We start from the raw sequence: 57,671 nt of genomic DNA, 5'->3' as shown, positions 1-57,671 counted from the left end.
GACGCGATGGCATCGGTGGCGTACGGCCCGGAGTCGATCGTGCTGGTGCTGGCCGCGGCCGGCGGGTACGGGCTGGGCTTCACGGTGCCGGTCACGGTCGCGATCGCCGTCCTGCTCGCGGTGCTGGTCGCCTCCTACCGGCAGGTGATCGCGGCCTTCCCGGACGGCGGCGGCTCCTACGCGGTGGCCAAGGCCCACCTGGGGCGCCGGACGGCGCTGACCGCGGCCGCCTCGCTGGTGATCGACTACATCCTGAACGTCGCGGTCTCGGTGACCGCCGGGGTGGCCGCGCTGACCTCCGCCGTCCCCGGTCTGTACGGCGACCGGGTGTGGCTCTGCCTCGGCGTGCTCGCCCTGGTGACCGCCGTCAATCTGCGCGGCATCGCCGAGTCGGCCCGCTGGTTCATGGTGCCGACGGCCGTGTTCGTGCTGTCGATCATGGCGATCATCGTGGTCGGCCTGTTCCGCGACGCCCCGGCCAGCACCACGGCCGCCGCCGGCCACGCCTCGGTGCTCGCCGAGAACGCCACCGCGGTCGGCGCGCTGCTGCTGCTCAAGGCCTTCGCGGCCGGCTGCTCGGCGCTGACCGGCGTCGAGGCGGTGGCCAACGCCGTTCCCTCCTTCCGCACCCCGCGGGTCAAGCGGGCCCAGCACACCGAGGTCGCGCTCGGCGCCCTGCTCGGGGTGATGCTGATCGGCCTGGCCGTGCTGATCAGCCGCTTCCACCTCCAGCCGGTCGACGGCGTCACCGTGCTCGCCCAGCTCGCCGACGCCTCGCTCGGCCACGGCGTCGGCTTCTTCGTCGTCCAGTTCGCCACCGTGGTGCTGCTCGGGCTGGCCGCCAACACCTCCTTCGGCGGCCTGCCGGTGCTGATGGACCTGCTCGCCCGGGACAACCACCTCCCGCACGTCTTCGCGCTGCGCGCCGACCGCCAGGTGTACCGGTACGGCGTGCTGTTCCTGGCCGCGGTGTCGGCCGCGCTGCTGGTCGGCTCCGGCGGCGACGTCAACAGCCTGGTGCCGCTGTTCTCGATCGGCGTGTTCGTCGGCTTCACCATCTGCCAGGTCGGCATGGTCCGGCACTGGAACCTGCACCGCCCGGCCGGCTGGCGCCGGAAGGCCGCGGTGAACGGCTTCGGCGCGGTGCTGACCGGCGTCGCGACCCTCGTGGTGACCGGCACCAAGTTCACCGAGGGCGCCTGGGGCATCGTGGTGGCCCTGCCGCTGCTGGTGGTGCTGTTCGAGGCGATCCACCGCGGCTACGGGCGGATCGGCGAACGGCTGGAGCTCGGCCGGGTGCCGGGCGCGGTGACCCGCCGGAGAAGCCTGGTGGTCGTCCCGGTGACGGCGATCACCCGGCTCACCCGGGACGGCCTGTCGGCGGCGCTGTCGCTGGGCGACGAGGTGTTCGCGGTGACCGTGGTGCACGACCCGGCCGACGCCGAGGCGCTGCGCCGGGACTGGGAGCTGTGGCAGCCCGGGGTGCCCCTGCTGGAGATCCCGGAGGAGCACCGGCGGCTCGGTCGGCCGATCGCCGAGTTCGTCAACACGCTCGGGCGGGAGCACGCCCACGACCGGCTCACCGTGCTGATCCCCGAGGTCGAGCCCGCCCACTGGTACCAGCGCGCGCTGCAGAACCGGCGCGGCGCGGTGATCGACCGCGCCCTGCGCCGGCACACCGACGCGGTGGTCTGCCGGCTGCGTATGCGGATGTGACCGCAGGTGCGGATGTGACCGCAGGACCGGCGGGGCTGGCGGGACCACCGGGGCCGGAGGGAACCGGCGGGGCCGGAGGGAACCGGCGGGGCCGGCAGGACCGGCGGGACCGGCGGAGCCGACGGAGACTGACGGGTGAACCCACGGGCCCCGGGACGGCCGCGCAGCCGTCCCGGGGCCCACGTGCGTCCCGCTCCGCCCCGGGGGTCCCAGGTCTCGACCAGGTCACGGCGGTCTCGGCCCGGTGAAGCGGGCGTCAAGGTCGCGTCAACGGACCGCATTCACCCGTATGGACGGCGTCAGGGCGCTCCTAACGCGCCTTGAACGGCTGATTTCCTTCACTTGCCGGTCGTCCGCCGGTGCCGCACGGAGGCCCTTCGGCCCGTCCGCGGCATCTCCCGAACCACGCTGGTGGAGCCCATGTCCGATCTCATCTACGTCGGTGTCACGGTCGCCGTGTTCGCCGTCATCGCCCTGATCGCGCGGGGGGTGGAGAAGCTGTGAGCGCGGAGAACATCGCAGGTCTGGTCGTGGCCGTCGCTCTCGTCGGCTACCTCGTCGTGGCGCTGATCTTCCCGGAGAAGTTCTGACATGGGATCCACTCTCGCGGGCTGGTTGCAGGCCCTCGCCCTCGTCGGCGCGCTGGCCCTCTGCTACCGCCCCCTTGGCGACTACATCGCCAAGACCCTCACCACCGCCAAGCACCTCAGAGTCGAGCGCGGCATCTACAAGGTGATCGGCGTCGACGGTGACGCCGACCAGCGCTGGTCGGTGTACCTGCGCTCGGTGCTGGCCTTCTCGGCCGTCTCGGTGCTCTTCCTCTACGGCCTGATCCGCCTCCAGGGCTACCTGCTGCTGAACCTGGGCGTTCCGCAGATGGAGGGCCACCAGGCCTGGAACACCGCGATCTCGTTCGTCACCAACACCAACTGGCAGTCCTACAGCGGCGAGTCCGCGATGGGTCACCTGGTGCAGATGGCGGGCCTGGCGGTGCAGAACTTCGTCTCCGCGGCCGTCGGCATCGCCGTCGTCGCCGCGCTGATCCGGGGCTTCACCCGGAACAGGACGGACCGCATCGGCAACTTCTGGGTGGACCTGGTCCGGATCAACCTGCGGCTGCTGCTGCCGCTGGCGTTCCTGTTCGCGCTGGTCCTGGCCGCCAACGGCCTGATCCAGAACTTCCACGGCTTCACCGAGGCGCACACCCTCACCGGTGAGATCCAGAAGATCCCGGGCGGCCCGGTGGCCTCCCAGGAGGTCATCAAGGAGCTCGGCACCAACGGTGGCGGCTTCTTCAACGCCAACTCCTCGCACCCGTTCGAGAACGCGACCGGCTTCACGAACTGGCTGGAGATCTTCCTCATCCTGCTGATCCCGTTCGCCCTGCCGCGGACCTTCGGCCGGATGGTGGGCGACAACCGCCAGGGCTACGCGATCGTCGCGGTGATGGGCCTGTTCTGGGTGGCCTCGGCCGCGCTGATGACCCTCGCCGAGTCGCAGCACCACGGCACCGCCCTGCAGGCCGCCGGCGGTGCGATGGAGGGCAAGGAACAGCGCTTCGGCATCGCCGCCAGCGCCCTGTTCGCCACCTCGACCACGCTGACCTCGACCGGCGCGGTGAACTCCTTCCACGACTCGTTCACGCCGTTCGGCGGCGGTCTGACGATCTTCAACATGATGCTGGGCGAGATCGCGCCCGGCGGTGTGGGCTCCGGCCTGTACGGCATGCTGGTGCTGGCCGTGGTGGCGGTCTTCGTCGCAGGCCTGATGGTCGGGCGCACCCCCGAGTACCTGGGCAAGAAGCTCGGCGGCCGGGAGATGAAGTTCGCCTCGCTGTACATCCTCACCACCCCGACCATCGTGCTGGTGGGCACCGGTGTCGCGATGGCCCTGCCGGGCGAGCGGGCCGGGATGCTCAACTCGGGCGCCCACGGCTTCTCCGAGGTGCTGTACGCCTTCACCTCGGCCGCCAACAACAACGGTTCGGCGTTCGCCGGCATCACCGTCAACACCGACTGGTACGACACCGCGCTCGGCCTGGCGATGGTCTTCGGCCGCTTCCTGCCGATCGTCTTCGTCCTGGCGCTGGCGGGTTCGCTCGCCCAGCAGCAGCCGGTTCCGGCCACTCCGGGCACCCTGCCCACCCACAAGCCGCTGTTCGTGGGCCTGCTGTCGGGCGTGATCCTGATCGTCGTCGGCCTCACCTACTTCCCGGCCCTGGCCCTCGGGCCGCTCGCGGAAGGTCTCTCCTGATGTCCACCCCTACGCTCAACCCCGCACCGGCCGACCACCCGGCCGAGCCCGCCGCGCCGCACAGAGTGCAGAGCGGCCTCCTCGACCCGAAGCTGATCGTCGCCTCCCTACCGGACGCGGTGAAGAAGCTCGACCCCCGGGTGATGGTCAAGAACCCGGTGATGTTCGTGGTCGAGGTGGGCTCGGTGGTCACCACCGTCTCCGCGATCGCCAGCCCGTCGGTGTTCGCCTGGGCCATCACCGTGTGGCTCTGGCTCACCACGATCTTCGCCAACCTGGCGGAGGCCGTCGCGGAGGGCCGTGGCAAGGCCCAGGCCGACACCCTGCGCAAGACCAAGACCGAGTCCGTCGCCCGGCGCCTGTTGGACTGGCCCAAGAGCCAGGACGAGGAGGAGGTGCCCGGGACCGCGCTCCAGCTCGGTGACCACGTGGTGGTCGAGGCCGGGCAGGTCATCCCCGGCGACGGCGACGTGGTCGAGGGTGTCGCGAGCGTCGACGAGTCGGCGATCACCGGTGAGTCCGCGCCGGTGATCCGCGAGTCCGGCGGTGACCGCTCGGCGGTGACCGGCGGTACCAAGGTGCTGTCCGACCGGATCGTGGTGAAGATCGCCTCGGAGCCCGGCAAGTCCTTCATCGACCGGATGATCGCCCTGGTCGAGGGCGCCGCCCGGCAGAAGACGCCGAACGAGATCGCGCTCAACATCCTGCTGGCCTCGCTGACCATCGTCTTCCTGGTCGCGGTCGTCACGCTCCAGCCGATGGCCACCTTCGCGGGCGCCCCGCAGTCGATGATCGTCCTGGTCGCCCTGATCGTGGCGCTCATCCCGACCACCATCGGCGCGCTGCTCTCCGCGATCGGCATCGCGGGCATGGACCGGCTGGTGCAGCGCAACGTGCTGGCGATGTCCGGCCGCGCCGTCGAGGCCGCCGGCGACGTCAACACCCTGCTGCTCGACAAGACCGGCACCATCACCCTGGGCAACCGCCAGGCCGCCGAGTTCGTCCCGGCCCCCGGGGTCGAGCAGGATGAGCTCGCCAGCGCGGCCCAGCTGTCCTCCCTCGCGGACGAGACCCCCGAGGGCCGCTCGATCGTGGTCCTGGCCAAGACCGGGTACGGCCTGCGGGCCCGCGCCCAGGGCGAGCTCACCCACGCCACCTGGGTCCCGTTCACGGCCCAGACCCGCATGTCGGGTGTGGACCTGGACGAGGCGGACGGCGTGCACCAGGTCCGCAAGGGCGCGGCCGGTGCCGTCTCCAACTGGGTCACCGCGAACGGCGGTTCGGTCGGCGACGAGGTCTCCACGCTGGTGGACGGGATCTCGGCCGCGGGTGGCACGCCCCTCGTTGTCGCGACGAAGATCGGCTCGGCTCCGGCCAAGGTCCTGGGTGTCATCCACCTCAAGGACGTGGTCAAGGAGGGCATGCGGGAGCGCTTCGACGAGCTCCGCCGGATGGGCATCAAGACCATCATGATCACGGGCGACAACCCGCTGACCGCCAAGGCGATCGCGGAGGAGGCCGGCGTGGACGACTTCCTCGCCGAGGCCACGCCCGAGGACAAGATGGCCCTGATCAAGAAGGAGCAGGAGGGCGGCAAGCTGGTCGCGATGACCGGCGACGGCACCAACGACGCCCCCGCGCTCGCCCAAGCCGACGTCGGCGTCGCGATGAACACCGGGACCATGGCGGCCAAGGAGGCCGGCAACATGGTCGACCTGGACTCCAACCCGACCAAGCTGATCGAGATCGTGGAGATCGGCAAGCAGCTGCTGATCACCCGCGGCGCGCTGACCACCTTCTCGATCGCCAACGACGTGGCCAAGTACTTCGCGATCATCCCCGCGATGTTCGCCGGGGTCTACCCGGGCCTGAGCCACCTCAACATCATGGGCCTGCACAGCCCCCAGTCCGCGATCACCTCGGCGATCATCTTCAACGCCCTGGTCATCATCGGCCTGATCCCGCTCGCCCTGCGCGGGGTGAAGTACCGCCCGTCCGACGCCAGTTCGCTGCTGCGCCGCAACATCGGGATCTACGGGTTCGGCGGTCTGGTGGTGCCGTTCGTCGGCATCAAGCTGATCGACCTGATCGTCCAGTTCATCCCCGGCCTCAGCTGACGCGGGAAGGAGAGAAACGCCATGTCCAAGCCCCTGCCGACGACCGTCCGCACCCACTTCACCGCACTGCGCGTGCTGCTGGTGCTCACGGTGATCCTGGGAGTCCTCTACCCGCTGCTGGTCACCGGGATCAGCCAGGTCGCATTCAGCGACAAGGCCAACGGCTCGCTGGTGAAGTCCGACGGGAAGGTGATCGGTTCCAGCCTGCTCGGCCAGAACTACGACCTGCCCAAGAAGAACCCGGACGACCCGAAGGAGGACCCGGTGCCGGACCCGAAGTGGTTCCAGCCCCGGCCGTCCGCCAACAACCACGCCGGCGACAGCTCCGGTGCCAGCAACCTCGGCCCGAACAGCGACGACCTGCTGAAGGCCGTCAACGACCGCCGCGCCGCCGTCGCCGCCTTCGACGGCGTCGACCCGGCGAGCGTCCCGGTCGACGCGCTGACCGCCTCCGCCTCCGGCCTCGACCCGCACATCTCGGTGGCCTACGCCAAGGAGCAGGTCAACCGGGTCGCGAAGGAGCGCAACCTCCCGGTGGAGACGGTCGCCAAGCTGGTCGACAAGTACACCGAGGGCCGTTCGGCCGGCTTCCTCGGTCAGGAGGGCGTCAACGTCGTGCTGCTCAACACGGCCGTCGACGAAGCGAAGTGACCGAGCAGAAGTAGCTGAGTAGAAGTGACCGAACAGTGACAGCGCACCCCGTACCGGGGTGACCGGGCCGACCCGGGCGCGGGAGGATGCCTCCCGCACCCGGGTCGGCCGCCCCGTATCCGCAGACGCGTACCGCCCAGCCGTCACCCCTGATGGAAAGAAGCAGTGCCCATGGCCCGCGACCTCACCCCCGGCTCCGGCATCCGCACCGGCCGGCTGAGGGTGTACCTCGGCTCCGCCCCGGGGGTCGGCAAGACCTACCGGATGCTGGACGAGGCCCGGCGCAGACAGGAGCGCGGGGCCGACGTCGTGGTCGGGTACATCGAGTGCCACGGCCGCCGTCACACCGAGGCCATGATCGACGGCCTGGAGGTACTGCCGCGCGTCCACCGCTCCTACCGCGACGCCGAGTTCGAGGAGATGGACCTCGACGGGGTGCTCGCCCGCCGCCCCTCCGTCGTCCTGGTCGACGAACTGGCGCACACCAACATCCCCGGCGGCCGCCACGCCAAGCGCTGGCAGGACGTCGAGGAGATGCTCGCCGCCGGGATCGACGTCATCACCACCGTCAACATCCAGCACCTGGAATCGCTGAACGACGTCGTCCAGAAGATCACCGGCATCCCGCAGCGCGAGACCGTCCCGGACGAGGTGGTCCGTCGGGCCGACCAGCTCGAACTCGTCGACATGGCGCCGCAGGCGCTGCGTCGGCGCATGGCCCATGGCAACGTCTACAAGGCGGAGAAGGTGGACGCCGCGCTATCCAACTACTTCCGGGTCGGCAACCTCACCGCCCTGCGCGAACTCGCCCTGCTCTGGGTGGCCGGGCGGGTGGACGAGGGCCTGCGCGACTACCGGGCCGACCACAACATCGACCGGGTCTGGGAGACCCGCGAGCGGGTGGTGGTCGCCCTCACCGGCGGCCCGGAGGGCGAGACTCTGGTCCGGCGCGCCTCCCGGATCGCCGTCGCCGCGGGCGGCGAACTGCTGGCCGTGCACGTCTCCCGCAGTGACGGCCTGGCCGGCGCCTCCTCCGCCGCGCTCGCCCAGCAGCGGCAGCTGGTCGAGAGCCTCGGCGGCAGCTACCACGTGGTGGTCGGCGACGACGTCCCCACCGCGCTGCTGGCCTTCGCCCGGGCCCACGACGCCACCCAGCTGGTGCTCGGCACCAGCCGCCGCGGCCGGATCAACCGCTTCCTCACCGGCCCGGGCACCGGGCAGACCACCGTGGACGCCTCCGAGGACATCGACGTCCACATGGTCACCCACGAGTTCACCGGTCGCGGCCGGCTGCCCTCGCTGGGCCGGCGCCACTCCAGGCGCCGCACCATCCTCGGCTACCTGGCCGGCCTCGTGGTGCCCTGGCTGCTCACCGCGGTGCTCTCCCAGACGCACCACACCATCAACCTGACCACCGTCGCGCTGATCTTCCAGCTCGGCGTGGTCATCGTCGCCCTGCTCGGCGGCGCGATGTCCGCCCTGCTGGCCGCGTTCATCGCCTCGGTGCTGCTGAACTACTACTTCATCCCGCCGGTCCACAGCCTGACCATCGGCGAGACCAACAACATCGTCGCCCTGGTGGTCTTCGCCGCCATCGCGCTCGCCGTCTCCACGGTGGTCGACCACGCCGGCCGGCTCACCACCCGGGCCGCCCGCGCCACCGCCGAGGCGGAAACCCTCTCCACCCTCGCCGGCAGCGTGCTGCGCGGCGCCGACGCGCTGCCCGCGCTGCTGGAGAAGTCCCGGACGGCCTTCGGCATGCAGACCGTCGCGCTGCTCTCCCGCTCCGACGGCGAGGTGCTCGCCCACTGCGCGGCCGAGCAGCCGGATGACGCCGGGGCGCAGCACGAGACCACCGAAGTCCCGGTCGGTGTCGACGCCCTGCTGGTCCTCACCGGCCGTCGGCTGCCCGCCGCCGACCAGCGGGTGCTCACCGCCTTCGCCGCCCACGTCGCCGCCGCGCTGGAGCGCGACCGGCTGGCCGTGGTCGCCGCGGAGGTCGAGCCGATCAAGGCCGCCGACCGGATGCGCACCGCGCTGCTCGCCGCCGTCAGCCACGACCTGCGCACCCCGCTCGCCGCCGCCCGCGCCTCGGTCGGCTCGCTGCGCAGCCCCGACGTCGAGTTCTCGCCCGAGGACCAGGCCGAACTCCTCGCCACCGCCGACGAGTCGCTGGTCAAGCTCACCCGACTGGTGGACAACCTGCTCGACATGAGCCGCCTCCAGGCCGGCGCGCTCACCCTGCACCTCGCCGAGACCCACCTGGACGAGATCCTGCCGAGGGCGCTGGACAGCCTCCCCGACCCGTACGCGCCGGTCCAGCCGCTGGACCTGGACACCGCGCCACCGGTGCTCGCCGATCCGCCGCTGCTGGAGCGGGTGCTCGCCAACGTGATCACCAACGCGCTGCGCTACAACGCCCCCGGCGCGCCCGTCCTGGTGACCGCCAGCCACCACGCCGACCAGGTCGAGGTCCGGGTGATCGACCGCGGTCCCGGCATCGCCCCCGAGGACCGCGACCGGGTGTTCCTGCCCTTCCAGCGCCTCGGCGACACCGACAACACCACCGGCGTCGGCCTGGGCCTGGCGCTCTCCCGGGGCCTCGCCGAGGCCATGGGCGGCAGCCTGGAGGTGGAGGACACCCCGGGGGGCGGCACCACCATGCTGCTCACCCTGCCGGCCGCCACCGGGCCAGGGGCCACCGAGCAGCTGACCGAGCAGTTCACCACCGAGCAGTTCACCGCCGAGCACTTCGACGCCGGGGAGGAACCACCGCACCATGAGTGAACGAAGCGAACGGACCGTCGACAACTGCGAGATCCTCGTCGTCGACGACGAACCGGCCCTGCTGCGCACCCTGCGGATCAACCTCAGCGCCCGCAAGTACGCCGTCCGCACCGCCGCCAGCGGCGGCGAGGCGCTCGACCGGGCCGCGCACTCCGCCCCGGACGCCGTCCTGCTCGACCTCGGCCTGCCGGACCTCGACGGCATGGACGTGCTGCGCGGACTGCGCACCCGCAGCGCGGTGCCGATCATCGTGCTCTCCGGCCGCTCCGACGCCGCCGACAAGATCGGCGCCCTCGACGCGGGCGCCGACGACTACCTCACCAAGCCCTTCCTGATGGAGGAACTGCTGGCCCGGTTGAGGGCGGTGCTGCGTCGGCCGCTGAACCCGGTGCCGCCGGGACAGCCGGTGATCGGCGACCACACCATCGACCTCGCGGCCACCACGGTGCTCGGTCCGGGAGGCCCGGTGCGGCTCACCCCGACCGAGTGGCGGATCCTCAGCCTGCTGCTCGCCAACCCCGGACGACTGGTGCCCGGGCGGCAGATCCTGCGCGAGGTGTGGGGCCCGGCGCAGGAGGCGCGCGGCAACTACCTGCGGGTCTACCTCGCCGGGCTGCGCCGGAAGTTGGAGCGCGACCCGGCCCGGCCGCGGCACCTGATCACCGAGCCGGGGATCGGCTACCGCTACGTGCCGTGAGCGCGGTGAGCCCCGGGAACACCGTGGGGACGTCAACGAGCCGTCAAGAGCCGGGTGGCGGGCGACAGGAGGGCGTCAAGGCCGGTCGGCGGCGGTGTTCCGTGGCCGTAGTGTCAGTGCCGGAACGAGCGGGCCCTGCTCCGTGTGGGGGAAGCCTGGGGCCGCTCCAGCCGCCATCCAAGGGCGGCCAGTAGTGGGGGAGGGGCGCGCGACGAGAGTCGCGCGCCCCTTTGGTTTCCGCCCGCCCCCTGCCACTCCGCGGGCCCTCCCTCCCTCCCTCCCTCCCTCCCTCCCTCCCTCCCTCCCGCCTGTCCGGACGGACGTCCGTCCACCTGTCGCGCGGTTCAGCAGTCCGTGCCGCCGGACTGCCGGGGCAGCGCCAGCGCCACGGTGTCCGCGAACTCCCGGACCGCGCTGGTCCGGCTCACCACCCGGCCGCTGTGCACCACCAGCCGGCTGTGCCCGCCCGCGAGCGCCCCGGCCAGGCTGTCCCCGCGCACCGCCAGCAGCTCCGCCGGGAACCCGGCGTCCACCCGGACCGGGGGCAGTCCGAGCGTCGCCCGGGCCTGGTTGGCCACCGCGTCGTAGGCGGCGTCCGGGTCCAACTCCCCGCCCGCCGCGAGCAGGTAGGCCGACTCCAGCGGATCCGCCCGACCGACCGGATTGGACTGGTCCCGCAGTGCGCCGCTGCCCGCCGCCAGCGGCACCCGGGCCGCGGCCAACTCCCGCAGAAGGCCCGGCCGCTGGACGGGTGGCCGGCCCTCCAGCCCGGTGCAACCGCCGTTCTGCGGCAGCCAGACCACCCGCACCCCGCTGGTGGCCAGCACCGTGGACGCGCCGCGCGGCAGCGCCCCGCACGGCCCGAGCGTCACCCGCGGCCGCAGCGGCGCCAGCACGCTCGCCAGCCGGGCGAGTTGGGCCGCGTCGGCGGCGGTGGTGTGCAGGTCCACCGGGCAGTCCGCCTCCCGGGCGGCCTCCAGCAGCAGTTGCACGTAGCCGGCCGGGTCCGGGTCCAGCTCCGGGCAGCCGCCGGCCGCGGTGGCGCCCAGCTTGAGGGCCTCGCGCAGCTGGGCGCGCCCGTCCGCGCCGGCCCGGCCGGTGAGCAGCCGGGGCATCGCCACCGCCTGGAGCTCGGCCAGGCCCCGCAGCGCCTGGCGGGCGGTGAGCACCGCCTCCAGCGGGCGCAGCCCGTGCACGTCGCCGATCCGTACGTGGGTGCGCTGGGCGGTGGCTCCGTAGCCGAGCGAGGTGAGGGCGGCCTCGGTGACCCGGCGGGTGAGGTCGGCGAGGGTGTCCGGCGGCGGGGCGGGCAGGGCGGCGGAGAAGGCGGAGTCGTAGTGGGCGTGCGCCTCGGCGGGGGCCGGGAGCAGCAGGTAGCCCTTGAGGTCGATCCGGGCGCCGGTGGTGACGGTGGGAGCGCCGGGCAGGGCGGGCAGCGGGCCGAGACTGCCGACGGTGCCCACCGCCTGGATCCGGTCGCCGCTGATCCGGACGTCCACCACCCGTCCGTCGGCCAGCCGGGCCCCGGTGAGCAGGAGGACCGGGCCGTGCCCGAGCGGGTTGGCCGCCGGGCCGGGCCCGGAGTGCGGCCCGTCGGCGGCTGCGCTGTCCATCGCCGGCTCCTTCTCGCGCTGGCCCGCGGGCCCGTGGGGGACGGGCCCCGTCGGGGATCGGCCGGTGCCCCGGTCAATGAGGGTCGAGCCTATGGCGCGGTGGGGCGGGGCGCCGGGAGGCGGGCAATAGTCGTATCGGCTCGGGGCGCACGGCTCCGGACCGATCGAACGCCCGGCCTCGGACCGCCCGTCCGTGCACCTCGCCCACCTGCGGTCTTCGCCCCGGGATACGGATTTCACCTCTGGGCGCGGAACGTGTAATCTCTTCCTCGTTCGCCCCTATAGCTCAGTCGGTAGAGCGTCTCCATGGTAAGGAGAAGGTCTGCGGTTCGATTCCGCATGGGGGCTCTGGTGAAAGGCAGTCAGCTTCGGCTGTGCTGCTGATCACTGTGGCGGTGTAGCTCAGTTGGTAGAGCAAGCGGCTCATAATCGCTGTGTCACCGGTTCAAGTCCGGTCACCGCTACCCCGCGTAGTCGGTCGGGAGATCGCACTCCCGGTCGGCTACTCTTGTTGTGTTCTTATTCGTTGTCCAAGGAAGGCACTCCCGTGGCTGCCACCGATGTCCGCCCGAAGATCACGCTGGCCTGCGTGGAGTGCAAGGAGCGGAACTACATCACCAAGAAGAACCGGCGTAACGACCCGGACCGTCTTGAGATGAAGAAGCACTGCCCCCGCTGCAACTCGCACACCGCGCACCGCGAGACCCGCTGACCCTGTCGCAGGGCGCCGGGCCTGTGTGAACCAGGTCTTCGACTCCGGGCCGCATCCCTCAACAGGGGGTGTGGCCCGGAGTCTTTTTCGTACCCGTCCGCGTTTCCATCCCGCGGTTCCATCCGCGTTCCGAGGAGTTGCCATGGCGCTCGACCCCTCCTTCATCGGGCGGAGTTACCCGCCCACCGAGCCGTACGAGGTCGGCCGGGAGAAGATCCGCGAGTTCGCGGTCGCGATCGGGGACGCCAATCCGGCGTACACCGACGCGGAGGCCGCGAAGGCGCTGGGCCACCGGGACGTGATCGCCCCGCCGACCTTCCCGTTCGCGATCGCCTTCCAGGCGGCCGGCCAGGTCGTCGAGGACCCGGAGCTGGGTCTCGACTACAGCCGGGTGGTGCACGGTGACCAGAAGTTCCGCTACAGCCGCCCGGTGCAGGCCGGCGACCGGCTGACGGTCGCGGTGACCATCGACAACATCAAGTCGCTGGCGGGCAACGACGTGCTCACCGTGCGCGGCGAGGTGGCGGACGAGACCGGCGAGCACGTGGTGACGGCGATCATGACGCTGGTGGCCCGGGTCGCCGACGAGGCGGGGGAGTGAGCGCGATGGCGATCGATTACGACGAGGTCGAGGTCGGCACCGAGCTGCCGGCGCAGTCCTTCCCGGTGACCCGCGCCACACTGGTGCGCTACGCGGGTGCCTCCGGTGACTTCAACCCGATCCACTGGAACGAGAAGTTCGCCCTGGAGGTCGGCCTGCCGGACGTCATCGCGCACGGCATGTTCACCATGGCCGAGGCGATCCGGGTGGTGACCGACTGGGTCGGCGACCCGTCGGCGGTGGTCGAGTACGGCGTGCGCTTCACCCGGCCGGTGCCGGTGCCGAACGACGGGGTCGGCGCGGTGATCGAGGTCTCGGCCAAGGTCGCCAAGAAGCTGGAGGGCCGCAAGGTGCAGGTCGACCTGCTGGCCACCTCGGGCGGGCAGAAGGTGCTGGGGATGTCCCGGGCGGTCGTCCGGCTCGCCTGAGGTCCCGCTTTCCGGTGCCGACCGCCCGGCAGCCCGTTCCGTGGGCCGCCGGGCGGGCGTGTGTTCCGGGCGGCCGCGTTTCCGGGTGGGCCGCGTTCCGGTGGCTCCTGCCCTTGCGGAGATAGTGATTGGTCACTAACTTAGTTGCCGTGGCGAAGACGAGCATCCGGATGAGCGCGGAGGAGCGGCGCGAGAGCGTCGTCCGGGCCGCGGTGATCGAGTTCGCCAGGAACGGCTACCGGGGGACGTCCACCGAGGCGATCGCCCGCCGGGTGGGCGTCTCGCAGCCGTACCTGTTCCGGCTGTTCCCGGGCAAGCAGGCGATCTTCACGGCCGCCGCCGAGCGCTGCATCGAGGAGACCTGGAAGGTCTTCGACGAGGCGTCGGCCGGGCTGACCGGCGAAGAGGCCGCCGCGAAGATGTCCGAGGCGTACATGGGCCTGGTCGAGGACGGCGAGCAGCTGATGATGCAGATGCAGCTCTACGTCTCGGTGTTCGCCTCCCGGATGGCCGGTGAGGACGAGATCGGCGAGACCGCCCGGCGGCTGTGGGGGGAGCTGTTCGAGCGGGTCCGGGAGCGGGTCGGCGGCGATGTGCAGGGGACCACGGAGTTCTTCGCCTACGGGATGCTGATCAACACCCTGGTGGCACTGGGCTTCCCCCGGGAGCACCGGATCTGGGACGGCTTCGGCGAGCAGGAGGAGGCCGAGTAGCGGGTCGCGCGGCGGAGTCCGTGCGGCCTTTTCTCGGCCCATGAAAGTTAGTGATCAATAACTATCTAGGAAGCCTGGGGGAGTCATGACGGAGAACGCGGCGGAAAGCACAACCGGGAGCACGGTCGGGAACGCGGTGGCGAAGGCGGCCGGGGGCACGACGGAGATCGCCACGGAGAAGCCGGGCATCGGCCGCACCGGCGTCTGGACCCTGGTGATCACCGCCCTCGCGGGCTTCATGGCCGCGCTGGACAACCTGGTCGTCACCACCGCGCTGCCGTCCATCCGCGAGGAGCTCGGCGGCGGGCTCTCCGACCTGGAGTGGACGGTCAGCGCCTACACCCTCTCCTTCGCCGTGCTGCTGATGTTCGGCGCGGCGCTCGGCGACCGCTTCGGCCGCCGCCGGATGTTCGTGATCGGGCTCACGCTCTTCACCGTCGGCTCGGCCGCGGCCGCGCTCTCGCCCGGCATCGGCGAGCTGATCGCCGCCCGCGCCGTCCAGGGCGTCGGGGCCGCGGTGTCGATGCCGCTCACCCTCACCCTGCTGACCGCCGCCATCCCGGCGGCCAAGCGCGGGATGGCCTTCGGCATCTGGGCCGGCATCAACGGCCTGGCCATCGCCACCGGGCCGCTGGTCGGCGGCACCCTGACCGAGAACTTCTCCTGGCAGTGGATCTTCTGGGTGAACGTCCCGGTCGGCGTCGTGCTGGTGCCGCTGGCCGCCCTGAAGCTGCGGGAGAGCCGGGGTGCCAACCCGGCCCTGGACGCGGTCGGCACCGTCCTGGTGAGCCTCGGCCTGTTCGGCGTGGTGCTCGGCCTGATCCGCGGCAACCCGGACGGCTGGACCAGCCCGCTGGTGCTGGCCGCGCTGGCCGGCGGCGTGGTGCTGCTGATCGCCTTCGTGCGGTACGAGCAGCGCGGCGCCCGGCACCCGATGCTGCCGATGCGGCTGTTCCGCAGCCGGACGTTCACCGCCGTCAACGCCTCTGGCCTGCTGATGTCCCTCGGGATGTTCGGCTCTATCTTCCTGATCAGCCAGCACCTGCAGACCGTCGGCGGCTACACCCCGGAAGAGGCCGGCATCCGGATGCTCCCGTGGACCGGGGTGGGGCTGATCGTCGCTCCGCTCGCCGGCATCCTGGCCGACCGCCTCGGCGGACGGCTGATCGTGGTCCTCGGCCTGGCGCTGCAGGGCGCCGGCCTGGCGCTGTACGCGGTGATCAACGCCGGGCTCGGGCACTACGCGTACGGCCCGGTGGTGCCCGCCGTGGTGATGTGCGGGATCGGCATGTCGATGTACTTCGCGCCGACCGCCGCCATGGTGATGGACAGCGTCCGGCCGGAGGAGCAGGGCATCGCCTCCGGTGCCAACAACGCGCTGCGCGAGGTCGGCGGCGCGCTCGGGGTGGCCGTGCTGGCGGCGGTCTTCTCCGAGCAGGGCGGCGACGGCTCGGCCGGGACCTTCGTGGACGCGATGGTGCCCGCGCTGTACGTCGGCGCCGGGGTGGTGCTGGCGGCCGGGGCCTGCGCGCTTCTGCTGCCGCGCCGGTCGAAGCCGGTGGAGCCGGTCGCGGCAGTCGAGCAGGCCGCGCAGGTCGACCAGATGGCGGAGGCCGCGGCGATCGAGGCGGCGGTCGTCGGGCCCGGGGACGGGCAGCCCGTCCCGGCCGAGGCCGCGAAGGCCTGAACCGCGGACGCGGGTCACGGGGGCGGCCGGGCGGTCGCCCCCGTCCCCGTACGCTGGTGGGCGTGCTGGTAGAAAACGACGCCCCCCTCGCCCCGCTGACCACGCTCCGGCTCGGCGGCCCGGCCCGCCGGCTGGTGACCGCCCACACCGACGACGAGGTGATCGCCGCCGTCCGTGAGGCCGACGCGGCCGGTGAGCCGCTGCTGGTCCTCGGCGGCGGCTCCAACCTGGTGATCGGCGACGCGGGCTTCCCCGGCACCGTGCTGCGGATCGCCACCACCGGCTTCGCCCTGGACGGCACGGTGCTGGAGCTGGCGGCCGGCGAGGTGTGGTCCGAGGCGGTCACCCGTACGGTGCGGGAGCACGGCCTGGCCGGGATCGAGTTCCTGGCCGGCATCCCCGGCTCGGCCGGCGCGACCCCGGTGCAGAACGTCGGCGCGTACGGCCAGGAGGTGGCCCAGACGGTCACCGAGGTGGTCGCGTACGACCGCACGGCGGGCGAGGTGATCACCCTCGACAATGCCGAGTGCCGCTTCTCCTACCGGCACAGCCGCTTCAAGGCCGAGCCGGACCGCTATGTGGTGCTGCGGGTGCGGTTCGCCCTGGCGGACCACGCGGGGCTCTCCACCCCGGTCAAGTACACGGAGGTGGCGAGGCACTTCGGCGTCGAGCAGGGCGAGCGGGTGCCGCTGGGCGAGGCGTACGAGGCGGTGCTGGGGCTGCGTTCGGGCAAGGGCATGGTGCTGGACCCGGCGGACCACGACACCTGGTCGGCCGGCTCCTTCTTCACCAACCCGGTGCTCACGGCGGCGCAGTACGAGTCCTTCCGCACCCGCCCGGGGGCCGAGAACGCCCCCGCCTACCCGGCCCCGGAGGGCTGCACCAAGACCTCGGCGGCCTGGCTGATCGACCGGGCGGGCTTCGGCAAGGGCTACGGCGACGGTCCGGCGACGCTCTCCACCAAGCACACCCTGGCGCTCACCAACCGCGGCGCGGCCACCGCCGAGGACCTGCTGGCCCTGGCCCGGGAGATCCGGGACGGGGTCCGCGAGGCCTTCGGGGTGGAGCTGGTGAACGAGCCCGTGATGGTGGGCGTCAAGCTCTAGGCGGTGCTCCCGACCGGCACCGGGGCGCCCACCAGCCAGCCGTCGATGTCCGCCAGCAGCTCCTTGCGGACGGCCTCCGGCGCGCACGAGCCGCGCACCGACTGCCGTGCCAGCTCGGCGAGTTCGGCGTCGCCGAAGCCCAGGGCGTCCCGGGCCAGTTCGTACTGGGCGGCCAGCCGGCTGCCGAACAGCAGCGGGTCGTCCGCGCCGAGCGCCAGCGGCACCCCGGCGTCGAACAGCCGGCGCAGCGGCACCTCCTCGGGGCGCTCGTAGACGCCGAGCGAGACGTTGGAGGCCGGGCAGACCTCGCAGGTGACCTGGCGGTCCGCCAGCCGGGCCATCAGCCGGGGGTCCTCGGCGGCCCGGACGCCGTGGCCGATCCGGCCGGCCCCCAGGTCGTCCAGGCAGTCCCGGACGGACTCCGGCCCGGCCAGTTCGCCGCCGTGCGGGGCGGCCAGCAGCCCGCCCTTGCGTGCGATCTCGAACGCCCGGTCGAAGTCCCGGGCCAGGCCGCGGCGTTCGTCGTTGGAGAGGCCGAAGCCGACCACGCCGTGGTCGGCGTAGCGGACGGCGAGCCGGGCCAGCGTCCGGGCGTCCATCGGGGACTTCATCCGGTTCGCCGCGACCAGCACCCGGATGCCCACCCCGGTGGCCGCCGCGGCCTGCCGCACCGCGTCAAGGATCAGCTCCAGCGCGGGGATCAGTCCGCCGAGCCGGGGCGCGTAGGAGGTCGGGTCGACCTGGATCTCCAGCCAGCGGGAGCCGTCCCGCAGCTCGTCCTGCGCGGTCTCCAGGACCAGCCGGCGGATGTCCGACTCGTCCCGGAGCACCGAGCGGGCGGTGTCGTAGAGGCGCTGGAAGCGGAACCAGCCGCGCTCGTCGGTGGCGCGCAGCTCGGGCGGCTCGCCGGAGCTGAGCGCCTCCGGCAGCCGGACGCCGTGCTTGTCGGCCAGCTCCAGCAGGGTGGCGGGTCGCATCGAGCCGGTGAAGTGCAGGTGCAGGTGGGCCTTCGGGAGGTCCCTGACGTCTCGCGGGTTCAACAGGCTTTCCATTCGCCGATACTGCCGTATCCGACCCCCAAACGGGAACCGCCCTCTTCCCGTCCCCCGAAGGGGTGAAAGAGGGCGGTGCCGCCGCTCGCCCGCTCGCCGGTGGAGCGGGTGAATCCCGGGTGTCGGGTTGACCCGCGGGGTCGACGCGCGGTCGGCCGCGCGGTCAGTCGCGGGCCTCGCCGAGCAGCTTCTGCATCCGGCCGACGCCCTCGGCCAGGTCGGCGTCACCGAGCGCGTAGGAGAGCCGCAGGTAGCCGGGGGTGCCGAAGGCCTCGCCCGGGACGACCGCGACCTCGGCCTCGTCCAGGATCAGCGCGGCCAGCTCGCCCGAGGTCTGCGGGCGCTTGCCGCGGATCTCCTTGCCCAGCAGGCCCTTGACCGACGGGTAGGCGTAGAACGCGCCCTCGGGCTCGGGGCAGAGGACGCCCTCGATCTCGTTGAGCATCCGCACGATGGTCTTGCGGCGGCGGTCGAAGGCCTTGCGCATCTCGGCCACCGCGTCCAGGTCGCCCGCGACGGCGGCCAGCGCGGCGCGCTGGGCGACGTTGGAGACGTTGGAGGTGGCGTGCGACTGCAGGTTGGTCGCGGCCTTGATCACGTCCTTGGGGCCGATCACCCAGCCCACCCGCCAGCCGGTCATGGCGTAGGTCTTGGCGACGCCGTTGACCACGATGCACTTGTCGGCCAGCTCGGGCAGCAGGGTCGGCAGCGAGGTGAAGGTCGCGTCGCCGTAGACCAGGTGCTCGTAGATCTCGTCGGTGAGCACCCACAGGCCGTGCTCCAGCGCCCAGCGGCCGATCGCCTCGGCCTCGGCCTCGGTGTACACCGCGCCGGTCGGGTTGGACGGCGAGACGAACAGCACCACCTTGGTGTTCTCGGTGCGGGCGGCCTCCAGCTGCTCGACCGAGACCTTGTAACCGGTGGTCTCGTCGGCGACGACGGCCACCGGAACGCCGCCGGCCAGCTGGACCGACTCCGGGTAGGTGGTCCAGTACGGGGCCGGGATGATGACCTCGTCGCCCGGGTCGAGGATCGCGGCGAAGGCCTCGTAGATCGCCTGCTTGCCACCGTTGGTGACCAGCACCTGGGAGGCGTCCACCTGGTAGCCGGAGTCGCGCAGCGTCTTGGCGGCGATCGCGGCCTTCAGCTCGGGCAGGCCACCCGCCGGGGTGTACCGGTGGTTCTTCGGGTCGCGGCAGGCCTCGACGGCCGCCTCGACGATGTAGTCCGGCGTGGGGAAGTCGGGCTCGCCGGCACCGAAGCCGATCACCGGACGGCCGGCGGCCTTGAGGGCCTTGGCCTTGGCGTCCACGGCGAGGGTCGCGGACTCGGCGATCGCGCCGATCCGGGCGGAGACCCGGCGGTCGGCGGGGCGGATGGACTGGTCGGGCTGCGGGGTGGAAGCGCTCATGCCTGCATCGTCGCAGAACCGGGACGGACCGGGCAGCGAGGTTCCAGCATCCGTACGGACCCGTCCGGATCGCGGCCCCGGCGATCCGCCGGTCACCGCCCCACCGGGCCGGACATCCGCCGGGCGGACGGCGGCCCCGGAAGAAGAGGTTCGACCAAACACCCCTCGACCACGTACACTCGCTCCTCGACGGCCCACCGAAAAAGACCGGAGCTTTCACCGCCTGTACGGACAGCGGGGGGAGATGCGGTAGGTTGGTCGGCACGCAGGAGCCGCGAGGTTCCGAAGGGCAATAGCTCAATTGGTAGAGCACCGGTCTCCAAAACCGGCGGTTGGGGGTTCGAGTCCCTCTTGCCCTGCTGCTTGATCCGTATTCAGCCCGTTCGCTCCACAGAGCGAGCGGGCTTGATGCGGAAAGGGCACCGATCAGCACCGCTTAAGCCGACCGCTCGTGCCTGAAACGGGTACGCAGGTGATGTTCGGCCGGACCCGGATTCAGGTGAGGACGAGTGACGGAGACCACGGGCTCCACCGCAACGCCTGAGAGCGGCAACCCCGAGGGGGCCGACGGCGCTGCCGAGACCACGTCTGCCGAGGGCGACAAGACGTCCGGCAAGCAGAAGAAGTCCGGCAAGCGGGCCAAGAAGGGCCTCTTCGCGCGGATGGGCCTGTTCTACCGCCAGATCATCGCGGAGCTCCGCAAGGTCGTCTGGCCCACCCGGAGCGAGCTCACCAACTACACCGCCGTCGTGGTGACCTTCGTCGTGGTCGTGATGGGCTTCGTCTACGGCCTCGACTACGGCTTCGCCAAGCTGAGCCTCTTGGTCTTCGGCTGATCGAGCCCCCACCTCCGAACCACCTCCCGACCCGGGCCGAATCATCGGTCCGGGTCGAGCTGTCGGCGGCGGACGTACGCGCGCGTACCGTGGACTCGGTACTGTTGAAGTCTCCGAGACCTCTCCTGGCGCCCGCGCGAGCGGCCGCGCGCCGGTCCGGTTTCGGAGCGCGCCACCTTCACCATCTCCAGGAAAGAAGCAGCCACCGTGTCTGAGTCCCCCCTGTACGACGCCGACGAGACCGTCCGTGAGGCGGATGTCGCCGCCGAGCTGGACGCGGCCGAGCTGGCTGACGACGTCGAGTCCGCCGAGCAGATCGTCGACGCCGCGGACAGCGACGAGGACGAGGTCGAGGCGTACGACGAGGCCGAGGCCGGCGAGCCCGCCGAGGAGGCCGCGCTGCGCGTGGAGGACGAGGAGGAGCCCGTCGCCGAGGAGTCGGCCGACGAGGAGCCCGCCGAGGAAGAGACCGAGGCCGAGGACGAGACCGAGGCCGAGGTCGAGGTCGACCCGGTCGCCAAGTTCCGCGAGGACCTGCGCTTCATGCCGGGCGAGTGGTACGTGATCCACACCTACGCCGGCTACGAGAACCGGGTGAAGCAGAACCTGGAGCAGCGCGCCGTCTCGCTGAACGTCGAGGAGTACATCTTCCAGGCCGAGGTGCCGCAGGAGGAGGTCGTCCAGATCAAGAACGGCGACCGCAAGACCATCCGGCAGAACAAGCTCCCCGGCTACGTCCTGGTGCGCATGGACCTCACCCCGGAGTCCTGGGGCGTCGTGCGCAACACCCCCGGTGTCACCGGCTTCGTGGGCAACGCCTACGACCCGTACCCGCTGACCCTGGACGAGGTCGTCAAGATGCTCGCCCCGGACGTCGAGCGCCAGGCGGCCAAGGAGGCCGGCAAGCCCTCGCCGGTCAAGCCCAGCGAGATCCAGGTCCTGGACTTCGAGGTCGGCGACTCGGTCACCGTCACCGACGGCCCGTTCGCGACCCTCCAGGCGACCATCAACGAGATCAACCCCGACTCGAAGAAGGTCAAGGGCCTGGTCGAGATCTTCGGCCGGGAGACCCCGGTCGAGCTCTCCTTCGACCAGATCCAGAAGAACTAGTCATACGGTCTTCGGGTTCGGGGCAGAGCCGAGGGCTCTGCCCCGAACTCGTTTTGGTCCAGCGGCGCGGACGCGTTAGCCTGGCCTGATGTGTGTGCTGGCGGCCGGGTGTCGCCCCGGTTCCGCATGCACCAGCAATCACCTCTCGGAAGGACCCGGAGAGACATGCCTCCCAAGAAGAAGAAGATCACGGGGCTTATCAAGCTCCAGATCAACGCCGGTGCGGCCAACCCGGCGCCGCCGGTCGGCCCCGCGCTGGGCCAGCACGGCGTCAACATCATGGAGTTCTGCAAGGCCTACAACGCTGCGACCGAGTCGCAGCGCGGCATGATCGTGCCGGTGGAGATCACGGTCTACGACGACCGTTCCTTCACCTTCATCACGAAGACGCCGCCGGCCGCGCGCCTCATCCTGAAGGCCGCCGGTATCGACAAGGGCTCCAGCGAGCCGCACAAGACCAAGGTCGCCAAGCTCACCAGCGCCCAGGTCCGCGAGATCGCCACCACCAAGATGCCCGACCTGAACGCCAACGACCTGGACGCGGCGGAGAAGATCATCGCCGGCACCGCCCGGTCGATGGGCATCACCGTCGAGGGCTGATCAAGCCCCCCGTCCCGTCAGGGGCAAACCGGCTCAGCCGTCCCTGTGGTAGGGCCTGCGCAGGCCCGTCGAATACCACAACTCCAATCACCATTCAGGAGCAGCAGTGAAGCGCAGCAAGGCTCTGAAGGCCGCGGACGCCAAGGTCGACCGCGAGCGCCTTTACGCCCCCCTCGAGGCCGTCCGCCTCGCCAAGGCGACCAGCACCACCAAGTTCGACGGCACCGTCGAGGTCGCCATGCGTCTGGGCGTCGACCCGCGCAAGGCCGACCAGATGGTCCGCAGCACCGTGATCCTCCCGCACGGCACCGGTAAGACCGCTCGGGTCCTGGTCTTCGCGACCGGCGAGCGTGCCGAGGCCGCGCGTGCTGCGGGTGCCGACATCGTCGGTTCCGACGAGCTCATCGACGAGGTCGCCAAGGGCCGCCTCGACTTCGACGCCGTCGTCGCCACCCCGGACCTCATGGGCAAGGTCGGTCGCCTGGGCCGCGTGCTCGGTCCCCGTGGCCTGATGCCGAACCCGAAGACCGGCACCGTGACCCCGGACACCGCCAAGGCCGTGAACGAGATCAAGGGCGGCAAGATCGAGTTCCGCGTCGACAAGCACTCGAACCTGCACTTCATCATCGGTAAGGCCTCCTTCACCGACGAGCAGCTGGTCGAGAACTACGCCGCCGCGCTGGACGAGGTGCTCCGCGCCAAGCCGTCCGCCGCCAAGGGCCGCTACATCAAGAAGGCCGCCTTCTCGACCACCATGGGCCCCGGCATCCAGGTGGACCCGAACCGCACCCGCAACCTCCTCGTCGAGGAGGACCCGGCCGCGGTCTGAGCCCCAGTGCTCTAGAGCAGTCCGTACGGCGGGCCCGTACCCCCTTCACCGGGGGTGCGGGCCCGCCGTCGTTGCTGCCTCCGGGGCCGCCCGAACGGTTGCCGGATCGGGACACGGGAGGATGGGAACGCGTGCCCGAGTCGTCGTACGCTCTGCCGGTCAGATCATGTGGAGAACCTGTGACCGCCGGAGTGTGCCGTGCCGCCCGCCCTTCGCCCCGCCGCGCTCGCGGCGGCCCTGCTGCTGCTCGGCGCCTCCACCGGGTGCAGCGTGCTGGCCGCCCCGGGCACCCGCGTCCCCGGTGAGCCGGCGCCGATCCCGCCCAAGCAGGTGGTGCTCGCGGCCGCCCAGGCCCTGGACGACACCGGCGGCGCCCGGATCGACCTGGTGCGGGAGGGTCCGGACGGCCGGCGCACCGCGAGCGGCACCCTGGTCTGGGGCGACCGGGACGAGGCCGCGCTGACCGTCACCGACGAACTGGGCACCGCGCGGCTGGCGCTCCGGGACGGCGCCCTCGACCTCGCCTACCAGGGCGGCGCGGACAAGCACGCGGAGCGCGCCACCGCGGAGTCGCTCGACCCGGCGGCCAGCCCCGACCCGGCCGGCTACGCGGGCGGCTGGATGACCGCGCTTGTCACCAACCCGGGCAGCCGGGCGTACGCGATGGCCCAGACCGACCGGCTCGGCTCGCTGGGCGGCGAGCAGCTCGGCGGGGCGACCGTCGCGCACTACCGGGGCGCCGCCCCGGTGGCCGACTACTTCGGCGCGGACCGGGAGCTGAGCCCCCGGCAACTCGCCGCGGTGGTCGGCTGGTACCGGCAGCGCGGGGTCGCGCAGATCGGCTACGACGTCTGGGTCGGCCCCGGCCAACGGCTGCTGAGGCTGCGTGAGACGGCCAGCGGGAGCGCCGGAACCACGGTGACCACGACGGATGTCTCAGGTACCGCGACGGGGGAGACGTCACCCGCCGCGGCCGGGTGACGGGAGGAGATATCCGGTGCGGGCCGGACCTGGCAATCCGTTAGAGTCCGGCTGAGCAGGAGCCGAGGATCGGCTCTTCCGAAAAACCTACGGGGGGAACCTCCATGCGTGCTGTCCGCCTCGCCTCGACCGTCGCGACCGCCGCCGTTCTGCTGGCCGCCCTCACCGCCTGCGGCAGCAAGGGCGGCAGCGACGCCAAGGGCACCGCCAACGACGCCAAGGACGCCGGTGCGGCCGCCGCCGCGGCCGGGCTGACCGCCGATCCGAAGACCGCGCTCGCCGCCGCCGCCCTGGTGATGCAGAAGGCCGGCAACGGCAAGGTCGCCATGACCTCCCCGGACGCCTCCAGCCCGGGCGGCAGCGGCACCGCCGACTGGAAGGACCCGGGCAAGGCCGCCCTGGACGTGGCCGCCGACATGGACGGCAAGAAGCTCAAGATCCGGGTGATCGGGGCGGACGCCTACGTCGGCGGCGACGACGCGGCTGCGGCCCTGCAGGGCAAGCACTGGGTCAAGGTGCCCTCCTCGGAGGAGATGGGCGGCGCCTTCGTGGTGATGGGCCAGATGATGAACCCGGTCGCCCAGCTCACCATCGCCAGCGCGAGCGGCAAGCTCAGCAAGGTCGGCCAGGAGAGCGTCGACGGCGTCCAGACCACCCACCTGCGGGCGGTCGAGGACACCGCCACCCTGGTGGCCGGAATGACCTCGCTGACGGCCGAGCAGCGCCAGGCCGTCCAGAAGACGCTGGAGGAGGACGGCAAGTCCCTCACCATCGACTTCTGGCTGAACGCCAAGCAGGAGCTCGTCAAGTACCAGGAGTACGGCGACACCAACGGCGAGCAGAAGGCCGTCACCGTCAAGTACTCCGACCTCGGCAAGGGCGGCAAGGTCGAGGCGCCCGCCGCGGGCGACCTCGGCTCCCAGGCCGACCTCCTCAAGCTGTTCGGCTGATCCGGCCGGACCCTCGAACCGGAGCCCCGTCGGCTCCACCCGCAGCAACACCGGCTACCGCCCCGGGCGCGTCGCGCGCCCGGGGGTTCTCAAGGGGGGAACACCATGGCTGGAACCCAGAAGGCCGCCGTCGCCGTCGTCCTCGCCGCTCTGGCGCTGACCGCGACCGCCTGCGACGACAACGACTCCGACGGCAAGAACGCCGCCCCGGCCGCGCCGACCACGGCCGCCGCCGCGACCACCGCCACCGCCGCCGCCCCGCCGGTCAAGGTGAGCCCGGCGGTCTACCTGGAGCAGGTCACCAAGAAGACCGGCGCCGCCAAGTCGGCCAAGATCGCCGAGGAGATCACGGTCGGCTCCGTCTCGATGAAGGCCGACGGCGCCCTGGCCTGGGGCGACGGTCTCCAGGGCGACATGACGATGGACATGTCCGGCACCCCGGGCGCCGACAAGATGGCCGGCAGCATCGGCGGCACCGCGTTCACGTACCGGTTCGTCCAGGACGGCATGTACATGAAGCTCGGTGGCGACGCCCTGAAGGCCTCCGACGGACGGCACTGGGTACACGTCGGCTACGACGACATGGCCAAGCTGCAGGGCGGCGCCGGCGGCGCGGGCAGCGCCGATCAGCTGAAGAAGGCCGATCCGGTGGAGGCGGTGCGCTCCGTGATCGCCTCCGGCACCGTGACCGAGGTCGGGAAGGAGACGGTGAACGGCAAGCCGGCCACCCACTACACCGGCACGCTGAAGGTGGCCGACCTGGTGGCGGCCAACACCAACCAGCTGACCCCCGAGCAGCTCGACCACGTGAGGCAGTCGATGACCACCGCGGGGATCACCAGCGAGACCGTCGACATCTGGGTGGACGCCGACCAGCTCGTGCTCAAGCAGGCCGCGCAGGCCGACACCAAGGTCGGCGCGATGAAGTTCGCCGTGACCTACTCCGACTACGGCACTCCGGTCGCCACGACCGCGCCGGACAAGTCCGACACGATCGAGATCACCGAGCTGGCGAAGGCCGGCCAGAACGCCGGCGCCGACAGCTGATCCCGCGCCCCGCCCCGGCGCCCGACTCGTCCGTCCCGGTGGACGGGACGGGCCCGGCGGGGACCGACCAGGGGGCCGCCACCGGTCGGGCCCGGTCCGGATGGCAAGGTGGCCCGGTGCGAGAGGAACGGACGATGGCGGGACGGCAGCGGCTGGCGGCACTGGCCGTGGTCGCCGTGCTCGCGAGCGGGTTGACCGGCTGCGGCGGGGGCGGGGACGCGCCCGCCTCGCCGTCCACCGGCTCCAGCGCGAGCAGCGCCCCCGCGACCGCCGCCACCCCGACCGGGCCGGCCAAGCCGACCGACCGTTCGCCGCACGGGGTGCTGCTCTCCGCCCAGCTGGCCATGCAGACCGCCCGCCGGGCCAAGGTCAGCTACCGGCTCGGCGCGGACGCCGGCTCCGGCCCGCTGTTCTGGTCGCCCAAGACGGCGCTGCAGATCAAGCGCTCCACCCCGGGCGACGCCGAGCAGCTGATCGTCGTGGACACCGTCGGCTACCAGGGCGGCGACGCCGCCACCGCGGCCAAGCGCGGCGGCAAGCACTGGGAGCGCTTCTCCGTCCCGCCCGACCCGGACGGCCACAAGGAGGTCCCGTACGCGGGGCTGATCGACCTGCTGAACCCGGTCGAGGCGCTGGCCGCGGCCACCGCGGAGGGTGTGGACCCGGCCTTCGTCGGCGAGGAGAAGTACGAGGACTCCACGGTCGAGCACTACCGGGTGACCACCACCGCCGAGAAGTACGCGGCCGCCCAGACCCCGCTGACCCAGTCCCGCCGGGACGGCCTGCGGGCCGCCCTGGCCCCCGGCGGCTCGATCTCGCTCACCCTGGACCTCTGGCTGAACGACAAGGACCAGTTGGTCCGGCTCCAGCGCACCGGTAACGGGGACACCGGCCGGGCGGACGACTCGGTGCTCTACTCCGACCTCGCCGGGCCGCTGCTCTCGGCCCAGGCCCCGGCCGAGACGGACACCGTGGACACCGGCGTCCGGACGGTCTCCCCGCTGGCGCGCTGAGCCCGGTTCGGACCGGGCGGTTCACCCGTCCGAGGGCGATTTGCTTCGTACGGACGGGTCCGGTTACTGTTGCCGAAGCCAAAGACCGCTGGTTGTCGCCTCGCCCCCGTCAGGGAGCGGGTGGCCGAAGGATCTGCGATTCGTCGCAGGCAGCCCGCGCAGGTGTGTCTGGAGCTTCGACTTCCGGGAACCGCGTCCGCGCGAATGCCCGTCGAGGTCGTCACGAGCCCCGTGCGCCTGCGCACCGGGGCTCATTGCGTTTCCGCAAGAGCTTTCCTTCCGTTCCGGCCGGTTCGAGGCGTGAATGGTCGACTTTGCGGTCGGCCGGACTTCGACATCACGGAAGGAGGCGTAAGCCTATGGCCAGGCCCGACAAGGCTGCCGCCGTCGCCGAGATCACGGACAAGTTCCGTGGCTCCTCCGCGGCGCTGCTGACCGAGTACCGCGGTCTCTCGGTGAAGCAGGTCAAGACCCTGCGTCGCTCGCTCGGCGACAACGCCGAGTACGCCGTGGTGAAGAACACGCTGACCAAGATCGCGGCCAACGAGGCCGGGATCTCCGAGCTCGACGACCTGTTCAACGGTCCGACGGCTGTTGCCTTCGTCACCGGTGACCCGGTGGAGTCGGCGAAGGCTCTGCGTGACTTCGCCAAGGAGAACCCCGCTCTCATCATCAAGGGCGGTGTCCTTGACGGCAAGGCGCTGTCCGCCGATGAGATCAAGAAGCTCGCGGACCTCGAGTCCCGCGAGGTGCTGCTCGCCAAGCTGGCGGGTGCCCTGAAGGCCAAGCAGTCCCAGGCTGCCGCGCTCTTCCAGGCCCTGCCGTCGAAGCTCGTCCGCACTGTGGACGCGCTGCGCGACAAGGTCGAGCAGGGCGGTGCCGGTACGCCGGCTCCCGCCGCCGAGGACGCGGCCGCCGAGTAATTCGGCAGGCTCACGCCTCGCTGCGGGCCCGTACGCCCGCCAACCCGTACATCCGGCACCACCTGCCGATTTAGTGGAAGGACGCCAATCATGGCGAAGCTGACCCAGGACGAGCTGCTCGCGCAGTTCGAGGAGCTCACCCTCATCGAGCTCGCTGCCTTCGTGAAGGCCTTCGAGGACAAGTTCGACGTCACCGCTGCCGCTCCGGTCGCCGTTGCCGGCATCGCCGGCCCGGGCGCCGTGGCCGAGGCCGTCGAGGAGCAGGACGAGTTCGACGTCATCCTCGACGCCGCCGGCGACAAGAAGATCCAGGTCATCAAGGAGGTGCGCACCCTGACCTCCCTCGGCCTGAAGGAGGCCAAGGACCTCGTTGACACCGCTGGTGCCAAGGTCCTGGAGAAGGTTGCCAAGGACGTTGCCGAGAAGGCCAAGGCCGCCCTCGAGGGTGCCGGCGCCAAGGTCACCGTCAAGTGACTTCTCGCCCCCTCTGAGGGGGTCTGAGACCGGGCCGATCACCCTTGCGGGTGGTCGGCCCGGTCTTTTGCGTTCCCGGCCCCTGCCGGCCTTCCCCGGCCCGGAGCAGCGCGGCCACCGGTGTGGCCGATCGCGCACTGGGTGCTGTCGGCCACGAGGAGTATGGTGATCACCGTCATCGACGGTGGCCCCCGACCACGGCTTCTGTAACGCCGAGGGGGTTCGGGCCGATGAACGGGTCGAGGTCCGCCCCCGCCGACGGGCCCTTGACGAACCTGGCGAGGCGCGCGATTCTCAAGGCGCGAGTCCGCCCCGGTTGGTTTGCGGCTGGATGCATAACCAGCGGCTCCGGCGGGAAATGACTCCACGTGAGTTAGAGCAGTACCCGGTGGGCGCCCGCGCCCCCGGCTACCGGGAGGAGTCTCCGATTCGGTTTCCGAATCAGAGCTGGACAGCAGTGTGGCCATTGGCTACACTGTCCCTTTGCGCTGCCTGTTAGCTGCTCCGTGACTCGTCGCCCGGAGTTTGCGTTGCCCTGAAGGGGTCTGGCACCGCCTCCGCAAAGCGGCTCTGACCTGGGGTTTCGACCCCGGCGGAGGCCAGTGGCGAGGGAGGCGGAATCCAGGCTCAAGCAGGCCCGGCTGGTACGCGCGTAGTGAGCTCCGAGCCCTCGGAAGGACCCCCCTCTTGGCCGCGCCGCGCAACGCCTCGAACAATTCCGCCGCATCCACCGCCCCGCTCCGCGTCTCGTTCGCGAAGATCAAGGAGCCCCTCGAGGTCCCGAACCTCCTGGCCCTGCAGACCGAGAGCTTTGACTGGCTGCTCGGCAACGCGGCCTGGAAGTCCCGGGTCGAGCAGGCGCTGGAGTCTGGTCAGGATGTCCCCACCAAGTCCGGTCTGGAGGAGATCTTCGAGGAGATCTCGCCGATCGAGGACTTCAGCGGGTCGATGTCCCTGACCTTCCGCGACCACCGTTTCGAGCCGCCGAAGAACTCCATTGACGAGTGCAAGGACCGTGACTTCACGTACGCGGCCCCGCTCTTCGTCACGGCCGAGTTCACCAACAACGAGACCGGTGAGATCAAGTCTCAGACGGTCTTCATGGGCGATTTCCCGCTCATGACCCACAAGGGCACGTTCGTGATCAACGGCACCGAGCGTGTCGTCGTGTCGCAGCTGGTCCGCTCCCCGGGTGTGTACTTCGACTCCACCCTGGACAAGGTGTCCGACAAGGACATCTACTCCTGCAAGGTCATCCCCTCGCGTGGTGCCTGGCTGGAGATGGAGATCGACAAGCGCGACATGGTCGGCGTCCGCATCGACCGCAAGCGCAAGCAGTCCGTCACCGTGCTGCTGAAGGCTCTCGGCTGGACCAACGAGATGATTCTCGAGGAGTTCGGCGAGTACGAGTCCATGCGCAACACCCTGGAGAAGGACCACACCCAGGGCCAGGACGACGCGCTGCTGGACATCTACCGCAAGCTGCGTCCGGGCGAGCCGCCGACGCGCGAGGCCGCGCAGACGCTTCTGGAGAACCTGTACTTCAACCCGAAGCGCTACGACCTGGCCAAGGTCGGCCGGTACAAGCTCAACAGGAAGCTGGGCAACGCCGAGTCCCTGGACTCCGGTGTGCTCACCGAGCCCGACATCATCGGTGCGATCAAGTACCTGGTGAAGCTGCACGCGGGCGAGACCGAGTGGCGTGACGAGACCGGCCGCGACATCGTGGTCGAGGTCGACGACATCGACCACTTCGGCAACCGCCGCCTGCGCAACGTCGGCGAGCTCATCCAGAACCAGGTCCGTACGGGTCTCGCCCGTATGGAGCGCGTCGTGCGCGAGCGCATGACCACCCAGGACGTCGAGGCGATCACGCCGCAGACCCTGATCAACATCCGGCCGGTCGTCGCCTCCATCAAGGAGTTCTTCGGCACCAGCCAGCTGTCGCAGTTCATGGACCAGACGAACCCGCTGTCGGGCCTGACCCACAAGCGTCGTCTGTCCGCCCTCGGTCCCGGTGGTCTCTCCCGTGAGCGCGCCGGCTTCGAGGTCCGTGACGTGCACCCCTCGCACTACGGCCGCATGTGTCCGATCGAGACCCCGGAAGGCCCGAACATCGGTCTGATCGGGTCGCTGGCCTCGTACGGCCGGGTCAACGCCTTCGGCTTCATCGAGACCCCGTACCGCAAGGTCGTCGACGGTGTCGTCACCGAGAAGGTGGACTACCTCACCGCCGACGAGGAGGACCGCTACGTCATCGCCCAGGCGAACGCCCCGCTGACCGCGGACCTGCACTTCGCCGAGCCGCGCGTCCTGGTCCGCCGCCGTGGTGGCGAGATCGACTACATCCCGGGCACCGAGATCGACTACATGGACGTCTCGCCGCGCCAGATGGTGTCGGTCGCGACCGCCATGATCCCGTTCCTCGAGCACGACGACGCCAACCGCGCGCTCATGGGCTCGAACATGATGCGTCAGGCGGTGCCGCTGCTGAAGAGCGAGGCCCCGCTGGTCGGCACCGGCATGGAGTACCGCTGCGCCGTCGACGCCGCCGACGTCATCACCGCCGAGAAGTCGGGCGTGGTGCAGGAGGTCTCGGCCGACTACGTCACCGTGGCCAACGACGACGGCACGTACACCACGTACCGCGCCGCCAAGTTCACCCGCTCCAACCAGGGCACCGCCTTCAACCAGAAGGTGCTCGTGGACGAGGGCGCCCGGGTCGAGGTCAACCAGGTGCTGGCCGACGGCCCGTGCACCGACGAGGGCGAGATGGCCCTCGGCAAGAACCTGCTCGTGGCGTTCATGTCGTGGGAGGGTCACAACTACGAGGACGCGATCATCCTGTCGCAGCGCCTCGTGCAGGACGACGTCCTCTCCTCGATCCACATCGAGGAGCACGAGGTCGACGCCCGTGACACCAAGCTCGGCCCCGAGGAGATCACCCGGGACATCCCGAACGTCTCCGAGGAGGTCCTCGCGGACCTCGACGAGCGCGGCATCATCCGGATCGGCGCCGACGTCGTCACCGGTGACATCCTCGTCGGCAAGGTCACCCCGAAGGGCGAGACCGAGCTGACCCCCGAGGAGCGCCTGCTCCGCGCGATCTTCGGCGAGAAGGCCCGTGAGGTCCGCGACACCTCGCTGAAGGTCCCGCACGGTGAGTCCGGCAAGGTCATCGGTGTGCGCGTGTTCGACCGCGAGGAGGGCGACGAGCTCCCCCCGGGTGTCAACCAGCTGGTCCGCGTCTACGTGGCCCAGAAGCGCAAGATCACCAACGGTGACAAGCTCGCCGGCCGTCACGGCAACAAGGGTGTCATCTCCAAGATCCTCCCGGTCGAGGACATGCCCTTCCTCGAGGACGGCACCCCGGTCGACATCATCCTCAACCCGCTGGGTGTCCCGTCCCGAATGAACCCGGGACAGGTCCTGGAGATCCACCTCGGGTGGCTCGCCAAGCAGGGCTGGGACGTCTCCGGTCTCGCCGACGAGTGGGCCCAGCGCCTGCAGGCGATCGGTGCCGACCAGGTCGACGGTGGCACCAACCTCGCCACCCCGGTCTTCGACGGCGCCCGCGAGGACGAGATCACCGGTCTGCTGGACAACACCACCCTCACCCGTGACGGTGAGCGCCTGGTGAACTCCACCGGCAAGGCCCGCCTGTTCGACGGCCGCTCCGGCGAGCCGTTCCCGATGCCGGTCTCGGTCGGCTACATGTACATCCTCAAGCTGCACCACCTGGTCGACGACAAGCTGCACGCCCGGTCGACCGGTCCGTACTCGATGATCACCCAGCAGCCGCTCGGTGGTAAGGCGCAGTTCGGTGGTCAGCGCTTCGGTGAGATGGAGGTGTGGGCCCTCGAGGCGTACGGCGCTGCGTACGCCCTGCAGGAGCTGCTCACCATCAAGTCCGACGACGTGCTCGGCCGCGTGAAGGTCTACGAGGCCATCGTCAAGGGCGAGAACATCCCCGAGCCCGGCATTCCCGAGTCCTTCAAGGTTCTCATCAAGGAAATGCAGTCGCTCTGCCTCAACGTGGAGGTGCTGTCCTCGGACGGCCAGTCCATCGAGATGCGGGACTCCGACGAGGACGTCTTCCGCGCCGCCGAAGAGCTCGGCATCGACCTGTCCCGGCGCGAGCCGAGCAGCGTCGAAGAGGTCTGACGGAGGTTGGGCCGGCTCGCGCTCCTGAACCGAACAGAGCGCGCAGCCGGCCCGCCCCCAGGCCCCCCTCAGACCACAGACAAACTCTCGAATCACGAAAGAGGGCTTGACGACCAGTGCTTGACGTCAACTTCTTCGACGAGCTCCGCATCGGCCTGGCCACCGCCGACGACATCCGCCAGTGGTCCCACGGCGAGGTCAAGAAGCCGGAGACCATCAACTACCGCACCCTGAAGCCGGAAAAGGACGGGCTCTTCTGCGAGAAGATCTTCGGCCCCACCCGGGACTGGGAGTGCTACTGCGGCAAGTACAAGCGCGTCCGCTTCAAGGGCATCATCTGTGAGCGCTGCGGCGTCGAGGTGACCCGCGCCAAGGTGCGCCGCGAGCGGATGGGCCACATCGAGCTGGCCGCCCCGGTCACCCACATCTGGTACTTCAAGGGCGTGCCGTCCCGCCTCGGCTACCTGCTGGACCTGGCGCCGAAGGACCTCGAGAAGGTCATCTACTTCGCCGCCTACATGATCACCTGGGTCGACGACGAGCGCCGCCAGCGCGACCTGCCGTCCCTGGAGGCGCACGTCTCGGTCGAGCGCCAGCAGATCGAGAACCGCCGCGACTCCGACCTCGAAGGCCGCGCCAAGAAGGCCGAGACCGACCTGGCCGAGCTGGAGGCCGAGGGCGCCAAGGCCGACGTGCGCCGCAAGGTGCGCGAGGGCGCCGAGCGCGAGATGAAGCAGCTGCGCGACCGCGCGCAGCGCGAGCTCGACCGCCTCGACGAGGTGTGGGCCCGCTTCAAGAACCTCAAGGTCCAGGACCTCGAGGGCGACGAGCTGCTCTACCGCGAGCTGCGCGACCGCTTCGGCACCTACTTCTCCGGCTCGATGGGCGCGGCGGCCCTCAAGGACCGCCTCGAGACCTTCGACCTGGCGGAGGAGGCCGAGCGCCTCCGCGAGATCATCCGCACCGGCAAGGGCCAGAAGAAGACCCGTGCGCTCAAGCGCCTCAAGGTCGTCTCCGCGTTCCTGCAGACCAGCAACAAGCCCAACGGCATGGTGCTGGACTGCGTCCCGGTCATCCCGCCGGACCTGCGTCCGATGGTGCAGCTGGACGGTGGCCGCTTCGCGACCTCCGACCTGAACGACCTGTACCGCCGCGTCATCAACCGCAACAACCGCCTGAAGCGCCTGCTCGACCTCGGTGCCCCCGAGATCATCGTGAACAACGAGAAGCGCATGCTCCAGGAGGCCGTCGACGCGCTGTTCGACAACGGCCGCCGCGGCCGTCCGGTCACCGGCCCGGGCAACCGCCCGCTGAAGTCCCTCAGCGACATGCTGAAGGGCAAGCAGGGTCGTTTCCGCCAGAACCTGCTCGGCAAGCGAGTCGACTACTCGGCCCGTTCGGTCATCGTCGTCGGCCCGCAGCTCAAGCTGCACCAGTGCGGTCTGCCGAAGGCCATGGCGCTGGAGCTCTTCAAGCCGTTCGTGATGAAGCGCCTGGTCGACCTGAACCACGCGCAGAACATCAAGTCGGCCAAGCGCATGGTCGAGCGTGCCCGCCCGGTCGTGTGGGACGTGCTCGAAGAGGTCATCGCCGAGCACCCCGTCCTGCTGAACCGTGCGCCCACCCTGCACCGCCTCGGCATCCAGGCCTTCGAGCCGCAGCTGGTCGAGGGCAAGGCCATCCAGATCCACCCGCTCGTCTGCACCGCGTTCAACGCGGACTTCGACGGTGACCAGATGGCCGTCCACCTGCCGCTTTCCGCGGAGGCGCAGGCCGAGGCCCGCATCCTGATGCTGTCCTCGAACAACATCCTGAAGCCGGCCGACGGTCGCCCCGTCACCATGCCGACCCAGGACATGGTGCTCGGTCTGTTCTTCCTGACCTCGGACCGCGACAACGTGAAGGGCGCCGACCGCACCTTCTCGTCGACCGCCGAGGCGATCATGGCCTTCGACGCCCGCGAGCTGGATGTCCAGGCCCCGATCGAGCTGCGCCTCGGCGCCGGCACCGTCCCGCCCCGCGGCTGGACCCCGCCGGTGGACGAGGAGGGCCAGCCGAGCTGGTTCGACGGCGAGCCCTTCCGCCTGCGCACCACCCTGGGCCGCGCGCTCTTCAACGAGCTGCTGCCCGAGGACTACCCGTTCGTCGACTACGAGGTGGGCAAGAAGCAGCTCTCCGCGATCGTCAACGACCTGGCGGAGCGCTACCCCAAGGTCGTCGTCGCGGCGACCCTGGACAACCTGAAGGCGGCCGGCTTCCACTGGTCGACCCGCTCGGGTGTCACCGTCTCGATCTCGGACGTCATCGTCCCGCCGAGCAAGCCCCAGATCCTGGAGGGCTTCGAGGCCAAGGCGGAGAAGGTCCAGAAGCAGTACGAGCGCGGTCTGATCACCAACGACGAGCGCAAGCAGGAGCTCGTCGGCATCTGGACCCAGGCGACCAACGAGGTCGCCGAGGCCATGGCCGCGAACTTCCCGAAGACGAACCCCATCTTCATGATGGTCGACTCGGGTGCTCGTGGAAACATGATGCAGATGCGCCAGATCGCCGGTATGCGTGGTCTGGTGTCGAACGCCAAGAACGAGACCATCCCGCGACCCATCAAGGCGTCGTTCCGTGAGGGTCTCACCGTGCTGGAGTACTTCATCTCCACCCACGGTGCCCGTAAGGGTCTGGCCGACACCGCCCTCCGTACCGCCGACTCCGGCTACCTCACCCGTCGTCTGGTCGACGTCTCCCAGGACGTCATCATTCGCGAGGAGGACTGCGGCACCGAGCGCGGCCTGAAGCTGGCGATCGGCTCCGTGGGCGCCGACGGCGTGCTGCGCAAGGCCGACGACGTCGAGACCAGCGTGTACGCCCGCATGCTCGCCGAGGACATCACCGTCGACGGCAAGCTGCTGGCCACCGCGAACACCGACCTCGGTGACGTGCTGATCGACGAGCTGATCCGCCACGGCATCAGCGAGGTCAAGACCCGCTCGATCCTGACCTGTGAGTCGGCCGTCGGCACCTGTGCCTTCTGCTACGGCCGCTCGCTGGCCACCGGCAAGCTGGTCGACATCGGTGAGGCGGTCGGCATCATCGCCGCCCAGTCCATCGGTGAGCCCGGTACCCAGCTGACCATGCGTACCTTCCACACCGGTGGTGTGGCCGGTGACGACATCACCCAGGGTCTGCCGCGTGTCGTCGAGCTCTTCGAGGCCCGTACCCCGAAGGGTGTGGCCCCGATCTCCGAGGCCACCGGCCGGGCGCGGATCGAGGACACCGAGAAGACCCGCAAGATCGTCATCACGCCGGACGACGGCACCGACGAGATCGCCTACCCGGTCTCCAAGCGTGTCAAGCTGCTGGTCAGCGAGGGCGAGGCGGTCGAGGTCGGCCAGAAGCTGACCATGGGTGCCACCAACCCGCACGACGTCCTGCGCATCATGGGCCAGCGTGCCGTCCAGGTCCACCTGGTCGCCGAGGTCCAGAAGGTCTACAACTCGCAGGGTGTGTCGATCCACGACAAGCACATCGAGATCATCATCCGGCAGATGCTCCGCCGCGTGACGATCATCGAGTCGGGCGACGCCGAGCTGCTCCCGGGTGAGCTCGTCGAGCGCGGCCGCTTCGAGACCGAGAACCGTCGTGTGGTCGCCGAGGGCGGTCACCCCGCCTCCGGCCGTCCGCAGCTGATGGGTATCACCAAGGCCTCGCTGGCCACCGAGTCCTGGCTGTCGGCCGCCTCCTTCCAGGAGACGACCCGGGTCCTCACCGACGCGGCGATCCACGCCAAGTCGGACCCGCTGCTGGGCCTCAAGGAGAACGTCATCCTCGGTAAGCTCATCCCGGCCGGTACGGGTCTGCCCCGCTACCGCAACATCCGGGTCGAGCCGACCGAGGAGGCCAAGGCCGCCATGTACTCGGCCGTCGGCTACGACGACTACGACCTGTCGCCCTTCGGCGCCGGCTCCGGCCAGGCGGTTCCGCTGGACGACTACGACTACGGCCCGTACAGCGGCTGAGTCGAGCGTCACCGATCGCAGGGCGGTCACCCCTCACGGGGTGGCCGCCCTGCGGCGTTTCCGGCTATCGGGAGGCGGTGGCCGCGCGCCAGTCCTCCAGGCGGCGGATCCGGGTGTGGGTGTCCGGGTGGCTGGACAGCAGCCGCCGGCCGAGGCCCGGCCGGACGGCGAGGCCGCCGTTCTCCCGCGCGGCGATCGCCATGGCCTGCTCCTCGTCCCGCAGGAAGCCGTGGAAGACCTCGATCATGGCGTCGGCGAAACCGAGTTCGGCGGCCTGGACGTCCGCCCGCAGCTCGGAGCGGCGGCCGACCGCGGCGAGCAGGTACGGCGTGACCAGCACCAGCAGCAGCGGCGGGAAGGACACCGCCACGGCCACCACCAGGACGATCGAGACCAGCCCGACCACGAGGGCGCCGAGCAGCGAGAACACCGAGGCGATCCGGAACGCGATCACCGCCGCGATCCGGAACACCGCCCAGGCGATCCGGGCCGGCATCGAGTACCAGTAGCCCAGCAGGGTCGCCCAGGCGTGACCGCCGCGGTGGTGGCCCAGCTCATGGGCGAGCACGGCGGCCAGCTGGGCGTCGGGGAGGGTCTCCAGCGCGTACCGGGTGACGCCGACGATGTGGCCGGCGGCCGCGGTGGCGTTGACCGCCTTGTGGTCCTCGATCCACAGGTCGTACGTCGCCGGGTTCACCCCCGCCCTGGCGGTCACCTGGTGCCAGATCGGCTCCAGCCTGGTCAGCTCGGAGTGCAGCGCCGGACGCATCCGGAACAGGTAGCGGGCGAGGACCTTCTCCGTCGGGCGGTGGAAGACCAGCGCGCCGGAGGCGAGCCAGAGGCCGATCAGCACCAGGTTGAGCGGCTCCGGGAGGAGCAGCGAGACCAGCATCACCACCAGCAGGCTGCACAGGAAGTGCGGGAGCTGGAACACCAGTTGGCCGACCGCGGTGGCGTCGGCGCCGCGCTGGCGGGTGGCCAGGTGGATCCGGCCGGTGTGCGGGTCGATGTCGACGGTGGGGTCGAGCGCGGGGGGCTGCGACGGGGCCGGCGGTGGGGCGGAGCCCTGGGCGGGGATGCGGGGCGGCTGCTGCGGCTGCTGCGGGGAGTGCTGGGGGTGCTGGGGGTGGGCGGGGGGAGCGTACTGGGGCGGGACGGCGGCGGTGGGGTACTGGGGCGGGGGTGCCGTCGGGTACTGGGGAGCGGCGGTGGCGGGGTACTGCGGCGGCGGGGGTGCCGGGGCGGGGTACTGGGGAGCGGCCTGCGGATACTGCGGCGGAACGGTCGGGTGCTGCGCCGGGGGACCGGCGGGGTAGTGGGGCGGCGGGGCGTCCGGGTAGGTCGGTTCGGTCATGGCGAGGTCCTCGGGGACGGGACGCGCGCGGCAGCGGCGTCCGTACGGTGGTGGACGGGTGTGAGGGGGCCCGGTCAGCCCAGGAACAGGGCGGTGACCAGCGGGAACAGGCCGACGCCGAAGGCGAGGATGCCGACCCGTACCCAGGAGTGCTTCCGCGAGACGATCAGGCTGTTCTCCGCGAGCGCGGTGCGGACGGCCTCGGCGGCCAAGGCCTCGGTGTCGGCCAGGGCGTCGGCGAGCAGCCCCTGTTCGGCGGCCAGCCGGATGTCCCCGAAGTAGCCGAGCGGGCGGCCCGGGCGCCAGGTGCTGCGCCGGAAGCGGGGCAGCACCGCGAACAGCAGCGAGACCAGCGAGACGGCGATGCCCAGACCGCCGAGGGCCAGCAGCACCGCGGCGGCGCCGGAAAGCTGCTGCGGCGCCCAGCCGTTGCCGGTGAGCAGGCCGCCGAGCACCCCGACGATGACGCCGAGGGCGGCGACCAGCACGGCGGCCTTGCTGTCCGCGCGGGCGATCTCGGTGCGCAGCTCGGCGAGCAGGGCGGTACCGGGCGGTGGCGGTGGCGGTGGTGGGCCGGGGGCGGGCGGAGCGGACACGGTGGGCCTCCTCGGGCTACTGCGACTTCACGGCGACTTCACGGCGCCGGCGGAGGGTTGGGGCCCTTGTCGAGCCGGGGCGCGTCCGGGCCGGCGGGCCGGTGGCGCAGGATGGCTTCGAGCGCGGCCTTCGCGTCCTGCCGTGGGCCGTCCAGCTCGAAGTCCTCCAGGGCGTTCTGGTCGAGCAGCCGCTGGATCAGGTGGAGCTGGCCCTGGACCAGCTCCTGCTGCTCGTCCTTGAGGTAGCCGAGCGCCCGCGGCAGGTCCTCGGGGTGGGCGGCCACCTGGAGGGCCCAGGCGGTCACCCCGCCCTGCTCCAGGTGGTACTGGTAGAACTTCGCCTTCGCGGCGAGGACCTCGTTCGCCTCCTGGACATGCCGGAGGGCGTGCGGGTGGGCCTGGGTGTCGAAGTGGTAGCCGCGCAGCCGCTCCTTCTGGTCGCGAGCGGCCTGGTCGAGGTCCAACTGGACGGCGCAGCGCACCCGCAGGCCCTCGGCCTCGGCCATCGGGTACTCGTCCAGTGCCTGCTGGACAGCGGACTCGGCCTCCGCGCTCCGGTCGGTGGTGAGGCCGCGGGTGACCGCCCGCATCCGCTGCCGGACGCGGGGGACGAGCAGGGCCGGGACGTCACCGATCCGGCTGGCCACCACCAGCTCCGGGGCCGTGACCTGCCAGTCGACCTCCACCACGGCCTCGAAGGCGCCGACGTCGTCCCGGCCGGGCAGCCGCTCCGTCATCCGCAGGTGGTGCAGGCCGAGGTCGACCTCGAACGCGGCCTGGTAGCCGCGGCCGACCAGATCGCTGAAGCCCGGGCGGTGCGGCGGCAGGAAGACCTGGTGCTCACCGGACGGGGTGGTCAGGACCAGGGCGGAGTCGGCCCGGGCGTCCGGCCGCTTGGGCAGGCCGAGCGCGCGGCCCAGCGGGTGGACCCTGAGGACCGGGTCGATGAGGTCGCCGGCGGGGAGGTCGGGGCGGTGTCGTGCCGACATGCGCGGGTGCTCCAGGATCGGGACGGGTCGTCAGCTGGTGGGTGTGGTCGGCGGTCGCCTACCGTCGTGGACGGTGCGGATGAGGTGGGCGAGCCGCTCGCGGTCGCGGTCGGTGACGGCCAGATCGTCGAAGAGCTCGGTGAGTTCAGCCTCGGTCTGCGGTTGCTCGATGGAGCTGAGCAGCCAGTCACGCATGACACGCAGGGCCGAACTGCCGTAGCCGCGGTCTGCCAGCGCACTGCGCCACATCGTCACCAGCAAGCCCCGGACGTACGGAGGCTTCTCCGGCGTCGGCAGGGCGGTGATCGTCACGGGGCCGCCGGGATCGGGGTGCGGGCTCTCGGCGTACCAGCCCAGGAGCAGCGGCCGGCCGGCGGCGATGGCGGTGTCCTCGGACCGTTGCGCGGCGGTGAGGAAGGTTGTCAGGGCGAGATGGCGAAGTTGGTCGGAATCGGAGAGCCAGTTGACCATGGTGGCCAGAACCTGTGGCCCCTCGGTGGACAGCAGCAGTAGCTCGGTGGCTTCCACCAGCCCGAGCGCCTGGTAGCGGTCGGCCTGTTCGTCGTCATCGGCCTGTTCGTCAGGGCGGACATCGTCCAAGAGGCCCTCGAACTCGTCCTCGGCAAGTCGGCTGGAGGCCATCACGATGGCCTCCAGGGCCTGCGTCGGCAGCAGATGGCCGAGCAGGGCGTATCCGCGGATGGCGGTCCAGCGGCGGCGCTCGTTGTCGTCCTCGCACCAGTCCCGCAGGATGCGGGGTACGGCCGCGGTGCCGGCGTAGTAGGCGAGAACGAGGCTGTTGGCCGCCTGAAGACAGAGCCGGAAGTCCTTGGACTCGGACCAGGGGCCGAGCAGCCTGCTCATCGCCGATGTCAGGTCGACGGATGCGAGCAGCGCCACCGTGGAGGCCACCCGGGTGCGGACCAGCGCACGGGTGTCGGTGGCGAGTGCGTTGAGCCAGGCGAGGATCGCCGGTCGGGCGGAGGGGTGGCTGGTCCAGGTCTCGCGTAACAGGGTGTGTGACGTACGGGGATCACTGAAGGAGGCCATGCGTTGTGGCACTGGCCCCCAGGGGGTCTGCTCGTTCTCCTCGGTCAGCTCGGCTCGGGCGAGGGCCAGCCGCCCTTCGATCGAGTTCCCGAACGGGGGGATCCCCTCCTTCCGGTAGGGCGTGGCGATCGTCTCCAGGCGACGGAAGAGCTGATCGGAGAGTTCGGCGGTGAGGGCGTACGGAGCATGGTCGAAGACGGCGAGCGAGAGCAGGAACGCCTTCTCGCGAAGCGGGAGCTCGGAGTCGCCGAACCAGCGTCCGACCTGCTCCTTGACGACGCCCTGGCCGAAGTCGGTGAGCGCTGGGTGTTCGGACGCCAGGGGTGAGCACTCGGCCAATGGAACCGCGAACTCGGCCAGTTCCCGGATCGGCCGGGTCCTGGCGAGGAAACCCTCGACCGGCTCCAGGGCGAGCAACTCGTCGACGTGCGCGGTCGGCTGGCCGGAGAGCAGGACGTTCAGGTGGGCTGTGAGTACGTCGCGCGGGCCAGGAGGCTGCCAGTCGACGACTGGCAGGTCGCGGAAGCTGCCGGAGCGGACGGAGGTGATGACCAGGTAGCCGTCCTGCTTGGTGAGGGTCTCGCGGAGGCGGTCGAGATCGGGCCGACGGAGAGGCCGGGCGCGTGAGGTCATGTAGTCGGCCAGCAGGTAGCCTTCGGCCCGCTCGACGCCGGTGAGCAGCGCGGTGGGCGAGATGTCGGGATCGAGGTTGCGGATCCGGCGGGCGCCCAGCCGGTGCAGCAGCATCAGACCGGCAGACCGGCGTCCGCTGTCGGCGTGACCGGTGAGGATCAGCACTCGGTGGTCACGGAGCACGTCGAGGGCCTGTTGGAAGGTCGGACCGTCCTGGAAGACCTCCGCCAGGGTGGAGAGTTCGATCTCGGGGATCTCGCCGGAGCTGTGCAGCGGGGTGCCGAAGGCCGAGCCGATTTGGTAGTCGATCTGGTAGACCGTCTTGTGGCCGGTGACGACATCGCCGTGGACCTGGCCACCGGAGACCGTGTGCTGGTCGCCGCCGACCAGATCGCCGCCGAAGCGAGGGCTGCCGCCGGCGAAGAGGTAGCCCTGGCTGGCGAAGGCCTCCGGGACGTGCTCCAGAAGCTCCTGGGCCGCTTCCCAGGCGTTCTGGGGTTGCTCGGGCGGTGCCTCCTGGGGTTCGGCCGCTTCCTCCGCGGGCTCGTTGGGCTTCTGGTCGGTGCCGGGCTGTGGCGCGGCCGGTGCCTGGGCGGCGTCCGCCTCCGGGGTGGCCGTCACCGGTCACCGCCGACGGTGTTGCCGGTGTTGACGTCGCCGTGGACCTCGCCGCCGGAGACGATGTGCTGGTCACCGCCGATCAGGTTGCCGCCGAAGGCGGGGTTGCCGCCGAGGAACTGGAAGGTGGCGGCCTGCTGGGCGGCCTGGGGAGCCGGGGCGGCGGCCGGGACGGGCGCGGCGTGGGCGATCGGGGCGGCGGCCGGGACGGGCGCGGCCTGGGCGATCGGGGCGGCGCCGTAGGTGCCGGGGTCGGTGGTGGGCGCGGGTTCGCCGTGCAGCCAGGCCGGGAAGTCGCCCTCCTTGCCCTGGACGGTGACCCGGTGGAACGCCTCCGGGGCCAGACCGCCGTGGCCGTGCCGGACGATGCCCTGGTAGAGCGCCTCGGAGACGGCGAGGACGCAGGGCCCGTCCCGGTGGCGCAGTGCCTCCCGCAGGGCGGTCGAGTCGAGCAGCCGGAAGGCCTGGTTGAGGTCCCAGCCGACGGCGCCGCCAAGGGCTCCGCCGAGTTCCTGGACGGCGACCTCGCCGGAGGCGAGCACGATCCGCAGCCGTACCCGGGCGCTGTCGGCGGCGAGGCGGTTGTTGGCGTGCAGCAGGGTGGGGGTCTCGTTGATCAGTGCGTGCAGCAGCCGGGCTTTGGGGACGGTGGGGCTGATCAGGGCCATCACGGAGTCGCCACGGTCCTCCAGGCGTTGCTCGGCGGGTTCGACCCCGGCGCTGCGCAGCGTCTCGTGCAGGACGGAGTAGAGCATGCGGCGCATGAAGGCCTGCTCGACGTCGTCCCGCCTGCCGAACTGCTCGATGTCCAGCAGCAGGATGGTGTGGTTCACCGGGTCGGTCATGGTCGCCTCTCGGTTCGTCGTCGCGGCTCAGCCTGCCCGTTGCGGGCGTCCTGGTGTGAGCGCCGTTGAGGTACTCGCTCTGTGACGGTGTGCACAGAACCCCTGTGCGGATCAGCGGAGTTGACCGGGCCTCCGGAGCAGGTCGGGGCGCGCGATGACCAGGGAGCGGCGGCTGGTGGCCACGATGCCTCGCTCCCGCAGGGACTTGAGCAGCCGGGCGACGGCCTCCCGGGAGGCGCCGACGGAGCCGGCCAGTTCCTGCTGGCTGAGCGGGACGGAGACCACGATGCCCTCGGCGGTGCGGCGGCCGTGGGTGCGGGCGAGTTCCAGCAGGAGGTCGGCGAGCCGTTCGCTGACGCTGAGCGAGGCGAACTTGAGCCGGTGGTGGTCGGCGGCGCGCAGCCGGTCGGTGGCGAGGGCGAGCAGTTGCATCGAGGCGGCGGGGGTGCGCTGGAGGTAGGCGGTGAAGGCGGCGCGGTCGACGGCGGCGGCCTCGACCTGTTCCAGCGCGGTGACGGTGGCGGCCCGGGGCCGGCCGCTGAGGGCGGCGGATTCGCCGACGATGTCGCCCGGTCCGCGCAGGGCGAGCAGGGCCTCGTACCCGTTCTCGGCGAGGGCGGTCACCTTGAGCCAGCCGTGCAGGACGAGCAGGACGTGGTCGGAGGGTTCGCCCTCGCGCAGCGCGGTGGAGCGCGCGGGGTAGGCGAGCCGGTGGCCGAGGGCGAGCAGGGCGGTGCGGTCGGCGTGGTCGAGCCGGGCCAGGAACGGCACCCGGTCGTCGAGGCCGTGGCCGGTGGCGGTGCCCGGTCCGCCCGGCGGCGTGTTGGCCATTGCTGTCAGCCCTCGTCGTCCTCGCCTCGGCGCGCTCGGGCCCGGGGCCGGGAGGGGTGGGCCGGGAGGGTTGAGCGCGGGCAAACAAGTTACCGGCGCAGCGGCGTCCGCGCCGGTGAATCCGTGAATTGCCCGTCATCCCCCGCGTGGGGGAGCCGGGCGAACCGCTCCGGCGGGGGAGGTACGACGAGGGGTGGTCGCGGCAGGGTTCTCGGTGTCGGGATGACGGGGCTGGAGAAGGGGGCCGGACATGAAGCGGGTACTGGGCGCGGTGGCGATCACGGCGGCGGTGGTGCTGGGGATGCAGGGGTGCCTGCCGTTCTGGGAGTCGGACGAGCACCGGACGGTGAGTTACGGGGTGGCCGAGCAGGTCAAGGAGCTGGTGGTCGAGGCGGAGAACGGTGGCGTGGAGGTCACCGGCGCCGGGGACTCGGTGCAGGTCGTCGAGCGGCAGAGCTACCGGGGGAGCGCGCCGAGGACCACCCACGAGGTGAAGGACGGAGTGCTGCGGCTCGCGTACAGCTGCGACTCCTGCGGGGTCGGCTACACCGTGCGGGTGCCGGCCGGCACCAAGGTGCGGATCAAGGAGGAGAACGGCGGGGTGCGGCTGGCCGGGCTGGCCGCCGAGGTGGACGCCGCGGTGGAGAACGGCGGGGTCGAGGCGACTGGGCTGACCTCCCCGACGGCGCGCCTGAGCGCCACCAACGGCGGGGTGCGGGCCGACTTCGCGGCGGCGCCGACCGCGCTGGACGCCCGGGTCGGCAACGGCGGGGTGCGGCTGGCGGTGCCGTCCGGGGCGGCGTACGCGGTGACCGCCGAGGCGCGGGAGGGCGGCTCGGACGTGGGCGTCCCCTCGCAGCCGGGCGCGGCGCACACCATCACCGCCCGGGCGGAGACCGGCGGTGTGACGGTCAGCGGTGTCTGACCGGGCGGTGCCGGACGTTCTGCCGGTAGGGCATGATCTTCTCCGCGGGGGCGGGTTCCCCGGGTACGGGGGAGGTACGACGGTGGAGCACGCGGCGCGTTGGCGGAGCCGTACGGCCGGGCTGAGCCCGTACGTGCTGGACACCTTCCTGGCGGTCTGCTCGGCAGGGGTGTCGCTCTGGTCGGTCTACAACGACGACACGGACTGGCCCTGGTGGGTGTACCTGCTGGCGGCGTCCACCGCACTGTTCCTGCCCTGGCGGCGCCGGGCCACGCTGACCCTGCTGATCCTCGGCAGCGCGCCCTCGCTGGTGCTGTCGGTGGTGGCGCACTCGGCGAACCCGCAGGTGCCGCTGTACGCGGTGATCGGGATGTACACGGTGGCGGAGCGCTTCCCGGACCGGCAGCGCTGGCCGGTGCTGGCGGTGGTGGTGGTCGCCAACGTGATCGGCACCCACTCGCCGAACGGCGCGCTGTTCAGCGTGCTCACCTCGGGCGGCTCCTTCGTCTTCGGCGCCCTGGTGCGCACCCAGCGGGAGCTGGCCCGGATGCAGGCGGAGCGGGCGCGGGACGCCGGGGTGCGGGCGGCCAGCGACGCGGCGCGGGCGGTGGCCGAGGAGCGGGCCCGGATCGCCCGGGAGATGCACGACATCCTGGCGCACGCGGTGTCGCTGATGGTCATCCAGGCCGAGGCCGGGCCGCTGGTGGTGCGCGACAACCCGGACCGGGCGATCCGCGCCTTCGACACCATCGCCGACGCCGGCCGCGACGCGATGGTCCAACTGCGCCGGGTGCTCGGGGTGCTGAAGGACCCGGACGCCGAGCGGGAGCTGGCGCCGCAGCCCCGGCTGGCCGAACTCGCCGACGTGGCCGAGCGGGTGCGCCAGGCCGGCCTGCGGGTGGACCTCGAACTCGCCGACGGGCCGGCCGGGTTGCCGGTGGACGTGGAGGCGGCCGCGTTCCGGATCGTGCAGGAGGCGCTGACCAACACCGTCAAGCACTCCGGGGCCGACCGGGTCGCGATCCGGGTGCGGTGCACCGGCGAGGTGCTGGAGGTGGTGGTCTCCGACAACGGCCGCGGGGTGCCGCTGACCGCGGGCCGTCTGGTGGCCGGCTGGTCCGGTGGGCGCGGGCTGGTCGGCATCCGCGAGCGGGCGACGGCCTGCGGCGGCCGGGCCGAGGCCGGTCCGGGGCCGGAGGGCAGGGGTTTCCTGGTGAGTGCCCGGCTGCCGCTGGGGCCGGCGGGCGTGGTGGAGAGGGTGGGCGGATGACGCCGATACGGGTGGTGGTCGCGGACGACCAGGAGCTGGTGCGGGCCGGGTTCGGGATGATCCTGGACGCCCAGCCGGACATCGAGGTGGTGGCCGAGGCCTGCGACGGCGCCGAGGCCGTCGAGGCGGTGCGCGCGCACGGCCCGGACGTGCTGCTGCTGGACGTCCGGATGCCGGTGATGGACGGCCTGGAGGCGGCCCGCCGGGTGTGCGCGGAGTTCCCGGCCACCAAGGTGATCATGCTGACCACCTTCGACGTGGACGACTACGTCTTCGACGCGCTGTACGCGGGCGCCAGCGGCTTCCTGCTGAAGGACGTCCGGCGGGACGACCTGGCGCACGGGGTGCGGATGGTGGCCTCGGGGGAGGCGCTGCTCGCGCCCTCGGTGACCAGGCGGCTGATCGGCGAGTTCGCCGCCCGCCGGCCGGGTGGCCGGGAGCGGCCGGTGCGGCCGCCGTCCAAGCTGCTGGAGCAGCTGACGGTGCGCGAGCAGGAGACGCTGCGGCTGATCGCGCGCGGGCTGTCCAACGCGGAGATCGCGGCCGAGCTGGTGGTCAGCGAGCACACCGTGAAGACCCACGTCAGCAACGTGCTGAGCAAGCTCGGGCTGCGCGACCGGGTGCACGCGGTGGTGTTCGCGTACGAGGCCGGGGCGGTGGTGGCGGGGGAGTCCTGAGCGACTCCCTCCTGCGGGGGAGGGGGCGGGTTCGCCGGTGCGGGCGATCCGCGACGAGGGGCCCGGCCGGGAGGCTCTGGGGTGTCGGAACGGACCCCGGACACCGCAGGAGATCGTCAGATGAACGCCACCCGGAACACCCGCCTCACCGCCTACGCCGTCGTCGGCGCCCCCGCCCTGATGGCCCTCTACGGCGGCATCCGCCTGGTCCCGGGCTCCCGCGAGCCCGGCCTCGGCTGGACCGCCGGGCACACCGCGATGTTCGCCGGCCTGCTGCTGTTCGCCCCGGTGCTGCTGGCCCTGCGCCGGCTGCTCGCCCCGCGCGGCACCACCGCCGGTCGGCTGGCCGCGAACGCCGCGCTGGGGACGGCGTTCGCGGGCCTGGCGGCCTCGCTGGTGCAGATCGGGATCGACCTGTGCGTCGGCCTGGCCGCGGCGGACAAGGCCGAGCAGGAACGGCTGTTCCAGCGGGTGCAGGACGTCCCTGGGGTGCTCCCGGCCGTCTACCAGGTCGGCCCGATGCTGTTCTACGTCGGCCTGCTGGCGCTGCTGGTCGCGGCCTCGGCGGGCGCGGGGCGGGCGCTGCGCTGGTGGAGCCCGGTGCTGATGCTGCTGGGCACCGTCGCCAGCGGAGCCGACCTGGCCTTCATCCCGCTGGCCGCCGCCTGCTACCTGGTGGCGTTGTCCCCGCTGGTCCGGCCCTGCGTGGCGCCCCGTACGGCGCTGGCCTAGCCGGCTGCCCGGCGGGTCCTCAGCTCATCCGGAAGACCGGCCCGCGCGGGGTGAACGGCAGGCCGGCTCCGCGCGGGACGAGGAAGGCGTGCTCGCGGCGCAGCCGCAGCACGTCGCACTCGCCGTCGGTGATCACCAGGACGGGCGCCCCGGGCGGGAAGTCCTCGGCCCGCTCCAGCAGGTCGATGCCGGGTTGGAGGACGGTGCCGCCGCGCCCGTGCACCCGCAGCCGTCCGGCGATCTCCTCGACCGGTAGGTAACCGGCGTCGTGCGGGGCGGCGTCGCAGTGCACCACCCGGGCGGCCGGGACGTCCCGGGCGGCGGCGTAGGAGGCGATCGCGCCGAGCGCCTTGCCGAGCAGCGTGCGGTCCATCGAGCCCGAGGTGTCCAGGACGACCCCGAAGGTGCAGCGCGGCACCTCCTCCTCGGGGTGGTAGCGGCCGGCCCGGGGGATGTCCGGGGTGGCGGACTGCCGACGGGCGGGGCGGGAGTAGCTGCGCACCGGCTCCGGACGCGGCACGAACTCGTCGAACCAGCGGGCCAGTAGGGCGTCCCAGGGGAGCGGCGGGTGGGCGAGTGCGCGGATCTCCTCGACCAGGCCGGCCGGGAGCAGGCCGCGTCCGCGCTGGTGCAGTTCGAAGCCCTGCTGGAGGCCGCGCCGGTAGAAGTCGTCCAGGTCCACGTAGTCCCGGGGCGTGCCCAGCGGCTCGCCGAGGACGTCCGGGCGGTTCTTCCCGGCCAGGGTGGCGAGGCGGCGGATCCGGCGCTGGTCGCGGGCGATCCGGTCGTACACCTCCTCGGCCGACAGGCCCTTCAACTGCGGGTCGTGCAGCAGCCCGTCGGGCATCTCGCCGACGCCCATCTCCAGCAGCCAGCCGTTGATGACGTAGTCGGCGGCGACGTTGAACAGGAACGGGTCCCGTCCGCCGCGGCGCTCGCCGTGCCGCAGGGCGGCGTGCAGGATCTCGTGGCCGAGGATGAACCGCCACTCCTCGTCGCCGTAGTGGCGCAGCGGGTTGACGTAGATCTCGCCCACCTCGGCGTTGACGGCGGCGACGGCGATGTCGTGGGCCCGGGCGAGTTCGGCGTCGGCCACCACGGTGAGGCCGGCCGCGATGCCGCCGAGCAGCGGGTACGAGGAGACGAACCAGTTGAGCGCCCGGTTCCAGGGCCGCTCGGGCAGGCGTTCCCCGGTGGCGGCGTCGATCCGGCCGCCGGCCCGGTCCATCGCGGCGGACATGGTGCGGGTGAGCGCGGCCGCGAAGGCCGTCGGCCAGTCCTCGCGGGCATGGCCGTGGCCGTGCCACTCGACCAGCAGCTGGTCGCGCTCGGCGGTGCCGGCCGCCCCGGCGGCGTCGAGCGCGGGCAGGCCGTCGCCGCGCCAGCGGGCGGCCAGCTCCTCCTCGTCGCCGCCCGGGTACTCCTGCGGTAGCGGGACCGGGGCGCGGCCGACCGGGAAGGTGGCGAGGAAGCGGTTGACCACCGCGCAGCGGGCGGCGGCCTGGTAGGCGTCGGGCTGGGGGCGGTTGCCGCGGGCGCCCGGGAGGTGGCCGAAGCCCAGGTGCAGCAGGCAGTGCGCCAGCACCCAGGCCCACTCCTCGGGTTCGGCCCGGCGGCGCCGGTTGACGTGCAGGGTGCCGTTGGAGTCGACCACCGCCCAGCCGTCCGGCGGGGCGGTGGTGCACTCCTCGGCGCGGCAGACGTCGGCCCGCAGCGCGGCGAGGGCCGGGTTGCGGCGCAGCAGCCGGACGCCCTCGTCGAAGGCCTCGGTGCCCGGGTCGGGCTTCTTCGCGGCGGCCTGGGCGCGCTTCACCGGCGGGCCTCGACCAGCCGGGGCATGTCCCGGGCGGCCTCGATCAGGAACCAGGAGGGCAGCACCGGGTTGCCGTCCGAGCCGTCGGCGATCACCGTCTGGGCGACCTCCACCGAGATCTCGGCCAGCTGCACCAGCAGCGACTTGGCCCGGAAGGCGGTCTGCCGCTGCGCCCCGGAGGCGTGTTCCTTGCCGGCGGGCAGCTCCTTGACCAGCCGGCCGCGGAAGGCGTCGGCCAGGTAGTAGAGCAGGTCGCGGTCCTCCAGCCGGTGCGGCCAGCGGGCGTCGCCCTTGAGGATGGCCTCCAGGCCGTAGGAGTTGCGGACGATCTTCGCGTAGCCGCAGAAGGCGATCGCGTGCTGCGGGCTGAGCAGCCCGTACGCGACCACCTTGAGGGTCTCCTCGTCCAGGGTGGGGCCGAAGGAGTGCAGCGCGTCGGAGAGCATGTGCCAGGCGCGCGGGGTGGAGAACGGCTCCTCGGTCTTGGGCGGGGCGGACCACAGGTGGTCGGGCCGGTCGGTGAGGTGGTCGATGATCCAGGGGTGGATGCCGGCGTCGGCCGCCCAGCGCAGCCAGTCCTCGGCGCTGGCCCGCAGATGGACGTGGACCATGCGGTTGACCAGCGCGGACGCCATCGGCCGGGCGAGCGCGCCGTCGGTGGCGCGGTTCCCGGCACCGATCACGATGGAGCCGGGCGGCAGCTCGTAGGAGCCGATCCGGCGGTCCAGGATCAGCGAGTAGAAGGCCTTCTGGACGTCCGGCGAGGCCGCGTTCAGCTCGTCCAGGAACAGGCAGTACGGCTCGTCGCGGGCGATCTGCTCGGGCGGGCAGAACCGGGAGCGGCCCTCGGGGGTGAGCTGGGGGACGCCGATCAGGTCCTCCGGGGCGAGCTGGGTGCCGACCAGGCTCACGCACTCCAGGCCGAGCGACTCGGCGAACGCCCTGACCAGGGAGGACTTCCCGATCCCGGGGGCGCCCCAGAGGAACACCGGGCGGACGGTGGCCAGGCCGAGCAGCAGCTCGGGGACCTGGACGGGCGAGACGCTGACTGCTCCCTGCACGGGGCTCCTTCGTGGCGACGGTGCGTGACCGGCCCAGTGTGCGGCGGGAGTTGGCCGGGCGCATCTGGATTTTCGGTGGCCCGGTCCGCCCGGCGCCCGTACCGTCCGGGGTATGAACGCTAAGCGCCCCCTGATCGCCGTGCTCACTGGCGCGGGCATCTCGACCGACTCCGGCATCCCCGACTACCGCGGCCCGCAGGGGCTCTGGCGCAAGGACCCGTCGGCCGAGGAACTGGTCACCATCGGCCCGTACCGGGACGACCCTGCGGTGCGTCGGCGGGCCTGGCGGATGCGGCTGGACATCGGCGCGTCGGCCGCCGAGCCGAACGCCGGGCACCGGGCGCTGGTCGACCTGGAGCGCTCCGGGCTGCCGGTGCGGGTGCTCACCCAGAACATCGACGGGCTGCACCAGCGGGCCGGCCTGACCGACCGAAAGGTGATCGAACTGCACGGCAACGTCCGGGAGACCCAGTGCCTGCGCTGCCGGGTGGTCGGTTCGATGTCGGAGGCGCTGGCGCGGGTCGAGGCGGGGGAGCCGGACCCGGACTGCCGGGAGTGCGGGGGGATCCTCAAGCCGCGGATCGTGATGTTCGGCGAGAACCTGGACCAGCAGGTGCTCGGCCAGGCCGACGCGATCGTCCGGGCCTGCGACCTGTTCATCGCGGTCGGCACCAGCCTCCAGGTGTTCCCGGTGGCGGGGCTGCCGTACAACGCGGTGAAGAGCGGGGCGAAGCTGATCATCGTGAACGGCGAGGAGACGCCGTACGACGTGGCCGCGACCGAGGTGATCCGGGAGCCGATCTCCACCGCGCTGCCCGAGCTGGTGCGCAGGCTGGTCGCGGAAGGGGCGTAATGAAGGGGGCGTGATGAAGGGGGGCGTAACGAAGGGGCGTAAGGACCCTTTACGGACGTACCGCATGCATACGATGATCTTCCCGGCTTCCCCTCACGGCCTGGAGTGATCGAGCGATGACGACGACGGCGAAGTTCGACCCCTGGTCGGCGGAGTTCGTGGCCCACCCGTACGACGCGTACGCCGAACTGCGCGAGCACGCGCCGGTGACGTACCACGAGCCGACGAACCAGTGGCTGGTCTCCCGCCACGAGGACGTCAGCGCCCTGCTGCGCGACCGGCGGCTCGGCCGCACCTACACCCACCGGTTCAGCCACCAGGAGTTCGGCCGCCCCGAGCCCGACCCGGCGCACGAGCCCTTCCACACCCTCAACGACCACGGGTTGCTCGACCTGGAGGCCCCCGACCACACCCGGATCCGTCGGCTGGTCTCCAAGGCCTTCACCCCGCGCATGGTCGAGGGGCTGCGCCCCACCGTCCGGCGGCTGGCCGGGGAACTGGTCGACGGACTGCTCGCGGCCGGCGGCGGAGACCTCGTCTCCGCCGTCGCCGAACCGCTGCCGGTCGCCGTGATCGCCGAGATGCTCGGCGTGCCGGAGGCCGACCGGCACCTGCTGCGCCCCTGGTCCGCCGACATCACCGGGATGTTCGAGCTCAACCCGAGCGAGGAGACCGCCCGCCGGGCCGTCACCGCGAGCACCGAGTTCTCCGACTACCTGCGCGCCCTCATCCGCGAGCGCCGGGCGGCCCCGGGTGAGGACCTGATCAGCGCGCTCATCCAGGCCCAGGAGGGCTCCGACGCGCTCAGCGAGCAGGAGATGGTCTCCACCTGCGTGCTGCTGCTCAACGCCGGCCACGAGGCGACGGTCAACACCACCGGCAACGGCTGGTGGGCGCTGTTCCGCCACCCCGGCGAACTCGCCCGGCTGCGCGGCTCGGTGGACGAACTGCTGCCCACCGCCGTCGAGGAACTGATGCGCTGGGACACCCCGCTGCAGATGTTCGAGCGCTGGGTGCTGGACGACGTCGAGGTCCGAGGCGTCACGATCCCGCGCGGCGCCGAGCTCGCCCTGCTCTTCGGCTCCGCCAACCGCGACCCGGAGCGCTTCGCCGACCCCGACCGCCTCGACCTCGGCCGCACCGACAACCCGCACATCACCTTCGGCGCGGGAATCCACTTCTGCCTGGGCGCCCCGCTTGCCAGACTGGAACTCACCGAGTCCTACGGCACGCTGCTGCGCCGGGCCCCGGGCCTGCGGCTGGTCCGCGAGCCCGAGTGGAACCCGGGCTACGTGATCCGCGGGCTCAAGGAACTGCTGGTCGAAGTCTGAGACCTGAGGGGGAGAAGGCCGTGGGCAAGGCGACGGGGGCACTGCTGGGGCTGGCGATCGGCGACGCGATGGGCCGGCTCACCGAGTTCCAGGACGTCGAGCGGATCGCCGCCGACCACCCGGACTGGCGGCGGCTCCCGCTGCCGCAGCGGGCGCTGGTCACCGACGACACCCAGATGACGCTCGCCCTCGCCCGCGGCCTGCGCACCGCCCTGGCGCGCGGGCCGCTGACCCCGCTGCGGCTGGAGCGCCCGGTCCGCGAGGAGTTCGTCGACTGGTGGCGCTCCCCGGAGAACAACCGCGCCCCCGGCATGACCTGCCTGCGCGCCTGCGAGCGGCTCAGCCACGCCGCGTACCGCTGGCAGCAGGCCAGCGACGTCGGCTCCAAGGGCTGCGGCGCCAACATGCGGGTCGCCCCGGTCGGGCTGATCCGCGAGCTGGACGCCGGCCAGCTCTCCGGCGCCGCCCAGCTGCAGTCCGCGCTCACCCACGGCCACCCGACCGCGCTCGCCGCCAGCGACCTCACCGCGTACGCCGTGCGCAAGCTCGCCGACGGCGTCCCGCCCGCCGGGCTGCCCGCGGTGCTGCGGGGGTACGCGCTGGCGGGCCGCGAGCGGTACGACGCGTTCTGGCTCGGCGACCTCGCCGAGCGCTGGTACGGCGCCTCCCCGCAGGCCGTCCTCGCCAGGGGCTGGGACGACTGCCTCAAGGTGCTCGACCAGCTGGAGGCAGCGCTCGCCGCACCCGACGTCGAGGCCGACCCCTGCCTGGCCACCGGCGAGGGCTGGGTCGCCGAGGAGGCCTTCGGTACCGGGCTGCTCTGCTTCCTGCTGCTGCCCGACGACCCGGTGGCCGCCGTCCGCCGGGCCGCCTACTCCAGTGGCGACTCCGACTCGCTGGCCTGCCTGACCGGCGCCTTCGCCGGCGCCCACCACGGCGAGGCGGTCTGGCCCCGGGAGTGGGTCGAGCGGATCGAGCACCGGGACGAACTGCTGGAGTTCGGCGCGCTCTGGGACTGAGCGGAACCCGGGGCGGGAGCGCCGCGTCGAAGGTCCATGACGAACCGCAGCACGCTCGGAAACCACCGCCGTCGCCCGGCGGCGCTGCTCCTCGCCGCCGCCCTCGCCGCGCCGCTGCTCAGCGGCTGCGGCAGCACCGGATCCGCCACCACCGGCGAACTGCGGGCCTCCGCGCCGGCCGGCCGGCCCGCGGTGGACCCGGCCCAGGTGGCCGCCACCGCCAAGAGCACCGACGCCTTCGGCCTGGACCTCCTGCACACCCTCACCGCCGACCCGGCCGAGGCCGGGCACAACCTGGTGGTCTCGCCCGTCGGGCTGGCCACCGTGCTCGGGATGCTGGCGCCCGGCGCGCGCGGCGCGACCGCCGAGGAGCTGGCCAAGGCCTTGCACACCGACCTGGACCCGAAGCAGTACGCGCTCGCGGTCGGGGCACTCGACCAGCGGACCGGCAACACCGACCTGCACCAGGCCGACGAGGTCTGGACGCAGCAGGGCTTCCCCGTGGAGCCGGACTACCTGGCGACGCTCGCCGCCGCCTTCGACGCCGGAGTGCACACGACCGACTTCAAGAAGGACCCGGACGGCAGCCGCAAGGCGGTCAACGCCGCCGTGGAAAAGGCCACCGAGGGACGGATCAAGGACCTCTTCCCCCCGAAGGCGATCAATCCGGACACCCGGCTGGTCCTCACCGACGCGCTCCACCTCAAGGCGAAGTGGGCCTCGGAGTTCAAGCCCGCCCACACCGAGGACCGCCCGTTCCACAAGCTCGACGGCTCCACCCCGTCCGTCCCGCTGATGAGCCAGACCGGCGGGTTCAAATACGCGGACGGCTCCGGCGGGATCGCCGGCGAGCCCTGGCAGGCCGTCGAACTCCCGTACGCGGGTGGCAACTTGGCGATGGACCTGATCGTCCCCGCGCAGGGCGGCTTCGCGGCCTTCGCCAAGGGGCTGGACCAGCCCCAGCTGGACCGGATCCTCGGCGCCCTCGCCGAGCAGCCCGTCGACCTCCAGCTGCCGCGCTTCCACTTCGACACGTCCAACGAGCTCACCCCCGCGCTGCGCTCGCTCGGTGTCCACGCGGCCTTCGACAAGGCCGACTTCGGCGGCATCGCCAAGGAGCCCCTCGCCGTCAGCACGGTGGTGCAGAAGGCCACGATCGAGGTCGACGAGGGCGGTACGGTCGCGGCGGCCGGCAGCGGCGCCGGGCTCGCCGGGGCGGCGGCGCCGTCCCCGCGTCAGACCGCCCAGCTGCACATCGACCGGCCGTTCCTGTTCCTGATCCGGGACACCGCCACCGGGCGGCCGCTGTTCCTCGGTCAGGTCACCGATCCGCAGGCGAAGTAGCTACCAGGCCGGGTAGCGCCCGCCGAGCGCCGGGTGGCCCGGGTCGCGGCTGCCGAACAGCACCAGCAGGTCGTCCGCGACCGTCAGCAGCTCGGCCCGGCCCTCGACGGCCCCCGCCCAGTCGGCGGGCAGCGCCGAGGCGCCGTACGCGGCCCCGACCAGGTTGCCGCAGACCGCGCCGGTGGAGTCGCTGTCCCCCGAGTGGTTCACCGACAGCAGCAGCGCGGTGCGCACCGGGTCCGGGTCGAGGGTGGCCGCCAGCAGCGAGTGCACCGCGATGCCCAGGCACTCCTCGGCGATCCAGCCGAGCCCGACCCGCTCCACGGTGTCCGCCGAGGGCTCGGCCTCTTGGGCCAGTCGCACGGCCCGGGCCAGCGCCTGGACGGTCTCCTTGGACTTCGGCAGTTCGCGGATCTGCTCCACCGTCTCGCCGACCGCCGCCCACGGCTCCGTCCCGGCCGCCAGCCGCTCGACCAGCGCCGCGAAGGCGCCGGCCGCGAGGTAGCCGGTCGGGTGCCCGTGGGTGAGCTGGGCGCACTGCACGGCCAGCCCGAAGGACTGCTCGACACCGAGCCGGGCCAGCCCGAACGGTGCCGCGCGCATCACCGAACCGCAGCCCTTGGAGCCGGGGTTGATCGGCCCCGGACTCCCGATCGGGGACGGCGCCTCGAACACCGGGTGCTCGGACACCCCGCTCAGACAGGCGTTGCCCGGCGCCCGCCGGGCGTACAGGAACGGCCGGCCGAGCAGCCAGCCGTCGTACGGGCGGGGCTGCGGCCCGGCGTCCGGCTCGGGCTGGTACTGGGTGCGCAGCCAGCGCCGGTAGGCGCCGTGCACGGCCTCCGGCACCGAGCCGCCGCCGCCCGACCAGCCGCGGACGAACCCGCGGATCAGGCCCTCGGCGGTGAACAGCGTCATCTGGGTGTCGTCGGTGACCTCCACCGGCCCGGTGCTCCCGGACGGCAACGCGGTCACGCCCTGCGGACCGAACCGGTCCCGGATCTGGTGGAGCTGCTGGAACTCCACCGGCCAGCCCAGTGCGTCGCCGATCGCGCCGCCGAGCAGCGCACCGCGCACCCGGTCCCGGTATCCCGACTCCGCCGCGGACTCCGTCACGTCGAATCCCCCTTCGTTCGTGGCGGGGTCGTTTCTATCAGGCGCGGCGTCAGTTGTGGATCTCGCCCCGCCCGTGCAGCGCGGCGCGGTCGGCCGCGGCCCGCCCGGCCGCCCAGCCCTCGCCGTCGCTGACCCGGACCCGCTGCGAGACCAGCTTCGGGAACAGCCGGCCGACCTCGTCGTCCACCGCCGCCGTGCGGGCGGCCAGCGCGGGCAGCAGCCGCTCGTCCGGCGGCAGTTGCTCCTCGGTGCCGTCCTCGCGCAGGTGCCGGCCGGCCGCGGCGGCGCTGGTGGCCCGCTCGGTGGCGGCGGTCAGCCGCTCGCGGATCCGCGCCGCGTAGGCGACCAGGAAGGACTGCCGGAAGGCCTTGCTGCGGGAGTCCTTGCCGGAGCCGGCCTTGTTGAGCGCGTGGGTGGCCTGGACCAGCAGCGAGGTGTAGAGCAGCTCGACACCGTCGAGGTCCCCGTCGAAGCCGATCACGGCGCAGAAGCCGTACTCCTTCGCCCACACCACCCGGCACCGGTTGGCCACCGCGACCGCGTCCAGCAGCATCGTCTTGGGGCCCTCGTACGGGTTGTCCACGCCGATCCGCAGCGCCGCCGGGGTGTCCCGGTCGGCCGCGGCGGCGGCCAGCAGTGCCCCGTCGATGCTGTGCTGGGCCATCAGCTGCTGGGCCTTGGCGGTCAGCGCCTCGGCCTCCTCCGGGAACTCGGTGGACTCGGCCTTGGCCAGCAGGGCCCGGATCCGGGCCAGCATCCGCGGCTCGCCGGCCGATGCCCCGCGATGCCGCGGTCCGGTGGGGTGCCGCACCGGCCCCGACTGCCCCGGTGCGGGGCCGACCGGCGCGATCGGGGGCAGTCGGCCCCAGCTGCGCAGCAGCTCCAGGAGAGTGGTGGCGAGCGCGAAGCGGTCCAGCCGGTGCCGGTGGGCGAAGGCGCCGAGGTACTGCTCGTCGGCCGGCCACCAGACGTCGGCCTCCAGCTCGCGCAGCTGCTCCTGCCAGCGCCGGTCCAGGACCGCGACGGGGTGGCGGCGGCCCTCGGCGGCGATCAGGTCCACCGCGAGCGCCAGGTGGACGGGGGTCAGCCCGCGCCGCACCACCCGCACCAGGTCCGCCGGGCGCCACCCGGCGGACCAGCAGCGGCCCACCGCGGTGTCCGCGTACCCGAGCAGCGCCCGGCTGACGGCGGGCCACTGCCCGGCCGAGGCGGCCAGCAGCGAGGCCCCGGTGTCCAGGGCGAGGTCCAGTGCGTCGTCGGGGGCGGTGAGCACCGAGCGCACCGCCTGCTCCAGCAGCGGCCCGGCGTTCCCGTCGCCCTGCTGCGCGCGCTTGCCCACGGTGTCCCTGCTCTCCTCGACGGTCCGGCCCCTCCGGCCCATGATGCCGGAGGGGCCGGCGAGGCGGTCCTACCGCTCGATGGCCTTGGCCATGATCTCCGGCACACGGTCCAGCAGCTTGGCGGCCGCCAGCCGGATGCCGAGGGTCGCGACCAGGGCGCCGTAGAGCGGGCCGAGCAGCAGCAGTGGCCAGGTCGGCCCGTCCGAGTCGAGCGCCCACAGCAGGTAGCCGCCGACCGGCAGGGCGAGTACCGCGACACCGAGCATCGAGCCGAACTGGTTGAGCAGGATCAGCCCGCCCTGCCCGGGGGCGGCGTTGCGCATCGGGTTGCTGTCGGCCGGCATGGTGTACGGCGCCAGCACGCTGAACACCGAGCCGAGCGCGATGCCGCAGCCGAGCACCGCCACCGCCAGGCCGACCGCGGACGGCAGCTCGGCCCACTCGCCGGTGGCGGCGGCCAGCACCAGCCCGAGCACCAGCGCGACCGGGACGGCGTACGACAGCACCGCGTACGCCCGGCCGCGCAGCTCGTCCCGGGCGTCGGCCGGGGTGCGCAGGGTGGCGGCGACCATCCAGAACGCCGAGCCGTCCATGCCGAACAGGTTGAGCATCTGCAGCCCGAGGAACGTCCCGGTCATCGCCAGCAGGTAGACGCTGGACCAGCCCTGGACCATCGACAGCACGCAGATCACCAGGGTCATCCCGACACTGGTGAACAGCGCTGCCTTGGCCCGCGGCTCGCGCCAGGCGTACCGCAGGTGGCGCTGCATCACCGCGCCGGTGCGGCCCTCCG

The 57,671-nt window shown here is 71.9% G+C and carries 47 protein-coding genes and 3 tRNA genes (2 of these 50 only partly in view); 36 read left to right on the top strand and 14 right to left on the bottom strand.

Annotation, left to right across the window (positions count from 1 at the left end; all coding sequences use genetic code 11):
* The 7 genes from ACZ7BZ_RS13350 to ACZ7BZ_RS13320 form a co-directional block, all read left to right on the top strand.
* Positions 1-1,716 carry the 3' portion of an APC family permease gene (locus tag ACZ7BZ_RS13350; protein WP_470358419.1) on the top strand. 114 nt of this gene lie to the left of the window's left edge, so the window shows 1,716 of its 1,830 coding nt (coding positions 115-1,830); its start codon lies beyond the left edge, outside the window; its stop codon occupies positions 1,714-1,716.
* Between the two features lie 500 nt (positions 1,717-2,216).
* Positions 2,217-2,306 (top strand): K(+)-transporting ATPase subunit F, encoded by a 90-nt coding sequence (kdpF, locus tag ACZ7BZ_RS13345; RefSeq protein ID WP_045693083.1) that lies wholly within the window; start codon positions 2,217-2,219, stop codon positions 2,304-2,306.
* 1 nt (position 2,307) lies between these two features.
* Entirely contained in the window at positions 2,308-3,969 is a 1,662-nt protein-coding gene (gene kdpA / locus ACZ7BZ_RS13340) for a potassium-transporting ATPase subunit KdpA (RefSeq protein WP_470358418.1), read from the top strand.
* Positions 3,969-6,086 carry a potassium-transporting ATPase subunit KdpB gene (gene kdpB, locus ACZ7BZ_RS13335; protein WP_470358417.1) on the top strand — a complete coding sequence of 706 codons (2,118 nt, stop codon included), beginning with the start codon at positions 3,969-3,971 and terminating at the stop codon, positions 6,084-6,086. The genes kdpA and kdpB overlap by 1 nt, the downstream gene beginning before the upstream one ends.
* Positions 6,087-6,107: 21 nt before the next feature.
* Positions 6,108-6,737 (top strand): K(+)-transporting ATPase subunit C, encoded by a 630-nt coding sequence (gene kdpC / locus ACZ7BZ_RS13330; RefSeq protein WP_470358416.1) that lies wholly within the window; start codon positions 6,108-6,110, stop codon positions 6,735-6,737.
* A gap of 171 nt (positions 6,738-6,908) precedes the next feature.
* On the top strand, positions 6,909-9,524 hold the full coding sequence (locus ACZ7BZ_RS13325; protein WP_470358415.1) for an ATP-binding protein: 2,616 nt from the start codon (positions 6,909-6,911) through the stop codon (positions 9,522-9,524).
* Positions 9,517-10,221: a response regulator gene (locus ACZ7BZ_RS13320; protein ID WP_470358414.1), complete on the top strand. Its 705-nt coding sequence runs from the start codon at positions 9,517-9,519 to the stop codon at positions 10,219-10,221. The genes ACZ7BZ_RS13325 and ACZ7BZ_RS13320 overlap by 8 nt, the downstream gene beginning before the upstream one ends.
* A gap of 344 nt (positions 10,222-10,565) precedes the next feature.
* Here the strand turns inward: ACZ7BZ_RS13320 and ACZ7BZ_RS13315 are convergent, their stop codons facing one another.
* Positions 10,566-11,834, bottom strand: a complete 1,269-nt coding sequence (locus tag ACZ7BZ_RS13315) for an amidohydrolase family protein (protein ID WP_380463313.1) — start codon at positions 11,832-11,834, stop codon at positions 10,566-10,568.
* A gap of 275 nt (positions 11,835-12,109) precedes the next feature.
* Here ACZ7BZ_RS13315 and ACZ7BZ_RS13310 point away from each other — a divergent pair.
* From ACZ7BZ_RS13310 to ACZ7BZ_RS13275, 8 genes are all read left to right on the top strand, one after another.
* A tRNA-Thr gene (locus tag ACZ7BZ_RS13310) sits at positions 12,110-12,182 on the top strand.
* Positions 12,183-12,225: 43 nt separating this feature from the next.
* Positions 12,226-12,298 (top strand) — tRNA-Met (locus tag ACZ7BZ_RS13305).
* A gap of 83 nt (positions 12,299-12,381) precedes the next feature.
* On the top strand, positions 12,382-12,546 hold the full coding sequence (rpmG, locus tag ACZ7BZ_RS13300; RefSeq protein WP_006604855.1) for a 50S ribosomal protein L33: 165 nt from the start codon (positions 12,382-12,384) through the stop codon (positions 12,544-12,546).
* 142 nt (positions 12,547-12,688) lie between these two features.
* A complete protein-coding gene (locus ACZ7BZ_RS13295) occupies positions 12,689-13,147 on the top strand; it encodes an FAS1-like dehydratase domain-containing protein (RefSeq protein ID WP_380463315.1) in 459 nt (152 codons plus the stop codon).
* Positions 13,148-13,152: 5 nt separating this feature from the next.
* Entirely contained in the window at positions 13,153-13,575 is a 423-nt protein-coding gene (locus ACZ7BZ_RS13290; RefSeq protein WP_470358413.1) for a MaoC family dehydratase, read from the top strand.
* 170 nt (positions 13,576-13,745) lie between these two features.
* Positions 13,746-14,288 (top strand): TetR/AcrR family transcriptional regulator, encoded by a 543-nt coding sequence (locus ACZ7BZ_RS13285; protein WP_380463334.1) that lies wholly within the window; start codon positions 13,746-13,748, stop codon positions 14,286-14,288.
* A 238-nt stretch (positions 14,289-14,526) separates the two neighbouring features.
* Entirely contained in the window at positions 14,527-15,975 is a 1,449-nt protein-coding gene (locus tag ACZ7BZ_RS13280) for an MFS transporter (protein WP_470358466.1), read from the top strand.
* 62 nt (positions 15,976-16,037) lie between these two features.
* On the top strand, positions 16,038-17,081 hold the full coding sequence (locus tag ACZ7BZ_RS13275; RefSeq protein ID WP_470358412.1) for a UDP-N-acetylmuramate dehydrogenase: 1,044 nt from the start codon (positions 16,038-16,040) through the stop codon (positions 17,079-17,081).
* Here ACZ7BZ_RS13275 and ACZ7BZ_RS13270 read toward each other — a convergent pair.
* Positions 17,078-18,133, bottom strand: a complete 1,056-nt coding sequence (locus ACZ7BZ_RS13270) for an adenosine deaminase (RefSeq protein ID WP_470358411.1) — start codon at positions 18,131-18,133, stop codon at positions 17,078-17,080. The two genes, ACZ7BZ_RS13275 and ACZ7BZ_RS13270, sit on opposite strands and share 4 nt — an antisense overlap.
* A 163-nt stretch (positions 18,134-18,296) precedes the next feature.
* Positions 18,297-19,544 (bottom strand): pyridoxal phosphate-dependent aminotransferase, encoded by a 1,248-nt coding sequence (locus tag ACZ7BZ_RS13265; protein ID WP_380463326.1) that lies wholly within the window; start codon positions 19,542-19,544, stop codon positions 18,297-18,299.
* A 286-nt stretch (positions 19,545-19,830) separates the two neighbouring features.
* On the opposite strand from ACZ7BZ_RS13265, the gene ACZ7BZ_RS13260 reads away from it, so the two are divergent.
* The 13 genes from ACZ7BZ_RS13260 (at position 19,831) to ACZ7BZ_RS13200 (ending at position 36,481) form a co-directional block, all read left to right on the top strand.
* Positions 19,831-19,903, top strand: a tRNA-Trp gene (locus tag ACZ7BZ_RS13260).
* 150 nt (positions 19,904-20,053) lie between these two features.
* Positions 20,054-20,380 carry a preprotein translocase subunit SecE gene (secE, locus tag ACZ7BZ_RS13255; protein WP_380463328.1) on the top strand — a complete coding sequence of 109 codons (327 nt, stop codon included), beginning with the start codon at positions 20,054-20,056 and terminating at the stop codon, positions 20,378-20,380.
* A 207-nt stretch (positions 20,381-20,587) separates the two neighbouring features.
* Positions 20,588-21,490: a transcription termination/antitermination protein NusG gene (nusG, locus tag ACZ7BZ_RS13250; RefSeq protein ID WP_470358410.1), complete on the top strand. Its 903-nt coding sequence runs from the start codon at positions 20,588-20,590 to the stop codon at positions 21,488-21,490.
* Positions 21,491-21,655: 165 nt separating this feature from the next.
* Positions 21,656-22,090: a 50S ribosomal protein L11 gene (gene rplK / locus ACZ7BZ_RS13245; RefSeq protein ID WP_218198317.1), complete on the top strand. Its 435-nt coding sequence runs from the start codon at positions 21,656-21,658 to the stop codon at positions 22,088-22,090.
* Between the two features lie 106 nt (positions 22,091-22,196).
* Positions 22,197-22,919, top strand: a complete 723-nt coding sequence (gene rplA, locus ACZ7BZ_RS13240; RefSeq protein WP_380459428.1) for a 50S ribosomal protein L1 — start codon at positions 22,197-22,199, stop codon at positions 22,917-22,919.
* A 198-nt stretch (positions 22,920-23,117) separates the two neighbouring features.
* Positions 23,118-23,900, top strand: a complete 783-nt coding sequence (locus tag ACZ7BZ_RS13235; RefSeq protein WP_470358409.1) for a hypothetical protein — start codon at positions 23,118-23,120, stop codon at positions 23,898-23,900.
* A 104-nt stretch (positions 23,901-24,004) separates the two neighbouring features.
* A complete protein-coding gene (locus ACZ7BZ_RS13230) occupies positions 24,005-24,850 on the top strand; it encodes an SCO4651 family lipoprotein (protein WP_470358408.1) in 846 nt (281 codons plus the stop codon).
* A 105-nt stretch (positions 24,851-24,955) separates the two neighbouring features.
* The gene (locus tag ACZ7BZ_RS13225) at positions 24,956-25,897 is read left to right on the top strand and encodes an SCO4651 family lipoprotein (protein WP_470358407.1); all 942 of its coding nucleotides are present in this window, start codon (positions 24,956-24,958) and stop codon (positions 25,895-25,897) included.
* A gap of 134 nt (positions 25,898-26,031) precedes the next feature.
* Positions 26,032-26,910 (top strand): SCO4651 family lipoprotein, encoded by an 879-nt coding sequence (locus ACZ7BZ_RS13220; protein ID WP_380459421.1) that lies wholly within the window; start codon positions 26,032-26,034, stop codon positions 26,908-26,910.
* A gap of 359 nt (positions 26,911-27,269) precedes the next feature.
* Positions 27,270-27,833: a 50S ribosomal protein L10 gene (gene rplJ, locus ACZ7BZ_RS13215; RefSeq protein WP_350503606.1), complete on the top strand. Its 564-nt coding sequence runs from the start codon at positions 27,270-27,272 to the stop codon at positions 27,831-27,833.
* Positions 27,834-27,923: 90 nt separating this feature from the next.
* Entirely contained in the window at positions 27,924-28,307 is a 384-nt protein-coding gene (gene rplL / locus ACZ7BZ_RS13210; RefSeq protein WP_380459419.1) for a 50S ribosomal protein L7/L12, read from the top strand.
* A 687-nt stretch (positions 28,308-28,994) separates the two neighbouring features.
* Positions 28,995-32,471: a DNA-directed RNA polymerase subunit beta gene (gene rpoB, locus ACZ7BZ_RS13205; RefSeq protein ID WP_380459417.1), complete on the top strand. Its 3,477-nt coding sequence runs from the start codon at positions 28,995-28,997 to the stop codon at positions 32,469-32,471.
* A 116-nt stretch (positions 32,472-32,587) separates the two neighbouring features.
* Positions 32,588-36,481: a DNA-directed RNA polymerase subunit beta' gene (locus tag ACZ7BZ_RS13200; protein ID WP_470358406.1), complete on the top strand. Its 3,894-nt coding sequence runs from the start codon at positions 32,588-32,590 to the stop codon at positions 36,479-36,481.
* 64 nt (positions 36,482-36,545) lie between these two features.
* Here ACZ7BZ_RS13200 and ACZ7BZ_RS13195 read toward each other — a convergent pair whose 3' ends face one another.
* From ACZ7BZ_RS13195 to ACZ7BZ_RS13170, 6 genes are all read right to left on the bottom strand, one after another.
* Complete coding sequence (locus ACZ7BZ_RS13195; protein ID WP_470358405.1) at positions 36,546-37,835, bottom strand: M48 family metalloprotease; 1,290 nt, start codon at positions 37,833-37,835, stop codon at positions 36,546-36,548.
* Between the two features lie 74 nt (positions 37,836-37,909).
* Complete coding sequence (locus tag ACZ7BZ_RS13190) at positions 37,910-38,431, bottom strand: Pycsar system effector family protein (RefSeq protein ID WP_470358404.1); 522 nt, start codon at positions 38,429-38,431, stop codon at positions 37,910-37,912.
* A 38-nt stretch (positions 38,432-38,469) separates the two neighbouring features.
* A complete protein-coding gene (locus ACZ7BZ_RS13185) occupies positions 38,470-39,420 on the bottom strand; it encodes a hypothetical protein (protein WP_470358403.1) in 951 nt (316 codons plus the stop codon).
* A gap of 30 nt (positions 39,421-39,450) precedes the next feature.
* A complete protein-coding gene (locus tag ACZ7BZ_RS13180) occupies positions 39,451-41,724 on the bottom strand; it encodes a hypothetical protein (RefSeq protein ID WP_470358402.1) in 2,274 nt (757 codons plus the stop codon).
* On the bottom strand, positions 41,721-42,566 hold the full coding sequence (locus tag ACZ7BZ_RS13175; protein ID WP_470358401.1) for a PAS domain-containing protein: 846 nt from the start codon (positions 42,564-42,566) through the stop codon (positions 41,721-41,723). Before ACZ7BZ_RS13175 ends, ACZ7BZ_RS13180 begins: the two co-directional genes overlap by 4 nt.
* Positions 42,567-42,677: 111 nt before the next feature.
* Positions 42,678-43,397, bottom strand: a complete 720-nt coding sequence (locus tag ACZ7BZ_RS13170) for a Crp/Fnr family transcriptional regulator (RefSeq protein WP_380459400.1) — start codon at positions 43,395-43,397, stop codon at positions 42,678-42,680.
* 250 nt (positions 43,398-43,647) lie between these two features.
* Here ACZ7BZ_RS13170 and ACZ7BZ_RS13165 point away from each other — a divergent pair, with 250 nt between their 5' ends.
* From ACZ7BZ_RS13165 to ACZ7BZ_RS13150, 4 genes are all read left to right on the top strand, one after another.
* Positions 43,648-44,322 carry a DUF4097 family beta strand repeat-containing protein gene (locus tag ACZ7BZ_RS13165; protein ID WP_470358400.1) on the top strand — a complete coding sequence of 225 codons (675 nt, stop codon included), beginning with the start codon at positions 43,648-43,650 and terminating at the stop codon, positions 44,320-44,322.
* Positions 44,323-44,404: 82 nt separating this feature from the next.
* Positions 44,405-45,592 carry a sensor histidine kinase gene (locus ACZ7BZ_RS13160; RefSeq protein WP_470358399.1) on the top strand — a complete coding sequence of 396 codons (1,188 nt, stop codon included), beginning with the start codon at positions 44,405-44,407 and terminating at the stop codon, positions 45,590-45,592.
* Positions 45,589-46,269, top strand: coding sequence for a response regulator (locus ACZ7BZ_RS13155; RefSeq protein ID WP_470358398.1), 681 nt, complete (start codon positions 45,589-45,591; stop codon positions 46,267-46,269). The genes ACZ7BZ_RS13160 and ACZ7BZ_RS13155 overlap by 4 nt, the downstream gene beginning before the upstream one ends.
* A gap of 120 nt (positions 46,270-46,389) precedes the next feature.
* Positions 46,390-47,001 (top strand): hypothetical protein, encoded by a 612-nt coding sequence (locus ACZ7BZ_RS13150; protein WP_470358397.1) that lies wholly within the window; start codon positions 46,390-46,392, stop codon positions 46,999-47,001.
* A 19-nt stretch (positions 47,002-47,020) separates the two neighbouring features.
* On the opposite strand, the gene ACZ7BZ_RS13145 is transcribed toward ACZ7BZ_RS13150, so the two are convergent.
* Together ACZ7BZ_RS13145 and ACZ7BZ_RS13140 are read right to left on the bottom strand one after the other, a co-directional pair.
* Entirely contained in the window at positions 47,021-48,814 is a 1,794-nt protein-coding gene (locus ACZ7BZ_RS13145; protein ID WP_470358396.1) for a vWA domain-containing protein, read from the bottom strand.
* Positions 48,811-49,875, bottom strand: a complete 1,065-nt coding sequence (locus tag ACZ7BZ_RS13140; RefSeq protein WP_470358395.1) for an ATP-binding protein — start codon at positions 49,873-49,875, stop codon at positions 48,811-48,813. Before ACZ7BZ_RS13140 ends, ACZ7BZ_RS13145 begins: the two co-directional genes overlap by 4 nt.
* Before the next feature lie 112 nt (positions 49,876-49,987).
* Between ACZ7BZ_RS13140 and ACZ7BZ_RS13135 the strand changes: the two genes are divergently transcribed.
* The 4 genes from ACZ7BZ_RS13135 (at position 49,988) to ACZ7BZ_RS13120 (ending at position 54,422) form a co-directional block, all read left to right on the top strand.
* A complete protein-coding gene (locus ACZ7BZ_RS13135) occupies positions 49,988-50,728 on the top strand; it encodes an SIR2 family NAD-dependent protein deacylase (RefSeq protein ID WP_470358394.1) in 741 nt (246 codons plus the stop codon).
* A 116-nt stretch (positions 50,729-50,844) separates the two neighbouring features.
* On the top strand, positions 50,845-52,059 hold the full coding sequence (locus tag ACZ7BZ_RS13130) for a cytochrome P450 (RefSeq protein ID WP_380459381.1): 1,215 nt from the start codon (positions 50,845-50,847) through the stop codon (positions 52,057-52,059).
* Between the two features lie 20 nt (positions 52,060-52,079).
* Positions 52,080-53,078 (top strand): ADP-ribosylglycohydrolase family protein, encoded by a 999-nt coding sequence (locus ACZ7BZ_RS13125; protein ID WP_470358393.1) that lies wholly within the window; start codon positions 52,080-52,082, stop codon positions 53,076-53,078.
* 36 nt (positions 53,079-53,114) lie between these two features.
* Complete coding sequence (locus tag ACZ7BZ_RS13120) at positions 53,115-54,422, top strand: serpin family protein (protein ID WP_470358392.1); 1,308 nt, start codon at positions 53,115-53,117, stop codon at positions 54,420-54,422.
* Here the strand turns inward: ACZ7BZ_RS13120 and ACZ7BZ_RS13115 are convergent, their stop codons facing one another.
* The 3 genes from ACZ7BZ_RS13115 to ACZ7BZ_RS13105 form a co-directional block, all read right to left on the bottom strand.
* Positions 54,423-55,538: an ADP-ribosylglycohydrolase family protein gene (locus tag ACZ7BZ_RS13115; protein ID WP_380459374.1), complete on the bottom strand. Its 1,116-nt coding sequence runs from the start codon at positions 55,536-55,538 to the stop codon at positions 54,423-54,425.
* A 49-nt stretch (positions 55,539-55,587) separates the two neighbouring features.
* Positions 55,588-56,877 (bottom strand): DUF2786 domain-containing protein, encoded by a 1,290-nt coding sequence (locus tag ACZ7BZ_RS13110; protein ID WP_470358391.1) that lies wholly within the window; start codon positions 56,875-56,877, stop codon positions 55,588-55,590.
* A gap of 69 nt (positions 56,878-56,946) precedes the next feature.
* Positions 56,947-57,671: the end of a transporter gene (locus tag ACZ7BZ_RS13105; RefSeq protein ID WP_470358390.1), read on the bottom strand. Its footprint extends 895 nt past the window's final position; only the last 725 of its 1,620 coding nucleotides appear in the window; its start codon lies beyond the right edge, outside the window; its stop codon occupies positions 56,947-56,949.

Source organism: Kitasatospora sp. NPDC036934, from assembly GCF_055608425.1.
Note: the sequence above shows the minus strand (reverse complement) of the source record. Positions and strands in the feature narration are given on the sequence as shown.

What these genes read in the sequence shown, in the direction of transcription:
- ACZ7BZ_RS13225 (WP_470358407.1), top strand. Translation starts at nt 24,956, where the DNA reads ATGGCTGGAACCCAGAAGGCCGCCGTCGCCGTCGTCCTCGCCGCTCTG.
- ACZ7BZ_RS13165 (WP_470358400.1), top strand. Translation starts at nt 43,648, where the DNA reads ATGAAGCGGGTACTGGGCGCGGTGGCGATCACGGCGGCGGTGGTGCTG.
- ACZ7BZ_RS13220 (WP_380459421.1), top strand. Translation starts at nt 26,032, where the DNA reads ATGGCGGGACGGCAGCGGCTGGCGGCACTGGCCGTGGTCGCCGTGCTC.
- ACZ7BZ_RS13320 (WP_470358414.1), top strand. Translation starts at nt 9,517, where the DNA reads ATGAGTGAACGAAGCGAACGGACCGTCGACAACTGCGAGATCCTCGTC.
- ACZ7BZ_RS13265 (WP_380463326.1), bottom strand. Translation starts at nt 19,544, where the DNA reads ATGAGCGCTTCCACCCCGCAGCCCGACCAGTCCATCCGCCCCGCCGAC.
- ACZ7BZ_RS13295 (WP_380463315.1), top strand. Translation starts at nt 12,689, where the DNA reads ATGGCGCTCGACCCCTCCTTCATCGGGCGGAGTTACCCGCCCACCGAG.
- ACZ7BZ_RS13185 (WP_470358403.1), bottom strand. Translation starts at nt 39,420, where the DNA reads ATGTCGGCACGACACCGCCCCGACCTCCCCGCCGGCGACCTCATCGAC.
- ACZ7BZ_RS13325 (WP_470358415.1), top strand. Translation starts at nt 6,909, where the DNA reads ATGGCCCGCGACCTCACCCCCGGCTCCGGCATCCGCACCGGCCGGCTG.
- rplJ (WP_350503606.1), top strand. Translation starts at nt 27,270, where the DNA reads ATGGCCAGGCCCGACAAGGCTGCCGCCGTCGCCGAGATCACGGACAAG.
- ACZ7BZ_RS13270 (WP_470358411.1), bottom strand. Translation starts at nt 18,133, where the DNA reads ATGGAAAGCCTGTTGAACCCGCGAGACGTCAGGGACCTCCCGAAGGCC.
- ACZ7BZ_RS13120 (WP_470358392.1), top strand. Translation starts at nt 53,115, where the DNA reads ATGACGAACCGCAGCACGCTCGGAAACCACCGCCGTCGCCCGGCGGCG.
- ACZ7BZ_RS13175 (WP_470358401.1), bottom strand. Translation starts at nt 42,566, where the DNA reads ATGACCGACCCGGTGAACCACACCATCCTGCTGCTGGACATCGAGCAG.
- kdpB (WP_470358417.1), top strand. Translation starts at nt 3,969, where the DNA reads ATGTCCACCCCTACGCTCAACCCCGCACCGGCCGACCACCCGGCCGAG.
- ACZ7BZ_RS13135 (WP_470358394.1), top strand. Translation starts at nt 49,988, where the DNA reads ATGAACGCTAAGCGCCCCCTGATCGCCGTGCTCACTGGCGCGGGCATC.
- ACZ7BZ_RS13170 (WP_380459400.1), bottom strand. Translation starts at nt 43,397, where the DNA reads ATGGCCAACACGCCGCCGGGCGGACCGGGCACCGCCACCGGCCACGGC.
- kdpA (WP_470358418.1), top strand. Translation starts at nt 2,308, where the DNA reads ATGGGATCCACTCTCGCGGGCTGGTTGCAGGCCCTCGCCCTCGTCGGC.
- rplK (WP_218198317.1), top strand. Translation starts at nt 21,656, where the DNA reads ATGCCTCCCAAGAAGAAGAAGATCACGGGGCTTATCAAGCTCCAGATC.
- ACZ7BZ_RS13155 (WP_470358398.1), top strand. Translation starts at nt 45,589, where the DNA reads ATGACGCCGATACGGGTGGTGGTCGCGGACGACCAGGAGCTGGTGCGG.
- ACZ7BZ_RS13230 (WP_470358408.1), top strand. Translation starts at nt 24,005, where the DNA reads ATGCGTGCTGTCCGCCTCGCCTCGACCGTCGCGACCGCCGCCGTTCTG.
- rplL (WP_380459419.1), top strand. Translation starts at nt 27,924, where the DNA reads ATGGCGAAGCTGACCCAGGACGAGCTGCTCGCGCAGTTCGAGGAGCTC.
- ACZ7BZ_RS13315 (WP_380463313.1), bottom strand. Translation starts at nt 11,834, where the DNA reads ATGGACAGCGCAGCCGCCGACGGGCCGCACTCCGGGCCCGGCCCGGCG.
- ACZ7BZ_RS13130 (WP_380459381.1), top strand. Translation starts at nt 50,845, where the DNA reads ATGACGACGACGGCGAAGTTCGACCCCTGGTCGGCGGAGTTCGTGGCC.
- kdpC (WP_470358416.1), top strand. Translation starts at nt 6,108, where the DNA reads ATGTCCAAGCCCCTGCCGACGACCGTCCGCACCCACTTCACCGCACTG.
- ACZ7BZ_RS13280 (WP_470358466.1), top strand. Translation starts at nt 14,527, where the DNA reads ATGGCCGCGCTGGACAACCTGGTCGTCACCACCGCGCTGCCGTCCATC.
- ACZ7BZ_RS13285 (WP_380463334.1), top strand. Translation starts at nt 13,746, where the DNA reads ATGAGCGCGGAGGAGCGGCGCGAGAGCGTCGTCCGGGCCGCGGTGATC.
- ACZ7BZ_RS13195 (WP_470358405.1), bottom strand. Translation starts at nt 37,835, where the DNA reads ATGACCGAACCGACCTACCCGGACGCCCCGCCGCCCCACTACCCCGCC.
- ACZ7BZ_RS13290 (WP_470358413.1), top strand. Translation starts at nt 13,153, where the DNA reads ATGGCGATCGATTACGACGAGGTCGAGGTCGGCACCGAGCTGCCGGCG.
- ACZ7BZ_RS13150 (WP_470358397.1), top strand. Translation starts at nt 46,390, where the DNA reads ATGAACGCCACCCGGAACACCCGCCTCACCGCCTACGCCGTCGTCGGC.